General features: G+C 71.7%; 53 protein-coding genes, 1 tRNA gene and 1 pseudogene (1 of these 55 only partly in view). 23 read left to right on the top strand and 32 right to left on the bottom strand.

From position 1 onward, the window contains the following. On the top strand, positions 1-482 hold the end of the coding sequence (gene metE, locus EIM48_RS07275; protein WP_125111389.1) for a 5-methyltetrahydropteroyltriglutamate--homocysteine S-methyltransferase. 1804 nt of this gene lie to the left of the window's left edge; the window shows 482 of its 2286 coding nt (coding positions 1805-2286); the start codon falls outside the window, past its left edge; it ends in the stop codon at positions 480-482. Between the two features lie 102 nt (positions 483-584). Here metE and glmS read toward each other — a convergent pair whose 3' ends face one another. Continuing rightward, positions 585-2417 carry a glutamine--fructose-6-phosphate transaminase (isomerizing) gene (gene glmS / locus EIM48_RS07270; RefSeq protein WP_125111388.1) on the bottom strand — a complete coding sequence of 611 codons (1833 nt, stop codon included), beginning with the start codon at positions 2415-2417 and terminating at the stop codon, positions 585-587. 397 nt (positions 2418-2814) lie between these two features. On the opposite strand from glmS, the gene EIM48_RS07265 reads away from it, so the two are divergent. The 6 genes from EIM48_RS07265 (at position 2815) to EIM48_RS07240 (ending at position 10291) form a co-directional block, all read left to right on the top strand. Next, the gene (locus EIM48_RS07265) at positions 2815-4086 is read left to right on the top strand and encodes an efflux RND transporter periplasmic adaptor subunit (RefSeq protein WP_019397983.1); all 1272 of its coding nucleotides are present in this window, start codon (positions 2815-2817) and stop codon (positions 4084-4086) included. Positions 4087-4227: 141 nt separating this feature from the next. Beyond that, on the top strand, positions 4228-4938 hold the full coding sequence (locus EIM48_RS07260) for an ABC transporter ATP-binding protein (protein ID WP_019397984.1): 711 nt from the start codon (positions 4228-4230) through the stop codon (positions 4936-4938). Positions 4939-4948: 10 nt separating this feature from the next. Then, entirely contained in the window at positions 4949-6250 is a 1302-nt protein-coding gene (locus EIM48_RS07255; protein WP_125111387.1) for an ABC transporter permease, read from the top strand. A gap of 48 nt (positions 6251-6298) precedes the next feature. Further along, complete coding sequence (locus tag EIM48_RS07250) at positions 6299-7534, top strand: FtsX-like permease family protein (RefSeq protein WP_125111386.1); 1236 nt, start codon at positions 6299-6301, stop codon at positions 7532-7534. A gap of 73 nt (positions 7535-7607) precedes the next feature. Next, a complete protein-coding gene (locus tag EIM48_RS07245; protein WP_125111385.1) occupies positions 7608-8945 on the top strand; it encodes a sigma-54 dependent transcriptional regulator in 1338 nt (445 codons plus the stop codon). A 5-nt stretch (positions 8946-8950) separates the two neighbouring features. Then, positions 8951-10291: a HAMP domain-containing sensor histidine kinase gene (locus EIM48_RS07240; RefSeq protein WP_125111384.1), complete on the top strand. Its 1341-nt coding sequence runs from the start codon at positions 8951-8953 to the stop codon at positions 10289-10291. Between the two features lie 102 nt (positions 10292-10393). Here EIM48_RS07240 and glmU read toward each other — a convergent pair whose 3' ends face one another. After that, positions 10394-11767: a bifunctional UDP-N-acetylglucosamine diphosphorylase/glucosamine-1-phosphate N-acetyltransferase GlmU gene (glmU, locus tag EIM48_RS07235; RefSeq protein WP_019397989.1), complete on the bottom strand. Its 1374-nt coding sequence runs from the start codon at positions 11765-11767 to the stop codon at positions 10394-10396. A 125-nt stretch (positions 11768-11892) separates the two neighbouring features. On the opposite strand from glmU, the gene EIM48_RS07230 reads away from it, so the two are divergent. Continuing rightward, positions 11893-12282 (top strand): GtrA family protein, encoded by a 390-nt coding sequence (locus tag EIM48_RS07230; protein WP_019397990.1) that lies wholly within the window; start codon positions 11893-11895, stop codon positions 12280-12282. Between the two features lie 7 nt (positions 12283-12289). On the opposite strand, the gene EIM48_RS07225 is transcribed toward EIM48_RS07230, so the two are convergent. From EIM48_RS07225 to EIM48_RS07205, 5 genes are all read right to left on the bottom strand, one after another. Then, the gene (locus tag EIM48_RS07225; protein WP_026010388.1) at positions 12290-12868 is read right to left on the bottom strand and encodes an aminodeoxychorismate/anthranilate synthase component II; all 579 of its coding nucleotides are present in this window, start codon (positions 12866-12868) and stop codon (positions 12290-12292) included. Positions 12869-12878: 10 nt separating this feature from the next. Then, positions 12879-14354: an anthranilate synthase component I gene (gene trpE / locus EIM48_RS07220; protein ID WP_125111383.1), complete on the bottom strand. Its 1476-nt coding sequence runs from the start codon at positions 14352-14354 to the stop codon at positions 12879-12881. Positions 14355-14513: 159 nt separating this feature from the next. Next, the gene (gene yegS, locus EIM48_RS07215) at positions 14514-15467 is read right to left on the bottom strand and encodes a lipid kinase YegS (protein WP_037035027.1); all 954 of its coding nucleotides are present in this window, start codon (positions 15465-15467) and stop codon (positions 14514-14516) included. Between the two features lie 177 nt (positions 15468-15644). Then, positions 15645-16331: a ribulose-phosphate 3-epimerase gene (gene rpe, locus EIM48_RS07210; protein ID WP_028915460.1), complete on the bottom strand. Its 687-nt coding sequence runs from the start codon at positions 16329-16331 to the stop codon at positions 15645-15647. Positions 16332-16370: 39 nt separating this feature from the next. Continuing rightward, positions 16371-16709: a DnaJ domain-containing protein gene (locus tag EIM48_RS07205; protein WP_026010389.1), complete on the bottom strand. Its 339-nt coding sequence runs from the start codon at positions 16707-16709 to the stop codon at positions 16371-16373. Between the two features lie 149 nt (positions 16710-16858). Here EIM48_RS07205 and EIM48_RS07200 point away from each other — a divergent pair, with 149 nt between their 5' ends. The 8 genes and pseudogenes from EIM48_RS07200 (at position 16859) to EIM48_RS07165 (ending at position 24645) form a co-directional block, all read left to right on the top strand. Further along, positions 16859-17812, top strand: a complete 954-nt coding sequence (locus EIM48_RS07200) for a phosphoribosylaminoimidazolesuccinocarboxamide synthase (RefSeq protein WP_019397996.1) — start codon at positions 16859-16861, stop codon at positions 17810-17812. 225 nt (positions 17813-18037) lie between these two features. Then, positions 18038-18529: an Mpo1-like protein gene (locus EIM48_RS07195; protein WP_019397997.1), complete on the top strand. Its 492-nt coding sequence runs from the start codon at positions 18038-18040 to the stop codon at positions 18527-18529. 85 nt (positions 18530-18614) lie between these two features. Beyond that, a complete protein-coding gene (locus tag EIM48_RS07190) occupies positions 18615-21458 on the top strand; it encodes a monovalent cation/H+ antiporter subunit A (protein WP_125111382.1) in 2844 nt (947 codons plus the stop codon). Continuing rightward, positions 21458-21781: pseudogene (locus tag EIM48_RS07185) on the top strand (Na+/H+ antiporter subunit C); the annotation flags it as partial. The gene EIM48_RS07190 and the pseudogene EIM48_RS07185, both read left to right, overlap by 1 nt. A gap of 152 nt (positions 21782-21933) precedes the next feature. Continuing rightward, positions 21934-23499: a monovalent cation/H+ antiporter subunit D gene (locus EIM48_RS07180; protein WP_199728404.1), complete on the top strand. Its 1566-nt coding sequence runs from the start codon at positions 21934-21936 to the stop codon at positions 23497-23499. Continuing rightward, positions 23496-24008 carry a Na+/H+ antiporter subunit E gene (locus EIM48_RS07175; RefSeq protein ID WP_125111380.1) on the top strand — a complete coding sequence of 171 codons (513 nt, stop codon included), beginning with the start codon at positions 23496-23498 and terminating at the stop codon, positions 24006-24008. Before EIM48_RS07180 ends, EIM48_RS07175 begins: the two co-directional genes overlap by 4 nt. A 38-nt stretch (positions 24009-24046) precedes the next feature. After that, a complete protein-coding gene (locus tag EIM48_RS07170) occupies positions 24047-24289 on the top strand; it encodes a K+/H+ antiporter subunit F (protein WP_232207892.1) in 243 nt (80 codons plus the stop codon). After that, on the top strand, positions 24286-24645 hold the full coding sequence (locus EIM48_RS07165; protein WP_019398003.1) for a Na+/H+ antiporter subunit G: 360 nt from the start codon (positions 24286-24288) through the stop codon (positions 24643-24645). The genes EIM48_RS07170 and EIM48_RS07165 overlap by 4 nt, the downstream gene beginning before the upstream one ends. Before the next feature lie 7 nt (positions 24646-24652). Here EIM48_RS07165 and EIM48_RS07160 read toward each other — a convergent pair whose 3' ends face one another. The 4 genes from EIM48_RS07160 to hppD form a co-directional block, all read right to left on the bottom strand. Further along, on the bottom strand, positions 24653-25600 hold the full coding sequence (locus tag EIM48_RS07160) for a sodium:calcium antiporter (RefSeq protein ID WP_019398004.1): 948 nt from the start codon (positions 25598-25600) through the stop codon (positions 24653-24655). A gap of 66 nt (positions 25601-25666) precedes the next feature. Then, positions 25667-26332 (bottom strand): hypothetical protein, encoded by a 666-nt coding sequence (locus EIM48_RS07155; protein ID WP_125077044.1) that lies wholly within the window; start codon positions 26330-26332, stop codon positions 25667-25669. A gap of 104 nt (positions 26333-26436) precedes the next feature. Next, the gene (gene hmgA, locus EIM48_RS07150) at positions 26437-27741 is read right to left on the bottom strand and encodes a homogentisate 1,2-dioxygenase (RefSeq protein WP_125108839.1); all 1305 of its coding nucleotides are present in this window, start codon (positions 27739-27741) and stop codon (positions 26437-26439) included. A 58-nt stretch (positions 27742-27799) separates the two neighbouring features. Next, on the bottom strand, positions 27800-28924 hold the full coding sequence (hppD, locus tag EIM48_RS07145; RefSeq protein WP_028915466.1) for a 4-hydroxyphenylpyruvate dioxygenase: 1125 nt from the start codon (positions 28922-28924) through the stop codon (positions 27800-27802). A gap of 95 nt (positions 28925-29019) precedes the next feature. Here hppD and EIM48_RS07140 point away from each other — a divergent pair, with 95 nt between their 5' ends. Beyond that, positions 29020-29532 carry a MarR family winged helix-turn-helix transcriptional regulator gene (locus tag EIM48_RS07140; protein ID WP_019398008.1) on the top strand — a complete coding sequence of 171 codons (513 nt, stop codon included), beginning with the start codon at positions 29020-29022 and terminating at the stop codon, positions 29530-29532. A gap of 72 nt (positions 29533-29604) precedes the next feature. Here EIM48_RS07140 and EIM48_RS07135 read toward each other — a convergent pair whose 3' ends face one another. The 3 genes from EIM48_RS07135 to EIM48_RS07125 all read right to left on the bottom strand — a co-directional run bounded on the left by EIM48_RS07135 (position 29605) and on the right by EIM48_RS07125 (position 32819). Continuing rightward, entirely contained in the window at positions 29605-30201 is a 597-nt protein-coding gene (locus EIM48_RS07135) for a hypothetical protein (protein WP_125111379.1), read from the bottom strand. Between the two features lies 1 nt (position 30202). After that, positions 30203-31726 carry an oligopeptide:H+ symporter gene (locus EIM48_RS07130; RefSeq protein ID WP_125111378.1) on the bottom strand — a complete coding sequence of 508 codons (1524 nt, stop codon included), beginning with the start codon at positions 31724-31726 and terminating at the stop codon, positions 30203-30205. A 232-nt stretch (positions 31727-31958) separates the two neighbouring features. After that, positions 31959-32819, bottom strand: coding sequence for a tryptophan 2,3-dioxygenase family protein (locus EIM48_RS07125; RefSeq protein WP_019398011.1), 861 nt, complete (start codon positions 32817-32819; stop codon positions 31959-31961). A 223-nt stretch (positions 32820-33042) separates the two neighbouring features. On the opposite strand from EIM48_RS07125, the gene pdhA reads away from it, so the two are divergent. From pdhA to EIM48_RS07105, 4 genes are all read left to right on the top strand, one after another. Next, the gene (gene pdhA, locus EIM48_RS07120; RefSeq protein ID WP_019398012.1) at positions 33043-34128 is read left to right on the top strand and encodes a pyruvate dehydrogenase (acetyl-transferring) E1 component subunit alpha; all 1086 of its coding nucleotides are present in this window, start codon (positions 33043-33045) and stop codon (positions 34126-34128) included. A gap of 106 nt (positions 34129-34234) precedes the next feature. Beyond that, positions 34235-35233 (top strand): alpha-ketoacid dehydrogenase subunit beta, encoded by a 999-nt coding sequence (locus EIM48_RS07115; RefSeq protein ID WP_125108864.1) that lies wholly within the window; start codon positions 34235-34237, stop codon positions 35231-35233. Positions 35234-35368: 135 nt separating this feature from the next. Next, positions 35369-36754 carry a dihydrolipoamide acetyltransferase family protein gene (locus EIM48_RS07110; RefSeq protein ID WP_125111377.1) on the top strand — a complete coding sequence of 462 codons (1386 nt, stop codon included), beginning with the start codon at positions 35369-35371 and terminating at the stop codon, positions 36752-36754. Between the two features lie 151 nt (positions 36755-36905). Continuing rightward, positions 36906-37289, top strand: a complete 384-nt coding sequence (locus EIM48_RS07105; RefSeq protein ID WP_019398015.1) for a VOC family protein — start codon at positions 36906-36908, stop codon at positions 37287-37289. 9 nt (positions 37290-37298) lie between these two features. Here EIM48_RS07105 and EIM48_RS07100 read toward each other — a convergent pair whose 3' ends face one another. From EIM48_RS07100 to rocF, 6 genes are all read right to left on the bottom strand, one after another. Beyond that, positions 37299-38252 carry an MBL fold metallo-hydrolase gene (locus tag EIM48_RS07100; RefSeq protein WP_125077037.1) on the bottom strand — a complete coding sequence of 318 codons (954 nt, stop codon included), beginning with the start codon at positions 38250-38252 and terminating at the stop codon, positions 37299-37301. A gap of 119 nt (positions 38253-38371) precedes the next feature. After that, positions 38372-38683 carry a hypothetical protein gene (locus EIM48_RS07095; protein ID WP_019398017.1) on the bottom strand — a complete coding sequence of 104 codons (312 nt, stop codon included), beginning with the start codon at positions 38681-38683 and terminating at the stop codon, positions 38372-38374. Then, positions 38683-40053: a tryptophan--tRNA ligase gene (locus EIM48_RS07090; protein ID WP_125111376.1), complete on the bottom strand. Its 1371-nt coding sequence runs from the start codon at positions 40051-40053 to the stop codon at positions 38683-38685. Before EIM48_RS07090 ends, EIM48_RS07095 begins: the two co-directional genes overlap by 1 nt. 115 nt (positions 40054-40168) lie before the next feature. Next, the gene (locus EIM48_RS07085; RefSeq protein WP_019398019.1) at positions 40169-40384 is read right to left on the bottom strand and encodes a CsbD family protein; all 216 of its coding nucleotides are present in this window, start codon (positions 40382-40384) and stop codon (positions 40169-40171) included. A gap of 236 nt (positions 40385-40620) precedes the next feature. Further along, positions 40621-40773: an entericidin A/B family lipoprotein gene (locus EIM48_RS07080; RefSeq protein WP_019398020.1), complete on the bottom strand. Its 153-nt coding sequence runs from the start codon at positions 40771-40773 to the stop codon at positions 40621-40623. Positions 40774-40881: 108 nt separating this feature from the next. Then, a complete protein-coding gene (gene rocF, locus EIM48_RS07075) occupies positions 40882-41805 on the bottom strand; it encodes an arginase (RefSeq protein WP_019398021.1) in 924 nt (307 codons plus the stop codon). 107 nt (positions 41806-41912) lie between these two features. Here rocF and EIM48_RS07070 point away from each other — a divergent pair, with 107 nt between their 5' ends. Then, positions 41913-42233: a hypothetical protein gene (locus EIM48_RS07070; RefSeq protein WP_037035032.1), complete on the top strand. Its 321-nt coding sequence runs from the start codon at positions 41913-41915 to the stop codon at positions 42231-42233. 32 nt (positions 42234-42265) lie between these two features. Here the strand turns inward: EIM48_RS07070 and EIM48_RS07065 are convergent. The 4 genes from EIM48_RS07065 to birA form a co-directional block, all read right to left on the bottom strand. After that, positions 42266-42341, bottom strand: a tRNA-Thr gene (locus EIM48_RS07065). Continuing rightward, positions 42332-43021, bottom strand: coding sequence for an SPOR domain-containing protein (locus EIM48_RS07060; RefSeq protein ID WP_026010392.1), 690 nt, complete (start codon positions 43019-43021; stop codon positions 42332-42334). The genes EIM48_RS07065 and EIM48_RS07060 overlap by 10 nt, the downstream gene beginning before the upstream one ends. Positions 43022-43065: 44 nt before the next feature. Beyond that, the gene (locus EIM48_RS07055; protein ID WP_019398023.1) at positions 43066-43797 is read right to left on the bottom strand and encodes a type III pantothenate kinase; all 732 of its coding nucleotides are present in this window, start codon (positions 43795-43797) and stop codon (positions 43066-43068) included. Next, positions 43794-44750: a bifunctional biotin--[acetyl-CoA-carboxylase] ligase/biotin operon repressor BirA gene (birA, locus tag EIM48_RS07050; protein ID WP_028915475.1), complete on the bottom strand. Its 957-nt coding sequence runs from the start codon at positions 44748-44750 to the stop codon at positions 43794-43796. The genes EIM48_RS07055 and birA overlap by 4 nt, the downstream gene beginning before the upstream one ends. A 376-nt stretch (positions 44751-45126) precedes the next feature. Between birA and EIM48_RS07040 the strand changes: the two genes are divergently transcribed. Then, positions 45127-45915 carry a M90 family metallopeptidase gene (locus tag EIM48_RS07040; RefSeq protein WP_026010393.1) on the top strand — a complete coding sequence of 263 codons (789 nt, stop codon included), beginning with the start codon at positions 45127-45129 and terminating at the stop codon, positions 45913-45915. 69 nt (positions 45916-45984) lie between these two features. On the opposite strand, the gene EIM48_RS07035 is transcribed toward EIM48_RS07040, so the two are convergent. The 8 genes from EIM48_RS07035 to EIM48_RS07000 all read right to left on the bottom strand — a co-directional run. Continuing rightward, a complete protein-coding gene (locus EIM48_RS07035; protein WP_037035041.1) occupies positions 45985-47406 on the bottom strand; it encodes an ATP-binding protein in 1422 nt (473 codons plus the stop codon). A 19-nt stretch (positions 47407-47425) separates the two neighbouring features. Continuing rightward, complete coding sequence (locus EIM48_RS07030; protein WP_019398028.1) at positions 47426-48109, bottom strand: response regulator transcription factor; 684 nt, start codon at positions 48107-48109, stop codon at positions 47426-47428. A gap of 53 nt (positions 48110-48162) precedes the next feature. Beyond that, on the bottom strand, positions 48163-48381 hold the full coding sequence (locus EIM48_RS07025; RefSeq protein WP_051403725.1) for a hypothetical protein: 219 nt from the start codon (positions 48379-48381) through the stop codon (positions 48163-48165). 360 nt (positions 48382-48741) lie between these two features. Then, on the bottom strand, positions 48742-49755 hold the full coding sequence (dusA, locus tag EIM48_RS07020; RefSeq protein WP_028915478.1) for a tRNA dihydrouridine(20/20a) synthase DusA: 1014 nt from the start codon (positions 49753-49755) through the stop codon (positions 48742-48744). Positions 49756-49893: 138 nt separating this feature from the next. After that, positions 49894-52443: a TonB-dependent receptor gene (locus tag EIM48_RS07015; RefSeq protein WP_125111375.1), complete on the bottom strand. Its 2550-nt coding sequence runs from the start codon at positions 52441-52443 to the stop codon at positions 49894-49896. 63 nt (positions 52444-52506) lie between these two features. Further along, positions 52507-53805, bottom strand: a complete 1299-nt coding sequence (locus tag EIM48_RS07010) for a dipeptidase (RefSeq protein WP_125111374.1) — start codon at positions 53803-53805, stop codon at positions 52507-52509. Positions 53806-53954: 149 nt separating this feature from the next. Next, positions 53955-55247, bottom strand: coding sequence for a TlpA disulfide reductase family protein (locus EIM48_RS07005; protein ID WP_125111373.1), 1293 nt, complete (start codon positions 55245-55247; stop codon positions 53955-53957). Positions 55248-55487: 240 nt separating this feature from the next. Then, positions 55488-55752, bottom strand: a 265-nt coding sequence (locus EIM48_RS07000; RefSeq protein ID WP_148098703.1) for an integrase core domain-containing protein, incomplete at its 5' end; no start/stop codon positions are given.

The following is a 55752-nucleotide window of genomic DNA, read 5'->3' as shown; positions in this document are numbered from 1 at the left end:
AGATCGACGAACCGGCCCTGCGCGAGGGGCTGCCACTGCGGCGCGCGCACTGGGACGCCTACCTGGAATGGGCGGTCGAATGCTTCCGCCTGTGCGCGTCCGGGGTGGACGATGCCACCCAGATCCACACCCACATGTGCTACGCCGAATTCAACGACATCATCCAGGCGGTGGCGGCGATGGACGCGGACGTGATCTCGATCGAGACCTCGCGCTCGCGGATGGAGCTGCTGGATGCCTTCGCCAGGTTCCGCTACCCCAACCAGATCGGCCCGGGCGTGTACGACATCCACTCCCCGCGCATCCCCACCACCGCCGAGATGGTGGAACTGCTCGGCAAGGCGCGGGAGGTGCTGGCGCCGGACCAGCTGTGGGTGAACCCGGACTGCGGGCTGAAGACACGCGGCTGGGAGGAAACGGACCTGGCGCTGCGCAGGATGGTCGAGGCGGCCATGGTCATGCGCGAATCGGCCGCCCGGTGACGCGGCGGGGTGGCGTCACCGCGCCACCCTGCCGCGGGCCGCGCCGGGGGCCATGGCGCCCGGCGCGGTGCAGCGCACCCGCGCCGCCCCGGCCGATGCCGGCTACTCGACCGTGACCGACTTGGCCAGGTTGCGCGGCTTGTCCACGTCGGTGCCGCGGGCCAGGGCGGTGTGGTAGGCCAGCAGCTGCACCGGGATGGTGTGGATCACCGGGCTCAGCACGCCGGCATGGCGCGGGGTGCGGATCACGTGCACGCCCTCGGAGGCGGTGAAGTTGCTGTCCTGGTCGGCGAACACGAACAGCTCGCCGCCGCGGGCGCGCACTTCCTGCATGTTGGACTTGACCTTTTCCAGCAGGCGGTCGTTCGGGGCGATCACCACCACCGGCATGGCCGCGTCCACCAGCGCCAGCGGGCCGTGCTTGAGCTCGCCGGCCGGATAGGCCTCGGCGTGGATGTAGGAGATTTCCTTGAGCTTGAGCGCGCCTTCCAGGGCGATCGGGTAGTGCAGGCCGCGGCCCAGGAACAGGGCGTTCTGCTTGGCGGCGAAGCGCTCGGCCCAGACCTGGATCTGCGGCTCCAGGTTCAGCGCGTGCTGCACGCTGCCCGGCAGCATGCGCAGCTGCTCCAGGTAGCCGGCCTCCTGTTCGGCGGTGACCCGGCCGTGCAGCTTGCCCAGCACCACGGTCAGCTGGAACAGCGCCGCCAGCTGGGTGGTGAAGGCCTTGGTCGAGGCCACCCCGATCTCGGCGCCGGCGCGGGTGTAGCAGACCAGCTCGCTGGCGCGCGGGATCGCGCTCTCGGGCACGTTGCAGATCGACAGCGTGTGGCGGTGGCCCAGCGACTTGGCGTACTTGAGCGCCTCCATCGTGTCCAGGGTCTCGCCGGACTGGGAGATGGTGACCACCAGGTAGTCCGGGTCGGCGTAGGCGTCGCGGTAGCGGTACTCGCTGGCGATCTCCACGTTGCACGGCAGGCCGGCGATGGCCTCGATCCAGTAGCGCGCGGTCAGGCCGGCGTAGTAGCTGGTGCCGCAGGCCAGGATCTGCACGCCCTTGACCTTGCGCAGCACCTGTTCGGCATTGGCGCCGAACAGGGTCGGCTGGAAGCTGCCGGCGTCGATCACCGCCTCGACGGTGTCGGCGATGGCGCGCGGCTGCTCGTGGATCTCCTTCTGCATGAAGTGCCGGTACGGCCCCAGTTCCAGCGAGGCCAGCGAGACGTCGGACACGTGCACCTCGCGGGCCACCTCGCGGTCGGCCGCGTCGAACACGCGCACGCCCTCGCGGCGGATCTCGGCGGTGTCGCCCTCCTCCAGGAAGATCACCCGGCGGGTCGCCTGGACGATGGCCGACACGTCCGAGGCCAGGAAGTTCTCGCCCTCGCCCAGGCCGACCAGCAGCGGGCAGCCCATGCGCGCGCCGACCAGGCGGTCCGGCTCGCGGCGGCTGAGCACGGCCAGGGCGTAGGCACCGGTCAGTTCCTTGACCGCCGCCTGCAGCGCGACCAGCAGGTCCTGGCCGGACGACATGTGGTGGTGGATCAGGTGGGCGATGACCTCGGTGTCGGTCTGCGACTCGAACACGTAGCCCAGCGCCTTGAGCCGCTCGCGCTGTTCCTCGTGGTTCTCGATGATGCCGTTGTGGACCAGCGCCAGCTCGCCGTGGCTGATGTGCGGGTGGGCATTGGCCTCGGTCACCCCGCCGTGGGTGGCCCAGCGGGTGTGGCCGATGCCGAGCACGCCGTGGAAGCCCTCGGCGAGGGCCGCCTGCTCCATCTCCGCCACGCGGCCGGTGCGGCGCACCCGGCGCACGCTGTCCGGATCGGCGACGGCGATGCCGGAAGAGTCATAGCCGCGGTACTCCAGGCGCTTGAGGCCCTCGACCAGGACCGGAACCACATCGCGATCCGCGATCGCGCCAACGATGCCGCACATGCCGTTCTTCCAAGCAGAAACAGGCCCGCGATTCTACCGGAGCGTACGGTCCGGCCGGCGCTGGCCCCGTCCGCCGCGCACGGGCGCAGTCAGGCGGCGGTAAGGCGCACGGCTGCCGCTGGCGCGCCGGCCCTGCGCCCGCAGTGCGCGCCGTGGCGGCGGTCGCATCCGCGCGGGGCCGACCGCGGCAGCCCGGGCCCGGCCCTGGATCCCGCGCGTGCCGCTCCGGCCGCGGCGCGCGTCCGGGTGTCCGCGCTCCGGGAGCAGTGTCCGGACAGCTGTCCGGCGGACACAGCGGACACCCGCGCCAGCGAAAGACACGCTTACGGATCAATGGGTTGCGATTGGCACGCGTCCTGCTTTGGTAGCGCGTACCCAACACATCCGCCACCACACGATGATCCGCGACACCTCTGCCCAGGACCGTCCCCTCTCCCACACCGGCCGCGCCGCGGCCCTGCGCCGCTGGCTGCCGGCGGGCGCCGGCGCCCTGGTCCTGCTCGCGCTCGGCGGCTGGGTGGTTTCCGGCTGGAGCGCCGGCTCCCGTTCCTATGATGCCTCGCGCATCCGCATCGCCGAGGTCAAGCGCGGCGACCTGGTCCGCGACCTGTCGGCCGACGGCAAAGTGATCACCGCCAACAGCCCGGTGCTGTACGCGGTGGCCGGCGGCACCGTGTCGCTGAAGGTGGTGGCCGGCGACGTGGTCGAGAAGGGCCAGGTGCTGGCGGTGATCGACAGCCCCGAGCTGCGCAGCCGCCTGGCCCAGGAGGAATCCACCCTGGCCGGCATGGAGGCCGAGGCCAGCCGCGCCCAGCTGGACGCGCGCATCGCCAGCCTCAACGCGAGCAAGGCGCGGGACCAGGCGCAGATCGACCATGTCGCCGCCCAGCGCGACCTGGAGCGCTACGAGCGCGCCCATGCCGGCGGTGCGGTGTCCAACAACGAGCTGGCCCGCGCGCAGGACGAGCTGGAAAAGGCGCGCATCGGCCTGGAGGCGGCGCGCAGCGACGCCCGCCTGCAGGAACAGGCCGCGGCCCTGGACGCACGCAACAAGCGCCTGCTGGCCGACCGCCAGAAGGCGGTGGTGGCCGAGCTGCAGCGCCAGGTCGAGCTGCTGACCGTGCGCGCCCCGTTCGACGGCCAGGTCGGCCAGGTGCAGGTCGCGCAGGGCACCAACGTGGCGATCAACGCGCCGATCCTGAGCGTGGTGGACCTGAGCGAGTTCGAGGTCGAGATCCGGGTGCCGGAGAGCTTCGCCCGCGACCTGGGCATCGGCGTGCCGGCGCAGGTCACCAGCCAGGGCAAGCCGTGGCCGGCCAAGGTTTCGGCGGTGTCGCCGGAGGTGGTCAACGGCGAGGTCACCGCGCGCCTGCGCTTCGACGAGGGCCAGCAGCCGCCGGGCCTGCGCCAGAACCAGCGCCTGTCGGTGCGGATCGTGCTGGACACCCGCGAGGACGTGCTGATGGTCGAGCGCGGCCCGTTCCTGGAGCAGGGCGGCGGCGGCTACGCCTGGGTGGTCAACGGCCGCAGCGCCGAACGCCGCCCGGTGCAGACCGGCGTCAGCAGCCTGGGCTACGTGGAGATCGTCTCCGGCGCCAGGGAAGGCGACCGCATCGTGGTCTCCGGCGCCGACCAGTTCGGCGATGCCGAGAAAGTAGCCATCCGTTGACGGCCGGTGATCCGTCATTGGTGACGGGTGATTCGAAGGGGCGCAGGCAATGGCGCAACCCGGTCACCAGCCAACCCGGGCCACCAATCGAATCACCAGTCGAACCACCAATCACCAATCACCAGTCACGAGGACAACGCCATGCTGGAAATGCGCCAGGTCTCCAAGGTCTACCGCACCGCGATGGTCGAAACCCATGCCCTGCGCTCGCTCGACCTGCACGTGCGCGAGGGCGAGTTCGTCGCGGTCACCGGCCCCTCCGGATCCGGAAAGACCACCTTCCTCAACATCGCCGGGCTGCTGGAGACCTTCGACTCCGGCGACTACCTGCTGGACGGCGAGAACGTCCGCGGCCTGTCCGACGACGCCCGCAGCCGCCTGCGCAACCGCAAGATCGGCTTCATCTTCCAGGGCTTCAACCTGATCCCGGACCTCAACCTGTTCGACAACGTCGACGTGCCGCTGCGCTACCGCGGGCTGCCGGCGGCCGAGCGCAGGCAGCGGATCGAGAAGGCGCTGTCGCAGGTGGGCCTGGCCTCGCGCATGCACCACTACCCCTCGGAGCTGTCCGGCGGCCAGCAGCAGCGCGTGGCCATCGCCCGCGCCCTGGCCGGCGAGCCGCGCCTGCTGCTGGCCGACGAGCCGACCGGCAACCTGGACTCGCAGATGGCGCGCGGGGTGATGGAGCTGCTGGAGCAGATCAACGCCGAAGGCACCACCATCGTGATGGTGACCCACGACCCGGAGCTGGCCGCGCGCGCCCAGCGCAACGTGCACATCGTCGACGGCGTGGCCACCGACCTGTCGCTGGAACCCGCCCAGGGCCGGCTGCACCGCGCCGCGGTCGCCTGAGGAGACCGCCATGTTCGCCTACTACTTCAACCTGGCCCTGCGCAGCTTCCGCCGCGACCGGGCGCTGACCGCGCTGATGGTGCTGGCGGTCGCCCTGGGCATCGGCGCGTGCATGACCACCCTGACCGTGTTCCGGGTGCTGTCCGGCGACCCGATCCCGTCCAAGAGCGACCGGCTGTTCTACGTGCAGCTGGACGCGGCCAGCCGCGACGGCTACACCCCCGGCGAGGAGCCCAACGACCAGCTGACCCGCTACGACGCCGAAGCGCTGTTGCGGGAGAAGCGTGCACCGCGCCAGGCGCTGACCACCGGCGGCTTCGTCAAGATCACGCCCGAGCGCAGCGGCCAGGCGCCGTTCACCAGCGCCGCGCGCTTCGCCAGCGCCGACTTCTTCCCGATGTTCGAGGTGCCGATGCTGTACGGCAGCGGCTGGAGCAGCGGCGACGACGACGCCCGCGCGCGCGTGGTGGTGCTGGGCAAGGAGACCAACGAGCGCCTGTTCGGCGGCGGCAACAGCGTCGGCCAGCGGGTGCTGCTGGACCGCACCGAGTTCACCGTGGTCGGCGTGGTCGACCAGTGGCGCCCGACCCCGCGCTTCTACGACCTGACCAACGACCGCTTCGCCGAGACCGAGGGCGTGTTCCTGCCCTTCTCCACCTCGCGCGACCTCAACCTGGACCGCCAGGGCAACATCGACTGCTGGGGCGACACCGGCGGCGACTCCACCGGCCCCAACGCCCCCTGCGCCTGGATGCAGTACTGGGTGGAGCTGGAGTCCCCGGCGCAGGCCGCCGCCTACCGCGACTACCTGGTCAATTACTCCGACCAGCAGCGCGCGGCCGGGCGCTTCGAGCGGCCGACCAACGTGCGCCTGCGCAACGTGATGGAGCTGCTGGAGTACAACCGGGTCGTGCCGCAGGACGTGGTGATGCAGCTGTGGCTGGGCTTCGGCTTCCTGCTGGTGTGCCTGGTCAACACCATCGGCCTGCTCCTGGCCAAGTTCCTGCGGCGCGGCAGCGAGATCGGCGTGCGCCGCGCCCTGGGCGCCTCGCGCAAGGCGATCTTCGCCCAGTGCCTGGTCGAGGCCGGCACCGTGGGCCTGTTCGGCGGCGTGCTGGGCCTGGGCCTGGCCATGCTTGGGCTGTGGGGCGTGCGCCAGCAGCCGGCCAGCTACGCCAACCTCGCCCACCTGGACGGCTGGATGCTGCTGCTCACCTTCGTGCTGGCGGTCGCCTCCAGCGTGCTGGCCGGCGTGGTGCCCGCCTGGCGCGCGATGCAGGTCGCCCCGGCGATCCAGCTCAAGTCCCAGTAACCCCCACTTCCACGACGGGAGGCCGCGCGGCCTCCCCGGAGACAGACCATGGAAATCCGTCCCATCCTGTCCACCCTGCGCCGGCACAAGACCGCCGCCGCGCTGATCGTGGTGGAGATCGCCCTGACCTGCGCGATCATCTGCAACTCGCTGTTCATGATCAACGACCGCATCCGCCAGGTGTTCGAGGTCAGCGGCCTGGCCGAGGACGAGCTGGTGCGGCTGCAGATCGTCAGCATCGGCGACGACCCCTCCCAGCAGGCCCGTACCCGCACCGACCTGGCCGCGCTGCGCGCCATCCCCGGGGTCAAGGACGCCACGGTGATCAACCAGGTGCCCTACGGCTGGTCGTCCTGGAACAGCGGCGTGCGCCTGAAGCGGGAAGACCAGCGGCCGATGCTCAACGCCACCATCTACCTGGCCGAGGACCAGTTCATGGAGACCCTGGGCCTGAAGCTCGTGGCCGGCCGCGACTTCAACGCCGACGAGTACCGCGAGGCGGTGGACCTGCTGGACCGCGGCGCCGTCGACGACACCGTCCCGGTCGCGATCATCACCCACGCCCTGGCCGAGCGCCTGTTCCCGGGCCAGGACCCGATCGGCAAGGAGTTCTATTCCTGGTCCGAATCCCCGACCCGCGTGATCGGCGTGCTCGAGCACCTGGTGCGGCCCAACACCATGGGCGGCCCCACCGGCCGCGAGTACTCGATCGTCTTCCCGCTGCGCCCGCACTACAACCTCGCCGGCAACTACCTGGTGCGCACCTCGCCCGAGCGCCGCGCCGAGGTGCTGGAGGCGGCCAAGAAGGTCCTGCGCGACGGCGGCAACGACCGCATCCTGCTGGAGGAGAACAGCCGCACCCTGGAGGAGATGCGCCGCGACTTCCACAGCGGCCCGCGCTCGATGGCCTGGCTGCTGGGCACGGTGTGCGTGGCCCTGCTGCTGATCACCGCGCTGGGCATCATCGGCCTGGCCAGCTTCTGGGTGCAGCAGCGCACCAAGCAGATCGGCATCCGCCGCGCGCTTGGCGCCACCCGCGGCCAGGTGCTGCGCTACTTCCAGACCGAGAACTTCGTGCTGGCCAGCATCGGCATCGCCCTGGGCATGCTGCTGGCGTTCGCGATCAACCAGGTGCTGATGGGCAAGTACGACCTGGCGCGGCTGCCGCTGTACTACCTGCCGGTGGGCGCGCTGCTGCTTTGGGGCCTGGGCCAGCTGGCGGTGTACGCGCCGGCGAAGCGCGCGGCCTCGATCCCGCCGGCCACCGCCACCCGCAGCGTCTGATTCCCGACCGGCGGCCCTCCACCGGGGCCTCCGGCGGGCGCTACGATCGGCGCTTTCCCTCCCGCCCTCCTCCATGTCCGCCATCCTGGTCATCGACGACAACCCCGCGGTCGCCACCGCGCTGGAAGTGCTGTTCTCCCTGCACGACATCGCCACCGTGCACGCCATCGGCCCGGAGGAGGGACTGGCGCTGCTGGAGCGCGAGCCGGTGGACCTGGTGATCCAGGACATGAACTTCACCGCAGATACCACCTCCGGCGACGAGGGCCGGGCGCTGTTCGCGGCCATCCGCGAGCGGCACCCGGACCTGCCGGTGATCCTGCTGACCGCCTGGACCCACCTGGAGAGCGCGGTGGAGCTGGTCAAGGCCGGTGCCGCCGACTACCTGGCCAAACCCTGGCAGGACGCCAAGCTGCTGGCCACGGTCAACAACCTGCTGGAACTGTCCGAGGCCCGCCGCGAGCTGGACCAGCGCCGCCGCGGCGAGCGCCGCCGGCGCGAGGACCTGGCCCGCCGCTACGACCTGCGCGGGGCGGTGTTCGCCGACCCGGCCAGCGAGCGCGTGGTAGCCCTGGCCTGCCAGGTGGCGCGCTCGGACCTGCCGGTGCTGATCACCGGCCCCAACGGCAGCGGCAAGGAGAAGATCGCCGAGATCATCCAGGCCAACTCCGCGGTGCGCGACGGCCCGTTCGTGACCGTCAACTGCGGTGCGCTGCCGGCCGACCTGATCGAGGCCGAGCTGTTCGGCGCCGAGGCCGGGGCCTACACCGGCGCCAACAAGGCGCGCGAGGGCAAGTTCGAGGCCGCCGACGGCGGCACCCTGTTCCTGGACGAGATCGGCAACCTGCCGGCGGCCGGGCAGATGAAGCTGCTGCGGGTGCTGGAGACCGGCCGCTTCGCGCGGCTGGGCTCCAACCGCGAGCGCCAGGTGAAGGTGCGGGTGGTCAGCGCCACCAACGCCGACCTGCCGGCGATGATCCGCGAGGGCAGCTTCCGCGAGGACCTGTACTACCGGCTCAACACCATCGAGCTGAGCATGCCGCCGCTGGCCGAGCGCCCGGGCGACGTGCTGCCGCTGGCCGAGCGCTTCGGCGAGGGCGGCAAGCCGCTGTCGCCGGCGGCGGCCGCGGCGCTGCAGCGGCACGCCTGGCCGGGCAACGTGCGCGAGCTGCGCAACGTGATCCAGCGCGCGCAGCTGCTGGCCACCGGCCCGCGGATCGAGCCGGAGGACCTGGCCCTGCCGCGCGCCCAGGCCGCGCGCCCGGCGCCGGCGCGGGAGCCGGAGCGCGAGCAGATCGAGGCGGCGCTGCAGCGCGCCGGCGGGGTGATCGCGCAGGCGGCCGCCGAACTGGGCATGAGCCGCCAGGCCCTGTACCGGCGCATGGAGCGCCATGGACTGAAGAGTTCCTGATCCGGATGGTCCGCCGCACCCTCACCCTGCACCTGTTCCTGCGCCTGCTGCCGGTGCTGGCGCTGGCCGCCGCCCTGCCCTGGACCGCGGCCTACTGGATCGACCACGGCTGGGTCCTGGCCAGCGTGTCGGTGGTCGTGCTGCTGGGGCTGATGTGGCTGAGCCTTTACCGCGCCCTGTCCCCGCTGCGGGCGCTGTTCCGCGCCCTGTCCGGCAGCGTCAACACCTACCGCGACGGCGAGTTCAACTTCGGCGTGCACTGGAGCAGCCGCGACGAGGTCGGCAACCTGGTGCGTGCCCACCGCGAGCTGGGCGAGGTCCTGCGCCGCCAGCGCCAGGACCTGGTGCAGCGCGAACTGCTGCTGGACACCATGGTCCAGAACACCCCGGTGGCGATGCTGCTGTGGGCCGACGGCGGCGACGGCGTGGCCCGGGTGGTCTACGCCAACCTGGCCGCGCGCAAGCTGCTCAACGACGGCCGCAAGCTGGAAGGACAGCGCCTGGAGAGCGTGCTCGAGGGGCTGCCGGCGGAGCTGCGCGAGGCGGTGGCGCGCGGCGGCGACAGCCTGTTCGGGGTCAGCCCGGAAGGCGCGGAGGACGACGCCGGGGAAGAGGTCTACCACATCTCGCGCCGCCGCTTCACCCTCAATGGCCGCCACCACGAACTGCTGCTGCTGCGCCTGCTCACCCCCGAACTGCGCCGCCAGGAGGTGCAGACCTGGAAGAAGGTGATCCGGGTGATCAGCCACGAGCTCAACAACTCGCTGGCGCCGATCGCCTCGTTGGCCCACTCCGGCGCCGAGCTGGTGCGGCGCGGCCGCCACGAGCGCCTGGCCGAGGTGTTCTCCACCATCGAGGACCGTGCCCGCCACCTGGAGGGCTTCATCCGTGGCTACGCGCGCTTCGCCAAGCTGCCGCAGCCGCAGCTGCAGGCGGTGGACTGGGAGGACTTCCTGGCGCGGCTGCAGCGCCAGATCGGTTTCGAGCTGGACGGCATGGCCGCCGACCTGCGCGCGCGGGTGGATCCGGCGCAGATGGAGCAGGCCCTGCTCAACCTGCTGAAGAACGCGCACGAGGCCGGCGAGGAAGCCGGCAACACCCAGGTCCAGGTGCGCCTGCGCCGGTTGCCGGGCTGGACCCGGCTGGAAGTGCTGGACCGCGGCCCGGGCATGAACGAGGCGGTGCTGCAGAACGCGCTGCTGCCGTTCTACTCGACCAAGCGCAACGGCACCGGCCTGGGCCTGGCCCTGACCCGCGAGATCGTCGAGGCCCACGGCGGCCGTCTGTCGCTGCAGAACCGCGCCGACGGCGGCCTGTGCGTGGCGGTGATGCTGCCGGAGCAGTGAGGGCGCGGCCCCGGATGCGGCTTCCGGCCGTGCCGCCGCGCCCCTGGACCGTGGCGAGGCCCGGGCCGTCGCCACGGCCCGGCCACCTTGAAGCGCGATCCTCTACGCCTTCGGCTTCTTCACCGGGCGCTTCCAGCCTTCGACCGTGGTCTGGCGCGCGCGCGAGACGGTCAGGGCGTCGGCCGGGGCGTTGCGGGTGATCACCGAACCGGCGCCGATCGTCGCGCCGGCGCCGATCTCCACCGGCGCCACCAGGGCCGAATTGGAGCCGATGAAGGCGCCGTCGCCGATCACCGTGGCCGACTTGTTCACCCCGTCGTAGTTGCAGGTGATGGTGCCGGCGCCGATGTTCACCCCCGCGCCCACCGTGGTGTCGCCCAGGTAGGTGAGGTGGTTGGCCTTGCTGCCCACGCCCAGCACCACCTTCTTGGTCTCCACGAAGTTGCCGATGCGCACGCCGTCGGCCAGCACCGTGCCCGGGCGCAGGCGCGCGAACGGGCCGATGTGCACGGCGCCCTCGGTGACCACGCCTTCCAGGTCGCAGTGCGCCAGCACCTCGGTGCCCGGGCCCAGGCGCACGTCCTTCAGGCGCACGAACGGGCCGATGCGCACGCCGTCGCCCAGCTCGACCTCGCCCTCCAGCACCACGTCGACGTCGATCTCCACGTCGCGCCCCACCTTCACCGTGCCGCGCTGCTCGACCCGCGCCGGGTCCAGCAGGCGCGCGCCGGCCAGGCAAAGTTCGCGCGCACGCCGCAGCTGGTAGGCGCGCTCCAGCTGCGCCAGCTGCCAGGGGTCGTTGGCGCCCTCGGCCTCGATCGGATCCTCGACCAGCACGATCTCCGCCGGGTTGTACTCGGCCGCGGCCATGGCGAACACGTCGGTGAGGTAGTACTCGCCCTGCGCGTTCTCGTTGGACAGCCGCGCCAGCCAGCGCTTCAGCGCGTCGGACTCGGCGGCGATGATGCCGGTGTTGACGATGCCGATGCGGCGCTCCTCGTCGCTGGCGTCGCGGTGCTCGACGATCTTCGCCACCCGCCCCTGCGGGTCGCGCACGATGCGGCCGTAGCCGGTCGGGTCGGCCGGCTCGGCCACCAGCACGCGCAGCAGGCCGTCGGCCTGCAGCAGGCGGCGCAGGGTGTCGGCCGAGGTCAGCGGCACGTCGCCGTACAGCACCAGCACGTCGGCCAGCTCGGGGATGCCGGGCATGGCCTGCTGCACGGCGTGGCCCGTGCCCAGCTGGCGGGCCTGCTCGGCCCAGGCCAGGTCGTCCTGGCCGGCGAAGGCCGCGCGGACCGCGTCGCCGCCGTGCCCGTAGACCACGTGGATGCCGGCCGGCTGCAGCCGGCGCGCGGTGTCGATCACGTGCGCCAGCATCGGCCGCCCGCCTACCGGCTGCAGCACCTTGGGCAGGGCCGATTTCATGCGCTTGCCCTCGCCGGCGGCGAGGATCACCACGTGCAGGGGCTGGGTCATGGAGCGGCGTCTACTGTGCGGAAAGGGCCATGATTCTATCCCTCGCGGCGCGGCGACCCCACGGTTCACGATCCGCGCAGGGCGCCGGTTTAGACTTCGCCCCGTCTCCAGCCTCCGGATCCGCCGTGCGAACGCTCCTCCTGCGCCAGGGCAGCCAGTACATCGCCTTCGGACTGCTGCAACTGGTGGTCGACTGGGCGGTGTTCGTGGCCGCCACCGCGCTGGGCCTGCATGCGGTGCCGGCCAACCTGCTGGGCCGCACCACCGGCGCCATGCTCGGCTTCTGGCTCAACGGCCGCTACACCTTCGCCGGCGGCGACGGCGCGCGCCTGGGCTGGCGCCGCTTCGGCCGCTTCGGCCTGCTGTGGATCACCATGACCATCGCCAGCACCCTGCTGGTCAACACGGTCGAGCAGCAGCTGGGCCTGCGCTGGGCGTGGATGGCCAAGCCGGTGGTCGAGGGCGGCCTGGCGGTGGTGACCTTCTTCCTGCTGCGCCGGGTGGTGTACCGCTGAGGCGCCTCTAGCGCTGGAGGAAGTTGCGCAGCAGGGCGTGGCCGTGCTGGGTCAGGATCGACTCGGGGTGGAACTGCACGCCCTCCACCGGATGCTCGCGGTGGCGCAGGCCCATGATCTCCTCCATCGAACCGTCCGGGTTCTCGGTCCAGGCGGTGATCTCCAGGCAGTCCGGCAGCGAATCCTTCTCCACCACCAGCGAGTGGTAGCGGGTGGCCTCGTAGCCGTCCGGCAGGCCGGCGAACACGCCCTTGCCCTGGTGCCGGATCGGCGAGGTCTTGCCGTGCATGATGTTGCCGGCGCGCACCACCTTGCCGCCGTAAGCCTGGCCGATGCTCTGGTGGCCCAGGCACACGCCCAGGATCGGGGTGGTCGCGCCCAGCTCTTCGATCACCTCCAGCGACACGCCCGCCTCGTTGGGCGTGCACGGACCGGGCGAGATCACGATGCGCTCCGGCGCCAGCTTCCGGATCTGGTCGACGCTCATGGCGTCGTTGCGCACCACCTCCACCTCCGCCCCCAGCGCCTGCAGGTACTGCACGAGGTTGAAGGTGAAGCTGTCGTAGTTGTCGATCATCAACAGCATGGTGGTTCCCTCACAGTCCCTGCGCGGCCTGGGCCACGGCGCGGAACAGCGCGCGGCCCTTGTTCATGGTCTCGTCCCACTCCTTCTGCGGGTCGGAGTCGTAGACGATGCCGGCGCCGGCCTGGACGTGCAGGCGGCCGTCCTTGATCACCGCGGTGCGGATGGCGATGGCGGTGTCGGCGTCGCCGTGCCAGCCGATGTAGCCGATGCTGCCGGCGTAGACGTTGCGCTTGATCGGCTCCAGTTCGCGGATCACTTCCAGCGCGCGGATCTTGGGCGCGCCGGACACGGTGCCGGCCGGGAAGGTGGCGCGCAGCACGTCGGCGTAGCTCAGGCCCGGCAGCAGCCGGCCGGTGACCTCGCTGACGATGTGCATGACGTGGCTGTAGCGCTCGATCACGAAGCGCTCGCCGACCTCGACGCTGCCCGGCTCCGACACCCGGCCGACGTCGTTGCGGCCCAGGTCGATCAGCATCACGTGCTCGGCGCGCTCCTTGGGATCGGCCAGCAGCTCCTGTTCCAGGGCCAGGTCCTCCTCCGGCGTGCGCCCGCGCGGGCGGGTACCGGCGATCGGGCGCACGGTGACCTGGCCGCCCTGCAGCCGCACCAGGATCTCCGGCGAGGAGCCGACCACCTGTACCTCGCCAGTGTCGAGGAAGTACATGTACGGCGAGGGGTTGAGCGCGCGCAGGGCGCGGTACACGTCCACCGGACGGGCGTTGAACGGCACGCTCAGGCGCTGGCTCAGCACCACCTGGAACACGTCGCCGGCGCGGATGTATTCCTTGGACTTCTCCACCGCGGCGATGAAGCCCTCGCGGGTGAAGCCGGAGACGAAGTGGCTCTCGTCCAGCACGTCGCGGCGCAGCGGCGCCGGGTAGTGGCCGGGCTGGCGCAGCTTGGCGACCAGGGCGTCCAGGCGTGCCTGCGCGGCGTCCCAGGCGCCGGGCTGGCGCGGGTCGGCATGCACGATCAGGTACAGGCGGCCCTTGAGGTTGTCGAACACCGCCAGTTCCTCGGACAGCATCAGGTAGATGTCCGGGGTGCCGATCTCGTCGCGCGCGGTGTTGCCAGCCAGGCGCGGCTCGATATAGCCGATGCATTCGAAACCGAACCAGCCGACCAGGCCGCCGGTGAAACCGGGCAGGCCTTCCAGCTGCGGCACCGAGTAGGAGTTGCGCAGGGCCTCGACCTCGGCGAACGGATCCGCGACCTGGCGGGAGTCGACAACACGGCCGTCCTCGCGCGTTTCCATGGAGTGGCCACGGAAGCTGACGGTGCGGCGCGCCGGCAGGCCGATGATCGAATAGCGGCCGAAGCGTTCGCCGCCCTCGACCGATTCGAAGAGATAGGTATGCGGCGCGTCGGCCAGCTTCAGGTAGACAGAAAGCGGGGTATCGAGGTCGGACAGGACCTCGCGGACGACGGGAACGCGGGTGTAGCGGGCTTCAGCGGCGTGGCGCTGGAACTGTTCGGACGTGATCAAGGCAGGCTTCCTTCCGGCAATACGGGGCATGGCAAACGACGGCATGGGGCCGCCATCGCCAAGCCTGGCGCGCGGAGGAGCGGTGGAGCCTGATCGTCTGGCCGAACATGCCGCCCACTTTACCCGCATCGGCGCGCGCGCGCAGCGCCTGCGCGTGGCTCAGGAAGGTTGCGAGAGCAACGGGCTGCCGGGCGGCAGGCGCATGCGCAGGCGCCCGGGCACGCATTCGACGCGGAAGCGGCGCGCCTGCAGCGGTTCGCCGTCGAGGTTGAGGGTGAACGGCCCGGCCAGCCCTTCCAGCTCCACCCAGGGCAGGCGCGTGCGCACCGCGATCCGTTCCAGCGCGGCACGCTGGCCGTCCCTGACCAGGGTGCCGAGGGTGGAGGCCAGCTCGCCGGACAGCTCGGGGATCACGGTCAGCTCCAGCAGGCCGTCGTCGATCCGCGCCTCCGGGCACAGCTCGCGCCCGCCGCCGGCCTGGCGGCCATTGCCCAGCCCCAGCGCGATCAGCCCGCCCTCCCAGGCGAACCGCGGGCCGCGCACGCGTACTTCCACCGGTTCGATCCGGCCCAGCTTCGCGATCCCGGTCACCAGGTAGGCCAGTCCGCCGAGCAGGCTCTTGAGGCCCTCGTCGGTTTCCACCGTCACCTCGGTGCCGAAGCCGCCGCTGGCCAGGTTGGCGCACCAGTGGCGGCGGCCATCGGCCTCGATCCGGAGCAGGTCCACGTTCGCCGCCGGTGCCTGCAGGGCCAGGTCAAGCGCGGCATCGGCCTCAGCGGGGATGCCGGCTGCGCTGGCGAAGTCGTTGGCCGTGCCCAGCGGCAGCAGCGCCAGCGCCGGCAGGGCATCGGCACCGGCGTCCTGTTCGGCCAGGGCCTGGGCGACCTCGCTGAGGGTGCCGTCGCCGCCGCCGGCGACGAGGGTGGCGGCGCCGGCCTCCAGCGCCTCGGCCACGTAGCGGGCGGCGTCGCCGTCCTCCCAGGTCACCCGCACGGCAACCGCGTGCCCCTGCCCGCGCAGCGCGGCCACGGCCTCGCGCACGGCGTCCTCGCCGGCGGCCTTGCCGTTGAGGACCAGCCACAACGCGGGGGGATGCGGATCGGCTGCAGGCATGCGGACACCCGTGGGAGGGGTGCGCACGTTAGCAACACCGCGCGCCGCCGGGCGTGAAGCCGCGGCCGTCATGCCCCGGTCATGCGTGCAGGGCACGCTCGGCCGTGCAGGAGGCCAGGCGGGGATGGACCCCCAACCGGGCCGGCGGCGCCGGCAGGGCGTGGCCGGCTGCCTGGCTCAGCCGCGCGCGGACTCCACCGCGGCCTTCATCCGCCCGATCACCTCGGCGTAGTGCGCGCGGGTACGCGGCTCGGCGAAGATCGCCGAGCCGGCGACGAAGGTATCGGCGCCGGCGGCGGCGATCTGGCCGATGTTGTCGGCCTTGACCCCGCCGTCGATCTCCAGCCGGATCGGCTTGCCGGTCTTGTCGATCATCGCCCGCACCGCGCGCAGCTTGTCCAGGCTGGAGGGAATGAAGGCCTGGCCGCCGAAGCCCGGGTTGACCGACATCAGCATCACCAGGTCCAGGTCCTCCAGCACCCAGTCCAGCACCTCCACCGGGGTGGCGGGGTTGAGCACCAGGCCGGCCTGGCAGCCGTGCGACCTGATCAGCTGGATGGTGCGGTGGACGTGGCGACTGGCCTCGGGGTGGAAGCTGATGAGGTTGGCGCCGGCGGCGGCGAAGTCCGGGACGATGCGGTCCACCGGCTCGACCATCAGGTGCACGTCGATGAAGGCCTGCACCCCGTGCTTGCGCAGCGCCTGGCAGACCATCGGACCGATCGTCAGGTTGGGCACGTAATGGTTGTCCATCACGTCGAAGTGCACCCAGTCGGCGCCGGCGGCCAGGACGTTGTCGACCTCCTCGCCCAGGCGGGCGAAATCGGCCGAGAGGATGGACGGGGCGATGACGGTGGGCTGCATGGTCGGCTCGCGGATGAAGGCGGACGGGGCCCCGGGCGCTCAGCGGCGCTTGCGCAGGGCGCGGATGCGGTCGTAGGCGGCGTTGATGGCGCGGGCGCGCTCCTCGGCCTGGGCGCGCAGCTCCGGCGCGGCCCCGGCAACGCGGTCGGGGTGGTACTGGGACATCAGCCGGCGGTAGGCCTGGTCGACCTCGGCGTCGCTGGCATCCGGCTCCAGCCCCAGCTCGGCGTAGGGGTTGCCGTGCCGGCGAAGGGCAAACCAGTCGGTATCGAAGGCATGGCCGACCAGCAGGCCGATGACCGCGCCGAACAGCGGATTGGGCCGGAACAGCAGGGCCCCGGCCACCAGCCCCAGCAGTTTTCCGTACCAGCGATTCATGCGGCGGCGCGCCCCGGAGGGGTCCACGTTGGGGAGCATGCGATTGTACGGCACAGCCGCCCCGGCTCGCCGTACACTGTGCGACCCGCCGCCGGCCGGGTACCGTTCGCGGCGGCCCCTGTCAACCTGAGCACTGCCCGGAGACTGCGTTGTCCACGACCCTGCTCCAGTCCGACCTCCCCGGCCTGCCGCTGCGCCACCGCGGCAAGGTGCGCGACGTGTTCGACCTGCCCCGCGAACGCATTCCCGACGCAGCCCTGGCTGCCGCCGGCCCCGGCGCCGTCTCGCCCGACGGCTACCTGCTGATGGTGGCGACCGACCGCCTGTCGGCGTTCGACGTGGTCCTGCCCGACCCGATCCCGGGCAAGGGCGAGATGCTTTGCCAGATCTCCAACTTCTGGTTCGCCAAGACCGCCCACCTGATGCCCAACCACCTCACCGGCATCGACGTGGCCGCGGTCCTGCCCGAGGGCGTGGACCCGGCGCTGTACGCCCGGCGCGCGGTGGTGACCCGCAAGCTCAAGCCGGTGCCGGTGGAGGCCATCGCCCGCGGCTACCTGATCGGCAGCGGCTGGAAGGACTACCAGCGCACCGGCAAAGTCAGCGGCATCGCCCTGCCCCCGGGCCTGCGCCAGGCCGAGCAGCTGCCCGAGCCGATCTTCACCCCCTCGACCAAGGCCGCCGTCGGCGACCACGACGAGAACATCGACTTCGATGCCATGGTGCGCGCGGTCGGCGCCGACCTGGCCGAGCGCGTGCGCGACGCCACCCTGCGCATCTACAAGTTCGCCGCCGCCTACGCGGCCGAGCGCGGCATCCTGCTGGCCGACACCAAGTTCGAGTTCGGCACCGACGCCGACGGCCGGCTGTACATCATGGACGAGATGCTGACCCCGGATTCCTCGCGCTACTGGCCGGCGGACGAGTACCAGGTCGGCATCAGCCCGCCCAGCTACGACAAGCAGATCGTGCGCGACCACCTGGAGACCCTGGACTGGGACAAGACCCCGCCGGGCCCGAAGCTGCCGGCCGAGGTGATCGAGCGCACCCGCGCCCGCTACGCCGAGGCGCTGCAGAAGCTGGCCGGCATCAGCGTGGACTGAAGCCAGTACCGCGCCCGCGAGGCCCGCAACCGCGGGCCTCGTGCTTTCCGGGCCCGGGGCGGGTGCGTACATGCGGCCGCCTGCCAACGGATGCAGGCGCCGCCGGCCCGGACGCAGCGCCGCGGCGCCGGGCCGGACTCTACCGGCGGTGTCGCGACGCGGCGGGAGGCGCGGCACATAAATGGCTATGCTCCCGGGCCAGCCACGCCCACCGCAGGTGAGCCCATGAGCCAAGCCCCGCATTCCGGGCCGACGCGGGCGATCGACCGCTACTTCGCCAGCTACTCGGCCGACCACCGCCACCCGCTCAACCAGCGCATCCACGTGGTCGCGGTGCCGGCCATCCTGTGGTCGGTGGTCGCCCTGGTCTGGTGCGTGCCGGTGTTCGGCACCTGGACCCGCACCGGGATCTGGGCGGCGCTGGCGATGTTCGCCGCTTGGTCTTTCTACAACCGCCTGTCGCGGCGGCTGGGCCTGGGCATGCTGGCGCTGTTCTTCTTCTGCGGCTGCGTGTGCCGGCTGATCGAGATGCGCCTGGGCCCGGGCGTGCTGCTGGCCGCCGCCGCGGCGGTATTCGTGTTCGCCTGGGTCGCGCAGTTCGTCGGCCACCACTACGAGGGCCGGCGTCCCAGCTTCCTCACCGACCTGGTCTACCTGCTGATCGGCCCGGCCTGGGTCATGGCCAAGTGCTACCGCCGGCTGGGCTGGCGTTACTAGGCGCTGCCGCGGCGCAGCACGCGGAGAGCACGCCGCCCGCTGCTAAACTCCCGGGTTCACCACGACGGCCCCCACGACCGCACGGATGATCCCGTTCCTGGAAGTCCTCCTCGCCCTGCCCTTCCTGGCAGCGGCGCTGCTGGCCCTGCTGCGCCCCCGTTCGCGGGCCGCCGCCGCGTGGGTGGCCGGCGCGGCCCCGCTGCTGGGCCTGGCGGTGCTGGGCTGGCTGACTCCTTCGGTGCTGCAGGGCTGGATCGTGCGCGGCGAGCACGCCTGGATCCCGCAGATCGGGCTGGACTTCGACCTGCGCCTGGACGGGCTGGCCTGGATGTTCGCCGGGCTGGTGCTGGCGATCGGCGCGCTGGTGGTGCTGTACGCGCACTACTACCTCTCCGCGCGCGACAGCGCGGTGCGCTTCTTCAGCTACCTGCTGCTGTTCATGGGCTCGATGCTGGGCGTGGTGCTGGCCGGCAACCTGCTCCTGCTGCTGGTGTTCTGGGAACTGACCAGCATCAGCTCGTTCCTGCTGATCGGCTTCTGGACCCACCGCCAGGACGCGCGCGAAGGCGCGCGCATGGCCCTGGCCATCACCGGCGGCGGCGGCCTGGCCCTGCTTGGCGGCGTGCTGCTGATCGGCCGCATCGTCGGCAGCTACGACCTGGACGCGGTGCTGGCCTCCGGCGAACTGATCCGCGACAGCGCGCTCTACCCCTGGGCGCTGGGCCTGGTGCTGGCCGGCGTGTTCACCAAGAGCGCGCAGTTCCCGGTGCACTTCTGGCTGCCGCACGCGATGGCCGCGCCCACCCCGGTGTCGGCCTACCTGCACTCGGCAACCATGGTGAAGGCCGGCGTGTTCCTGCTGGCGCGGCTGCACCCGGCGCTGGCCGGCAGCGACCTGTTCTTCTACCTGGTCAGCGGCATCGGTGCGGCGACCCTGTTGCTGGGCGCCTGGTTCGCGATCTTCCAGCACGACCTCAAGGGCCTGCTGGCGTACTCGACCATTTCCCACCTGGGCCTGATCACCCTGCTGTTCGGCCTGTCCACGCCGATGGCGGTGGTCGCCGGCGTGTTCCACATCCTCAACCACGCCACCTTCAAGGCCTCGCTGTTCATGGCCGCCGGCATCATCGACCACGAGACCGGCACCCGCGACATCCGCCGCCTGGGCAACCTGCGGCGGGCCATGCCCATGACCAGCGCGCTGGCGGTGATCGCCTCGCTGGCGATGGCCGGCATCCCGCTGCTCAACGGCTTCCTGTCCAAGGAGATGTTCTTCACCGAGGCGCTGGAGATCCGCGGCCACGCCTACATGCGCCTGGGCATCGCCGTGGCCGCGCTGCTGTACGGCATCTTCGGCGTGGCCTACAGCCTGCGCTTCGTTTACGAGACCTTCTTCGGCAAGGGGCCGCGCGCCCTGGACCGCGAGCCGCACGAGCCGCCGCGCTGGATGAAGATCCCGGTCGAGGTGCTGGTGGTGCTGTGCATCGCGGTGGGCGTGTTCCCGGCCTTCACCGTGGCCCCGGTGCTGCACGCCGGCGCCGGCGCCATCCTCGGCGCGGCCATGCCCGGTTACAGCCTGGCGGTATGGCACGGGCTGAACGTGCCGCTGCTGATGAGCCTGTGCGGCATCGTCGGCGGCATCGCCCTGTACTTCGGCCTGCGGCGCCTGTTCGACCTGCACGCGATCGTGCGCGGCTCGCTGGGCCGGAACGTGTTCCGCTGGAACATGGATGCCCTGTACGGCCTGGCCAACCGTTTCACCACCCGGATCGCCAACGGCAGCGTCCAGCGCAGCATGCTGCTGCTGGTGCTGGCCGCGCTTGCCGCCGGGGTGGCGCCGTTCGTCGATTCCCTCGGTGGCGGCGCGCTGCCGGTGCTGCGCGCGCCCTCGCCGATGCCGCTGCTGGGCTGGTTCCTGTGGCTGGTGATGGTGGCCTGCACCGCGTGGACCATCCGCCTGTACCGGCAGCGCCTGCTGGCCCTGCTGGTCGTGGGCGGCATCGGCCTGATGGTCAGCATGGCCTTCGTGTTCCTGTCCGCCCCGGACCTGGCCCTGACCCAGCTGCTGGTGGAGATGGTCAGCCTGGCGCTGCTGCTGCTGGGCCTGCACTACCTGCCGCCGCGCTCGCCGCCGGAGCGGCGCCCGGCGCGGCGCTACCGCGACATCGTGGTGGCCGCCGCCGCCGGCCTGGGCGTGGCGGTGCTGGCGTACGCGATGATGGCCCGCGACCCGAGCCCGGACGCGGCCAGCGTGGAGATGCTGGCACGCTCGCTGCCGGAGGCCTACGGCCGCAACGTGGTCAACGTGATCCTGGTCGACTTCCGCGGCTTCGATACCTTCGGCGAGATCACCGTGTTCGGCGTGGCCGCGCTGATCGTGCACGCCCTGCTGCGGCGCGCGCGGATGGCCCCGGAGAAGGTCATGTCCGGCGGCCCGGTGAAGCTGCCGGTGCCGGCCGACCTTGCCCAGCTGCTGTTCCCGCTGACCCTCACCGTCTCGGTATTCCTGTTCCTGCGCGGACACAACGCGCCCGGCGGTGGCTTCATCGCCGGCCTGGTGCTGGCGGTGCCGCTGCTGATCCAGTACGTGATCCAGGGCGCGGCCTCGGTCGAGTCGCGCTTCGGCTTCGACTACATCCGCTGCATCGGCATCGGCCTGGTGGTGGCGGCGGCCAGCGGCGCGGCTGCGTTCCTGTTCGGCGTCCCGTTCCTCACCAGCGGCCACCTGGAACTGGAACTGCCGCTGGTCGGCACCCTGGAACTGGCCAGCGCCATGGGCTTCGACACCGGCGTGTACCTGGTGGTGTTCGGCGGCGCCATGCTCATCCTGTCGATGCTCGGCACCATCCGCCCCTCGCGCACCACGGTGGCGCGGCTGGGCGTGATCGAGCCGGGCCAGCGTTCGACCCGTACCGGAGAACTGGGCTGATGGAACTGGCGATGGCGAGCGCGATCGGCATCCTCACCGCCGCGGGCGTGTACCTGCTGCTGCGGGCGCGCAGCTTCGACGTGATCCTGGGGCTGACCCTGCTGTCCTACGCCACCAACCTGTTGATCTTCTCCAGCGGGCGCCTGGTGACGGGCAAGCCGCCGGTGCTGCGCGAGGGCATGCCCGCCGAGCCGGCGTACTACACCGATCCCCTGCCCCAGGCCCTGGTGCTGACCGCGATCGTGATCGCCTTCGCCATGACCGCGGTGATCATCGTGCTGGCCATCCGCAGCCGCGCCGACAACCACAGCGACCACGTGGACGGCAGCCGCGCCGAGGCGGAATTCCAGCGCCGCGAGCAGTTGCGCCACGACGAGGCACGCCTGGCCGCGCACGCGGCCGAGCTGGTGGCGGGCAATGAATCGGTGCCCGCCCAGGGCGCGGTGGCCTCGCCCGACCGCGAGGGCCGCGCATGATCGCGCACCTGCCGCTGCTGCCGATCCTGGTGCCGCTGGTGGCCGCCGCCCTGGCACTGATGTTCGAGCACCGCCGCTTCGGCATGGCGCCGCAGCGGATCGTGGCCTGGACCTCGATGGGCCTGATGCTGGTGCTCGCCGTGCTGCTGGTGCGGGGTGCAGCCGGCGGCGAGGTCGGCGTATACCTGGTCGGCGACTGGCCGGCGCGGCTGGGCATCGCCCTGATGGTGGACCGGCTGGCGGCACTGATGCTGCTGGTGGCGGCGCTGCTCGGCATCGGCTGCCTGCTGCACGCCTGCGCCGGCTGGGACCGCCGCGCGCCGCATTTCCATGCCTTCTTCCAGTTCCAGATGATGGGCATCAACGGCGCCTTCCTCACCGGCGACGTGTTCAACCTGTTCGTGTTCTTCGAGATCCTGCTGATCGCCTCCTACGGGCTGATGCTCAGCGGCGGCCGCGGCGAGCGCCTGCGCGCCGGCCTGCACTACGTGTCCTTCAACATCGCCGCCTCGACCCTGTTCCTGGTCGCCCTGGGCCTGGTCTACGGCCTGCTGGGCACGCTCAACATGGCCGAACTGGCGGTGCGGGTGGCCGAGGTCGGGCCGCAGGACCGCGCCCTGGTCCAGGCCGCCGGTGGCCTGCTGCTGGTGGTGTTCTGTGCCAAGGCGGCGCTGCTGCCGATGTACCTGTGGCTGCCGGAGACCTATACCCACGCCCCGGCCGCGGTGGCCGCGCTGTTCGCGGTGATGACCAAGGTCGGCCTGTACGCGGTGCTGCGCGTGGGCTCCCTGGTGTTCGGCCTGGCCGGGCCGCTGGCCGGCTTCGCCTGGCCGGCGATGCTGGTGCTGGGCGCGATCACCCTGGTGCTGGCGGCGCTGGGCGTGCTGGCCGCGCGCCGCCTGCGCTCGCTGGCCGCCTACCTGGCGCTCTCGTCGGCGGCGACCCTGTTCATCGCCTTCGCCCTGGATAGCGCGGGCACGGTCGGGGCCGGCCTGTACTATCTGGTGCACAGCACCTTCGGCGGCGCGGCCCTGTTCCTGCTGGCCGACCTGGTGCGGCGCCGCCGCGGCGCGGCCAGCGACCGCAAGGACGTGGTCGCCGCCCTGCCCGGCTCCACCGTGCCGGCCGCCCTGTACCTGGTGGCCGCGGTATCGCTGGCCGGCCTGCCGCCGCTGTCGGGCTTCATCGGCAAGCTGGTGATGCTGGAGGCGGTACCCGATGGCCCGCGTACCTTCTGGGTGTGGCTGCTGGTGCTGGGCAGCAGCTTCATGATGCTGGTGGGACTGGCGCGCGCCGGCACCCGCCTGTTCTGGCGCCAGGAGCCGTGGCCCGACGCTTCGCCCGAACAGGTCGCCCGATACGTGCCGCGCGAGCAGATGCGCGAGGCGCCGAGCCGCCCGCTGGAGACGGCCGCCACGGTCCTCCTCCTCGCCTACGGCGTGGCCATGGTCCTGGGCGCATCGCCGATGCTGGAATACACCCGCGCCACCGGCACCCAGCTGCAGGCACCGGAAGCCTACGTCGAACAGGTGCGGGCGACGCTGCCGCAAGGGAGGATCCCGTGAGCACCCGGGAGCGCAAGCCGCTGCTGCGCCGCATCGTCCCGTCGCTGCCGCTGGCGGTGACGGTGTTCGTGTTCTGGCTGCTGATGAACTCGGAAGTCAGCGTCGGCCATGCGCTGATGGGGCTGCTGCTGGCGCTGGCCATCCCGCCGTTCGCCGCGCGCCTGGACCGCGAGTTCGCCCGCATCGGCCGGATCAGCGGCATCCCGCGGATGCTGTGCGTGCTGGCGCTGGACGTGGTCCGCTCCAACATCACCGTGGCCCGCCAGGTGCTGGGGCCGGAGGAGGAGATCACCCCCGGCTTCATCTGGGTGCCGCTGGACATCGGCAACATCCATGGCATCGCCGCGCTGACCAGTATGATCACCCTGACCCCGGGCACCGTCTCGGCATCGCTGTCCGAGGACCGCCGCTACCTGCTGGTGCACGTGCTCAACCTCAAGGACGCGGACGCCGTGATCCATGAGATCAAGACCCGCTACGAGGCCCCGCTGATGGAGATCTTCCCGTGACCCCGCAGGCACTGGTCGGCTGGGCCATCGTCGGCACCATGCACGTGACCGCCTTCGCCATGCTGCTGGCGCTGTACCGCCTGCTGCGCGGCCCCTCGGTGCCCGACCGCATCCTGGCCCTGGACACCCTCTCGGTGGCCGCGATCGCCCAGCTGATCCTGCTGGGCATGCACCTCAATACCGCGATCTACTTCGAGGCCGCGCTGATCATCGCCATGCTCGGCTTCGTCAGCACCGTGGTGCTGAGCAAGTACGTGCTGCGCAGGGACATCGTCGAATGAGCTGGGTCATCGCCATCCTGCTGGTCCTCCTGCTGGCGGCCGGCGCCTTCTTCATCCTGGTCGGCTCGATCGGCCTGGTGAAGTTCTCGGAATTCTTCAAGCGCCTGCACGCGCCGACCAAGGCCAGCACCCTGGGCGTGGGCTGCGTGCTGGCCGCCTCGATCGGCTACCACTGGCTGGGCGAGACCGACCCGCAGCCGCGCGAACTGCTGATCACCGCGTTCCTGTTCATCACCGCGCCGATCGGCGCGCACCTGATGGCCAAGGCGGCGCTGTCGCTGCACATGGCCGAACGCCCGGCGCAACCGGGCAGCGAACCGGTGGGCGAAGGTCGCGGGCCCGGCGAGGACGCCTGAGCGCGGTTCAGAGCAGCGCCAGCTCCAGCACGATCCAGGCAGCGAACACCGCCACCAGGACGCCGCCCTCGCCGCGCGACAGCCGGCGGTCGCCGCGCAGCATCGGCCAGGCCAGGGCGGCCAGGACCAGCAGCGCCGGCAGCTCCAGGCGCACGAACGAGGCCGGCAGGGCCAGCGGCTGCACCGCCGCGGTGCCGCCGACGACCAGCAGCAGGTTGCACAGGCTGGAGCCAAACACATGCCCGGCGACCATGTCGCCCTGGCCGCGCCGCGCGGCGGCGATGGCCGCGGCGATTTCCGGCAAGGTGCTGCCGATGGCCACCGGCAGCAGGCCCGCCAGCAGCGGAGTCAGGCCCCAGGCCCGGCCCAGGTCCAGGCCGGCGGACACCACCCAGCGCGCGCCGAACCACAGCAGCGGGATGGCGATGGCCAGGCGCAGCAGGTTGAGCCACGGCACGGTGCGGGTGGCGGCGTAGCCGGCGATGCCCTGTTGCACCTCCGGCGCCTCGCGGGCGGCGCGGCGCAGGACATGGGCCAGCGCCACGATGAAGGCGGCCACCAGCACCAGGCCGTCGATGCGGCCGACGTAGCCGTCCAGGCCCAGCAGCACCAGCACCAGCACCGCCGCCACCAGCAGCACCAGCTGCGGCAGCAGCAGGCGCGCGTGCAGCAGCAGCGGCGCCGCCAGCGCGGCCAGGCCCAGGGTCAGGCCGAGGTTGGCCAGGGTACTGCCGACTGCATTGCCCAGCGCCAGGTGGCCCTGCCCGATCGCGACCGCACGCAGGTTGACCGCCAGTTCCGGGATCGAGGTGGCGAACGCCAGCAGCAGCACCCCGGCCGCGAACGGGCGCAGGCCCAGTCGTTGCCCCAGCCCGGACACGCCCTTGACCGCCGAGTCGCCGCCCAGCGCCAGCAGCAGCAGGCCCAGCGCGAATCCTCCCAGTGTCGCCACCATCGCAGTCCTCCCCGCATCGGGCCAGTTCCATGCGCGCGGGCCTGCACGCGCCGGGCGCGGCGACGCTCAGCCGCAGCCCTCGACGTAGTCCACCTGCGGTGGCAGGCCCACGCGCCAGGACCGTACCTGGCCGTCGGCATCCACCTCGAACACCAGCACCGCCGGGCTGCCGTCGGCCACCACCCGCAGGTAGCGCCCGCCCTCGACGTACTTGTGCGGGGCTTCCTCCACCTGCCCCGGGTACAGGGCGTGGATCTGTTCCGCGTCCATGCCGATGCGGCCACCACCGGGGGCCACCGCGCCGGCCTGGTCCACGTCCACCCGCACGAAGCGGCCGCGCTCGATCATGAAGGCCGTGCCATGGCCGTGCTGCGGGCGTGGCCGCGGGAACAGGTAGTAGCAGGCCTGCGGATCGGCCGGATCGGCATCGCCCTCCAGCCCGCCCTTCCAGAGTTCGCGCAGGGACTCGGCGCCCTCGCCAAAGCGCACCGGGCCGAAGCCCTCGAAGCTTGTGGCCAGCGTCGCCAGCGCGGAGGCTGCATGCGGCACGGTGGCCGGCGGCACGTCGGCGCCCTCGGGACCGTCGTGGCCCTCGTCCTGCGCGGACCGGGCCATCGGCTCCCAGTCCGGCTCCTCCGCCTGCGCCGCCGTGTCCGGCGGACGCGTGCACGAGGCCAAGGCCAGCGCCAGCATCAGCAGGCAGGCATCGATCTTCCTGGTCGACGACGACATGGTTCCCCCGGGACGCGTCCGCATGGCCGGAGGCTGCGCCAGCGCCCGTCAAGGCCGGGCGAAAGCGCCGGTAGACGGGTCCGGGTCCGGGTCCGGGCCCCGGCTCAGGCCGGGGCGCGGAAATGCTTGCGCAGCCCGGCCCAGCACTGCAGGTACTCGCGCTGGCGGTGCGGCGCGTCCATGGCCTGCGCGGTCGGACGCAGCACGGCGCGGGTCTCGAACATGAAGGCCATGGTTCCGGTGATCACGTCCGGCTTCGACAGGTCGGCGGCCGAGGCCTTCTCGAAGGTGGCCGCGTCCGGACCATGCCCGCTCATGCAGTTGTGCAGCGAACAGCCGCCCGGCACGAACCCTTCCGCCTTGGCGTCGTAGGCGCCGTGCACCAGGCCCATGAACTCGCTGGCCACGTTGCGGTGGAACCAGGGCGGGCGGAAGGTGTGCTGCGCCACCAGCCAGCGCGGCGGGAAGATCACGAAGTCGACGTTGGCCGTGCCGGGCGTGTCGCTGGGCGAGGTCAGCACGGTGAAGATCGACGGATCGGGGTGGTCGAAGCTGATCGAGCCGATGGTGTTGAAGCGGCGCAGGTCGTAGCGCCACGGCACGTGGTTGCCGTGCCAGGCGACCACGTCCAGCGGGCTGTGGTCGATCGGCGCGCGCCACAGGTGGCCCTGGAACTTGGCCACCAGCTCGAAATCGCCCTCGAGGTCCTCGTACGCGGCCACCGGCGCCTGGAAGTCGCGCGGGCTGGCCAGGCCGTTGGAACCGATCGGTCCCAGGTCCGGCAGGCGCAGCGGGGCGCCGAAGTTCTCCAGCACGTAGCCGCGCGAGGCGCCGTCCGGCAGCTCCACCCGGAAGCGGATGCCGCGCGGCACCAGTGCCACCTGCTGCGGCTCGACCTCGACCACGCCCAGCTCGGTGGCGATGCGCAGCCGGCCCTGCTGCGGCACCAGCAGCAGCTCGCCGTCGGCGTCGTAGAAGTAGCGCCCGGCCATGCCGCGGTCGGCGGCGTACAGGTGCACGCCCACGCCCGCCTGCGCCGCCGGCGAGCCGTTGCCGGCCACGGTGTACAGGCCTTCGATGAAGTCGGTGGGCTGCGCCGGCAGCGGCAGCGGGTCCCAGCGCAGCTGTTCCGGGGTCACCGGGCCGCTGCCGAAGTCGTTGTGGAAGCGCGGTTGCGCGAACGGGGCGAAGCTGCCGTGCATCGACGCCGGGCGGATCCGGTACAGCCAGCTGCGCCGGTTGTGCGCGCGCGGCGCGGTGAACGCGGTGCCGGAGATCTGCTCGGCATAGAGCCCGTGCGCCACCCGCTGCGGCGAGTTCTGCCCTTCCGGCAAGGTCCCGGGAATGGCTTCGCTGGCGAACTCGTTGCCGAAGCCGGTCATGTACTGCAGTTCAGTCACAGCGTTCATCCTCGTTCGCCCTTGCGAGCCCCTCCCCGTCCCGGGGAGGGGCTTCCCTGTCACGCTGTCAGAGGACCCCGCGGCGCATCTGGTCGCGCTCGATGCTCTCGAACAGGGCCTTGAAGTTGCCCTCGCCGAAGCCCTCGTTGCCCTTGCGCTGGATGATCTCGAAGAAGATCGGGCCGATCGCGTTCTGGGTGAAGATCTGCAGCAGCTTGCGCTTGCCGGTCTCCGGATCGGCGTCGATCAGGATGCGGTTGCGGCGCAGCCGCTCCACGTCCTCGCCGTGGTCCGGGATGCGCTGGTCGATCACCTCGAAGTAGGTGTCCGGGGTGTCGAGGAACTCGATCCCGGCCTCGCGCATCTTCTCCACCGTGGCGTAGATGTCCTCGGTGAAGCAGGCAATGTGCTGGATGCCCTCGCCGTGGTACGCCTCCAGGAACTCGTTGATCTGCGACTTGGGGTCGGCAGATTCGTTGAGCGGGATGCGCACCATGCCGTCCGGCGCGGTCATCGCCTTGGAGAACAGGCCGGTCTTGGCGCCCTTGATGTCGAAGTAGCGGATCTCGCGGAAGTTGAACAGCCGCTCGTAGTAGTCCGCCCACTTGGCCATGTTGCCCGGGTAGAGGTTGTGGGTCAGGTGGTCGATGAAGGTCAGGCCGAAGCCGGCCGGCTTCAGCTCCACGCCGGCTTCGTACTCGTAGTCCGGGTCGTGGATCGTGCCCTTGGCGTCGTAGCGGTCGACCAGGTACAGCATGCAGTCGCCGATGCCCTTGATCACCGGCGCGGCCACCGCCTTGCTCAGCTCGTCCTCGGCGGCGAACGCCTCGGCGCCGTTCTTCAGTGCCTGGGTGCGCACCCAGTCGGCCAGCTTCTTCACCCGGATGGCGAAGCCGCAGGCGCTGGGGCCGTGCTTCTCGGCGAAGCGCGCGGCGAAGGAATCCGGGTCTTCGTTCACCAGGAAGGTGCAGTCGCCCTGGCGGTAGGTGGTGATCGGGCGGGTGCGGTGGCGGGCCACGCGCACGAAGCCCAGCTTGCGGAAATAGTCGTGGAGATGTCCGGCCTGGCCGGCGGGCGCGGCGAACTCGACGAATTCGAAGCCGTCGATGCCCATCGGGTTCTCGAAGGTCGTTACCGACATGCCCACGGCGGGACCGGTGGCGGACGAAAGGACTTGCGGTTGCACGCTCATGATGGCTTCCTGATCGCTCCCCGCCGGGGAACGGGGGTCTGGGATTAGACCCTTTATAGTTACGTGTGCAACCACATGCAAGGTACCCTGCCGCAATGACTGCTACTGCCAGCCAAGACGCCACCGGGTCCGTTCCCGCCAAGGACGCATCCGGCCACGCCCAGCTCGAACTCGAGCGTTTCCTGCCCTACCGCCTCAGCGTGCTGTCCAACCGGGTCAGCCAGACGATCGCCGACATGTACCAGAAGCGTTTCGGACTGGCGATCACCGAATGGCGCGTGATGGCCGTGCTCGGGCGCTTCCCCGACCTGTCGGCCAACGAGGTCGCCGAACGCACGGCGATGGACAAGGTCGCGGTCAGCCGCGCGGTCGCGCGCCTGCTCGAGCGCAGCCTGATCAAGCGCGACATCCACAGCGACGACCGCCGCCGCTCGGTGCTGTCGCTGTCGGAGGTGGGGTACACGGTCTACGACGAGATCGCGCCGATGGCGCTGGCAGCCGAGGCGCGCCTGGTGGCCACGCTGGACGAGAACGAACGGCAGATGCTCGACCGCCTGCTGACCAAGCTCGCCGGCCCGGGCCTGACCGCCCTGCGCGAAGGGCACTGAACGCCGCCGCGGGGGAACGCGGACCAGGCGGCAGGGGACTGGAATCGGGGAAGGAGCCGGCCAGGGGCCGGATCAGGGCGCCGGGGGCGCCCAGGTCTCGAGGAATTCCCGGATGCGCGCCACGTCGGCGCGGGCGTCGTCACGCAGCAACGCGGCGCCCGGGCCGGCATGCAGGACCTGTGCGTCGGCGTCCAGTACCACCAGGTACGGCGCCGGCGCGTCGGCCGCTTCCGGGTAGGCCGCGACAAAGCCGGCATTGCCCGGCGCGCGGCGGTCCACCCGCACCCACACGAACGCCGAATTGCGGCGCGAACGCAGCGCCGCGTCGCCTTCGATCCCGGCGGCCAGCGCCTCGCAGGGCGCGCAGTCCGACTCGCCGAACTCCAGCACGATGCGGCGGTTGCCGCGGCGCGCCTCGACCTGGGCGGTTTCCAGGTCGTCGGCGGGGTTGCGGGCCGGGTCGAACGCGGCCCGCAACCCGGCCAGGGCGGCGACGTCCGCCGCCGCCGGGGTGTTGCCGGAGGCCACCGGCTCGGTGGCGTCCGGCGCCGGCGCCTGCTGCGGCGTGGTGTCGACCGGCTGTGGCGGCCCGGCCGGGTGCCGGGAATCAACCCCGCATCCGCACAGGGCCAGGGCCGAAGCCAGCAACGCGCCGCGGCCGCCGTTCATCTCACTTCACTCCGTGCATCAGCTTCTGGATCAGCGGCGCGACCAGGAACAGCAGCACGCCGGCGCCCAGCAGCGCCCAGAAGCCGAAGGTGTAGCCGGCCAGCGCCGAGGCGGTGGTCATGCCGCCCTCGCCGCTGACGCTGGAGGCGAAGATGCCCGACAGGTTGTTGCCGATGGCGATCGACAGGAACCAGCCGCCCATGGCCAGGCCGGTCAGCTTGGCCGGGGCCAGCTTGGTGGTCATCGACAGGCCGATCGGCGACAGGCACAGCTCGCCCACCGACTGGATCACGTAGACCATGAACAGGGTCCAGAACGGGATCTTCAGCGTCTGCGGGTCAACCAGGCTGGACAGGGCGAACATCAGCAGCAGGAAGGCCAGGCCGTTGAAGATCAGGCCCAGGCCGAACTTGCGCGGGATCGACGGATTGGCGCGTCCCATCGCCACCCACAGCCAGGCCAGCACCGGGGCCAGGGTGATGATGGCGATCGAGTTCACCGACTGGAACCAGCCGACCGGGAAGATCCAGCCGCCGAAGTCGCGGTTGACGATGTTCTGGGCCAGGAAGTTGAACGAGCTGCCGGCCTGCTCGAAGAACATCCAGAACAGCACGTTGAAGCCGAAGATGATCAGCATCGCGACCACCATGTCGCGCTGCACCTTGCCCTCGCGGATGCCCTCGACCAGCAGCATGATCGCCGGGGCGATGAACAATGCGATCAGGATCCAGTTGAGCAGGCCGGCGTCGATGGTCAGCAGCGAGTAGAACACCGGGATCGCGACCACCGCGCCGGCAACCACCATGGCCACGCGGCCGAGGCCGGGCGCTTCGGCCGGGGCGGCGCCGATGCCCTTGAGCTGGGCGCGGCCCAGCCAGAACCAGAACAGGCTGAACAGCATGCCGATGCCCGAGGCGATGAACACCACCTTGTACGCCGGCAGTTCCGGGCTGCCGCCGAACATGCGCTCGGCCAGCCAGCCGGTCAGGATCGGCGCGATGAAGGCGCCGAGGTTGATGCCCATGTAGAAGATGGTGAAGCCCGAGTCGCGGCGCTGGTCCTCGGGGGCGTAGAGCTTGCCGACCAGGGTCGAGATGATCGGCTTGAACAGGCCGTTGCCGACGATCACCGTGGCCAGGCCCAGCTTCAGCATCGGCTGGCTCGGCACCATGATCATGAACAGGCCGGCGGACATGAAGGCCGCGCCGACCAGGATCGAGCGCTGGTAGCCGATCAGCCGGTCGGCGACATAGCCGCCGAAGATCGCCGCGGCGTACACCAGGGCCAGGTAGGCGCCATACAGCTCGCTGGCCGGGGCCTCGCCGGCGGGGTTGCCCCTGTAGAACTCGGCGACGATGTACAGCGCCAGTGCCCAGCGCATGCCGTAGAAGGCGAAGCGCTCCCAGAACTCGGTCATGAACAGCATCCACAGGGGACGCGGATGGCCCAGGGTCTGGGGGAACTGGGGCAGGGACGGCGTGTGCGGCGGGGCCGCGACCTTGGGCTCGACGAGGTCGGCGCTCATGGATTTCCTTGCAAAGAACGGACGGGACTGCACGGCGCACGGGCGCCGGAACCGGGCGAGAATCACCGACCGGGCCTTGCCCGTCAATGCGCAACCGCGGTCAAACCCCGCCGAGCCGCAAGAAAAATCCCTTCCTGTTCAAGGTGTTGCATTGGAAACGGCCGCCCTAGCCGAAACCGGCTGGACGGCCGCCGAAGCCCACGCAGCGGTCCGGTGGGCGGACCGGAACCGTTCAGGTTCCGATGCTGGTGCGGACCTCGAACAGCTCCGGGAAGAAGGTCAGGTCCAGCGCCTCGCGCAGGAAGCCCACGCCACTGGAGCCGCCGGTGCCGCGCTTGAAGCCGATGATGCGCATGACCGTGCGCATGTGGCGGAAGCGCCAGGTCTGGAACTGGGTTTCCAGGTCCACCAGGTCCTCGCTGAGCGAGTACTCACGCCAGTAGCGGTCGGTGTCCTCGTAGATGCGCTCGAACACCGGGCGCAGCGCCGGGTCGCTGACGTGCGGCTGGGTCCAGTCGCGTTCCGGGCGCAGGTACTCGCCCGGCACCGCGTGGCCGAAGCGCGCCAGGTACAGCAGGAACTCCTCGTACAGGCTGGGCCGCTCCAGCTCGGCGCGCAGCGCCGCCTGGCCTTCCGGGTCGTGGGCGAACACCTTCACCATCTCGGCGTTCTTGTTGCCCAGCAGGAACTCGATCGCGCGGTACTGCAGCGACTGGAAGCCGGAGGACGGGCCCAGCAGGTCGCGGAAGCCCATGTACTCCGACGGCGTCATCGTCTCCAGCACCGACCACTGCTCCACCAGCTGGCGCAGCACCTGCTTGCCGCGCGCCATCACCTTGCGGCACTGCCACACCTGGTCCTGCTGCATGAACGCGCGCGCGGCCTGCAGCTCGTGCATCAGCAGCTTCAGCCACAGTTCCGAGACCTGGTGCTGGATGATGAACAGCATCTCGTCGTGGTGCGCCGGCTCGGACAGCGGCCGCTGCGCGGACAGCAGGCGGTCCAGCTGCAGGTAGCCCGCATAGGTCATGCGGCCCTGCAGGTCGGTGTGGATGCCGGGTTCGAGCGGGCGCTGGTTCTTGTTCAGGGTCATCGGTCGCGGCTGGCGCGCGCGGGAGTGCGCGCAAGGGGGCAAAGCGTACCGCAGCGCAGCAGGGATAACGCAGCCGAGCCTGTCACCATTCAGGGGAACTCGACGACCGCGTCCAAGTCCATGTACTGCAAGCGTTGTTGCGCTGCACGGCGGGTTTTCTCGACCGAGTCCGTACCATGTGCAACTTTCCTGTCCGCAATCGCGCGCAAGGGTGACTCCCCCGATGACACTCGCCGCCAGCTTTGAAGTCCATTACCTGCAGTACCTCGACGCCGACGGGCGCCAGGTCCGCGACTTCCCGCAGGACCTGCGCGACCCCGCCGTGCTGCTGCCGCTGTTCAAGCGCATGCTGTTCGTGCGCGCCTTCGACAGCAAGGCCATCGCCCTGCAGCGCACCGGCAAGCTGGGCACCTATGCGCCCAGCCTGGGCCACGAGGCCACCCATGTCGGCATCGGCGCGTCGATGCGCCGCGGCGACGTGTTCGCGCCGTCGTACCGCGAGATCGGCACCATGTTCGAGCGCGGCGTGCGCCCGCGCGACATCCTGATGTACTGGGGCGGCGACGAGCGCGGCAGCGACTTCCCGCGCGACAGCGACGCGGTGGCCGACTTCCCGATCTGCGTGCCGATCTCCACCCAGTGCCTGCACGCGGCCGGCGCCGCGCTGGCGTTCAAGCTGCGCGGGCAGCCGCACGTGGCCGTGGCCACCTGCGGCGACGGCGGCACCTCCAAGACCGACTTCTACGCCGCGCTCAACTCCGCCGGCGCCTACCAGCTGCCGCTGGTGCTGGGGGTGATCAACAACGGCTGGGCGATCTCGGTGCCGCGCAAGGCCCAGACCGGCGCCCAGACCCTGGCGCAGAAGGGCATCGCCGGTGGCCTGCACGTGCTGCAGGTCGACGGCAACGACCTGGTCGCCGTGCTCGACGCGATGCACCAGGCCATGGACCGCGCGCGCGCCGGCGAGGGCGGCTCGGTGATCGAGTTCCTCACCTACCGCCTGTCCGACCACACCACCGCCGACGACGCGCGCCGCTACCGCGACGACGCCGAGGTCAAGGCCGCCTGGCAGCGCGAGCCGATCGCGCGCCTGCGCACCTGGCTCACCGCGCAGGGCGCCTGGAGCGAGGCCGAGGAGGCCGAGTGGAAGGCCGAGTGCGAGCGCCAGGTCAACGCCGAGGTCGACGCCTACCTGGCCACCACCGCGCAGCCGGTGGAAGCGATGTTCGACTACCTCTACGCCGATCCGCCGCCGGACCTGCTCGCGCAGCGCGCCGCGGCCATTGCCCTGGAGCAGCGCCATGGATGACATCCGCAGCCAGCGCGCCGAAAGCAACAGCCTGGCCGGCGCCCACGCCGCCGCCGGCGTGGGCGATTCGGCGCCCGTCCACGCCAGTCGTGGTGGAGAACAGCCCATGAGCCAGACCCCGACCGCGACGCCGATCACCCTGATCGAGGCGATCACCCGCGCCCTGGCATGGGAACTGGAGCACGATCCGTCGGTGCTGGTGCTGGGCGAGGACGTGGGCGTCAACGGCGGCGTGTTCCGCGCCACCGCCGGCCTGCAGCAGAAGTTCGGCCCGCAGCGCGTGCTCGACACCCCGCTGGACGAGACCACCATCGCCGGCCTGTCGGTGGGCCTGGCCGCGCAGGGCATGAAGCCGGTGGCCGAGGCCCAGTTCGACGGCTTCGTCTATCCGATGCTGGACCACCTGGTCTGCCACGCCGCGCGCCTGCGCAACCGCACCCGCGGCCGCCTGCACTGCCCGATGGTGCTGCGCGTGCCGTGGGGCGGCGGCATCCGCGCGCCGGAGCACCACAGCGAGGCCAACGAGGCGATGTTCACCAACGTCCCCGGCCTGCGCGTGGTGATGCCGTCCTCGCCGCAACGCGCCTACGGCCTGCTGCTGGCCGCGATCCGCGATCCGGATCCGGTGATCTACATGGAGCCCAAGCGCATCTACCGCCAGTACAAGGAACTGGTGGCCGACGACGGCGAGGCGCTGCCGCTTGACGTGTGCTTCGTCCTGCGCGACGGCACCGACGTGACCCTGGTCGCCTGGGGCGCGCAGGTGAAGGAGGCGCTGGAGGCGGCCGAGGCGCTGGCGGCCGAAGGCATCAGCGCCGAGGTGATCGACGTGGCCACCCTGCGTCCGCTGGACTTCGCCACCATCGCCGAGTCGGTGTCGCGCACCGGCCGTTGCGTGATCGTGCAGGAGGCCCCGCGCACCGCCGGCTTCGGCGCGGAGATCGCCGCGCGCCTGGCCGAGGAGTCCATGTACGACCTGGTTGCCCCGGTGCAGCGCGTGACCGGCTGGGATACCCACATCCCGCTGTTCCGCCTGGAGATGAAGTACCTGCCCAGCGTGGAGCGGATCGTCGCCGCCGCGCGCGCCGCGATGGCCCACGGCTGAACCGTGCCGCGCGCGACCCCGTCGCGCGCGGTCCGTTACCTTGATGCCCCGGGACGGCATGCCGCGGCCGCGTGCCGCGGCCCGCTCCCGCCCGTCGATCCGCGCGATCGACCGACCGATTGAGAGAGCGACACGATGAGCCAGACCAAGACCTTCCACCTGCCCGACCTGGGCGAGGGCCTGCCGGACGCGACCATCGTCGAGTGGTTCGTCAAGGAAGGCGACACCATCCGCCTGGACGAACCGCTGGTGTCGATGGAGACCGCCAAGGCGGTGGTGGAAGTGCCCTCGCCGGTGTCCGGCAAGGTCCTGCGCCTGGCCGGCAAGGCCGGCGACGTGATCGCCACCGGCGCGATGCTGGCCGAGTTCGAGCCCGATCCCGCCCTGCCGCAGCGCGCCGAGGGCCAGGACACCGGCCACCACCACGGCGCACCGGCGAAGCCGGCCAAGGCCAGCGCCAGCGACGACGGCGGCGAGCTGCCGGTGCAGCCGGCGCCGTCGGAGGCGCGCGGTGGCGACGCCGGCACCGTGGTCGGCGCGATGCAGAGCTCCGACGCCGTGCATGCCGAGCGTGCGATCGCGGTCGGCGGGGTCAAGGCGATGCCGGCAGTGCGCGCGCTGGCGCGCAAGCTGGGCGTGGACCTGGCCCGCGTTGCGCCCACCGGACCCGAGGGCACCGTGACCCTGGCCGACGTGAAGCAGGCCGCGGCCGATCCATCCCGTCTCCTCCCCTCCCGCGCGGGAGGCACCGGGGTGGCACAGCCCACCGCAGCGGCTGCCGCCTCCGCGCCCGCTCCTGCCGTGCACCAGCGCACCCCCGTCTCCGCCTCCGGCCGTCCCATGCGCACCCGCCCGCCGGGCGCCGACGCCGGCGTGGCCGCCAGCGGCCAGCCCGAGCAGCTCAAGGGCGTGCGCCGCAACATGGCGCGGGTGATGGCCGACGCGCACAGCAAGGTCGTGCCGACCACACTGGTCGACGACGCCGACCTGCATGCCTGGATCGGCAGGCAGGACATCACCGCGCGCCTGGTCCGCGCGATCGTCGCCGCGTGCAAGGCGGTACCGGCGCTCAATGCCTGGTTCGACGGCGAGGCGCTCAGCGTCACCCGCCATCCGCACGTGGACGTGGGCATCGCCGTGGACACCGACGACGGCCTGTTCGTGCCGGCCCTGCGCAACGCCGACATGCTCGACCCGCGCGGGATCCGTGCCGGCATCGACCGCCTGCGCGCGCAGGTGGAGGAGCGCAGCATCCCGGCCAGCGAGCTGTCCGGCTACACCATCTCGCTGTCCAACTTCGGCATGTTCGCCGGCCGCTACGCCACCCCGGTGGTGGTGCCACCGTGCGTGGCCATCGTCGGCGCCGGCCGCCTGTCGCACGACGTGGTCGCGGTGATGGGCGGGATCGAGGTGCACCGCCGCCTGCCGATCTCGCTGACCTTCGACCACCGCGCCGCCACCGGCGGCGAGGCCGCGCGCTTCCTGCGCGCGCTGCTGGACGACATGGCCCTGCCGAACTGAGGCCGGCCGCCCGGGCTCCCCCGCCCCATGCGCGGGGGCCGGGCGTGGCGCGTGGCCGGGGGCAGGAGGCGGCGGGCGCTTCCGCCGCTTCATCCGCACCAGCCCCGCGCGGCGCTATCGTCGGGCTCCATGCCCGCCGGAGAGAGCCGCCATGCCGCACCACAGCCGCCTCAGCACCCTGGTGATCGACTGCAACGTCGACGACCTGCGCCCCGCGCTGGAGTTCTGGAGCGCGGCGCTGGGCAAGCCCATCGCCGACCCGGACGAGGACGGCGACGGCCGCTACGGCGTGCTGGCCACCGAGGAGGACGAGCCGCTCATCCTGCTGCAGAAGGTGGCGCACGAATCGCGCGTGCACCTGGACATCGAGAGCGACGACGTCGACGCCGAGGCCGACCGCCTCGAGCGCCTGGGCGCGCGCAAGATCGCCTTCGTCAAGCGCTGGTGGGTGATGGAGGCGCCCACCGGGCACCGCTTCTGCGTGGTGCGGCCGCAGCGCGAGCGCTTCGGCCGGCACCTCAATGCCTGGGATTGACCCCGCCGCTCAGCCACGCCGGCGGCTGCGGTCCAGCCACACTTCCAGGCCCTGGGCGTTGAGCTCGATGTCCATGCCCAGCAGGTCCAGCACCCCGGCCTCGTCCAGCGGCACGCCGTGGGCCTGGGCGCGCTCCAGGTAGTACTCCGACAGCGCCGCCACCAGCGCGCGGTGGCGGTCCGGGCCGCCGTCGCAGGCCTGGGCCAGCGAGACCATGGCGTCGATCTGCTCGTGCAGGTCCGCGGCCAGGCGGCGCACCTCGCCCACCGGGCCGTAGTGGGTCAGGTACATGCGCTCCGGCGCGCTTTCCAGCATGCGCCGGATCGAGGCCTGCATCGCCTCCGGCTCGAACTGCACCGGCGAGGAGGTGGGCAGGACGAAGGCGCGGCCTTCGCTGTCCAGCTGCCGGTAGGACAGGCCGAAGGTGTCGCCGGTGAACCAGCCGCGGCTGCGCTCGTCCCAGATGCACATGTGGTGGCGCGCGTGGCCGGGGGTATCCAGGCAGCGCAGGATGCGCCCGGCCAGGTCGATGGCATGGCCGTCGGCGGCCACCACCACGCGCGATTCCGGCACCGGCTCCAGGCTGCCGTAGTGCCGCGCGAACTGCTCCTCGCCGTACACCGCCATGGCCCCGGCCACCAGCCGCTGCGGATCGACCATGTGCGGCGCCGCGCGCGGATGCGCGACCAGGCGTGCGTTCGGCAGCTGGCGCATCAGCAGGCCCGCGCCGCCGGCGTGGTCGAGGTGGGCATGGGTCAGCACCACCCAGTCCACCGCCTCGGCGCCGAGCCCGGCGTCGGCCAGCGCCTGCATCAGCACCGGCACGCTGTGGTTGGTGCCGCAGTCGACGAACGCCGCCCGGCCCCGCTCGACCACCAGGTACGCGGCGTCGAAGGCAGGCCGGACGTAGCCGGTGTCGAGGGTATGGATGCCGTGCGCGGCCGCCAGCTGCTGTTGCTGCATCGGGGAGCGGGGATGTGGGGGCGATGCAGGGGAGCCTAGTCAGCCCCCCTTGCCCGCACGATCCGGCTTTGGTCGTAGACGGCCGCCGGCGGCAGGCCACCGTTCACCTTGGTCGCGGCTCAGCCCTGCGCCGCCCAGCGCGCGGACAGGCGCATGCGCAGCGGGATCGCCAGTGCCAGCACCGCCAGGAACGCGCCGTAGGCGTAAAGCACGGCCAGCACCTGGCGCCAGATCGGGCCGGCGCCGCTGTAGGCCAGGCCCTCGTGGTAGCCCCAGTGCATGCCGCCGATGCTCAACACCAGCGCCAGGACCAGCACGATGGCGTCGAACGCACGCCGCGCGCGCGGGCGCGGCGTGCGCGGGAAGAACCAGTAAAGACCGCCCAGCACGGCGAACCAGGGCAGGAACAGCAGCAGCGACAGCCAGGCCATCAGCCGGCCTCCGCCTCGGCCAGCTGGCGCAGGGCCTCGACCACCGCGTCCACCCCGGCCACGTCGGCGCCCAGGGTGCCCACGCGCTCGCCCATCAGCCCGACCGCGCCCTGCTCCAGCGCGTGCAGGGCATTGATGCCCTCGCGGCGCAGCCGGGCGATGCGCTCGCCGGCCTCGCGCGGGGACTCGGAGCCATCACCCTGCAGCAGCACGCGGCCGTCGGCGTCGACCAGCTTGAAGTGGAAGCGGCCGTCGGCCTCGCGGTATTGCTTGAACTGCGGCAGGCGCGCCGCCGGCTTCTTCTTCGGCTTGCCGGAGCCGGCGGCGGCCGCCGCCCGGAAGCCGCCCAGGCCCACCGCACGCTGCAGGCCGTCGAGCAGCGGCACGGTGATGTCGCGGGCCTTGCGCGCGCCTTCCTGCAGGATCTCCTCCAGCTGCGCCGGCTTTGCGACCAGCTGTGCGTACTGCTCGCGCATCGGCGCCACCACCTCCTCGATGCGGGCCACCAGGCGCTGCTTGGCATCGCCCCAGCCGATGCCCTCGGCGAAGGCGTGGCGCATCTCCTCGGCCTGTTCCGGGGTGGAGAAGGCCTGGTACAGCTGGAACAGGGCCGAGCCCTCGGTGTCCTTGGGCTCGCCAGGCGCGCGCGAGTCGGTGACGATCGACATCACCAGGCGCTTGAGTTCGGCCGGCGGTGCGAACAGCGGGATGGTGTTGTCGTAGCTCTTGGACATCTTGCGGCCATCCAGGCCCGGCAGGGTGGCCACGTTCTCGTCGATCTGCACCTCCGGCAGCACCAGCGGCTCGCCGGACTGGCCGGTGGCCTGGCGCCAGGCCTCGCCGTAGAGGTGGTTGAAGCGCTGGCCGATGTCGCGCGCCATTTCGATGTGCTGGATCTGGTCGCGGCCCACCGGCACGCGGTGCGCGCCGAAGGCGAGGATGTCGGCCGCCATCAGCACCGGGTACATGTACAGGCCGGCGGTGACGCCGGCATCCGGGTCCTCGCCCGCCTCGTTGTTCTTGTCCACCGCCGCCTTGTAGGCATGGGCGCGGTTGAGCAGGCCCTTGGCAGTGACGCAGGTCAGCAGCCAGGTCAGCTGCGGGATCTCGGGGATGTCCGACTGCCGGTAGAACACGACCTTCTGCGGATCCAGGCCGCAGGCCAGCCAGGTCGCGGCGATCTCCAGGCGCGAGCGTGCCACCCGCTGCGGATCGTCGGCCTTGATCAGGGCGTGGTAGTCGGCCAGGAAGAAGAAGCTCTCCGTGCCCGGCGCGCGCGAGGCGGCGATGGCGGGACGGATGGCCCCGGCGTAGTTGCCCAGGTGCGGGGTGCCGGTGGTGGTGATGCCGGTGAGGACGCGGACGGTCATGGTGCAGGCAAGGGGAAGAAACACGCCGATTCTACCCCCCTGCCCCGGTTGCGGCGGGCGGACACGGAAAGGCCCGGGGCGGCGGATCGCCGCGCCCGGGCCCAAGGCACCGGCCTTAGTGGCGGTAGCGCTGGTCCAGGGTGGTCTCGAAGTCGCGGACCTCGCGCTCGGCGCGGTCCTTCTCCCAGCCATAGCGCTCCTGCAACTTGCCGGCCAGGTACTCGGCATTGCCCTCGGCCACGTCGAACACGTCGTCGGTGAGGTCGCCCCACTTGGCCTTCATCTGGCCCTTCAGCTGCTTCCAGTTGCCGGCGATGATGTCGCGGTTCATGCGTGCTCCTTGTTGGGGGGTCGGGACCCGGCGGTCGCCGGGTTGGGGCCAGCATCGCCGGTTGCGCGTTTCCCGGCGGTCCAGCCGCCGTGAGTGCGCGGTTACGCGGCGCCACGCGCGGCGGAGCATTCAGGCAGACAAAAAGGCGGGGCCTTGCGGCCCCGCCTGCAACTCCATCTGCGCACGTCCTGTGCCGGGCGCGTCCTGCGCTCACCGCATCCGTTCGAGCTTCCCGCTCAGCACTTGCCGTCCTTGCAGTCCTGGGCCTTGTCCTCGAGCTTTTCCCCGCCCCGCTGGATGTCCTTGCCCGCGCCGGCCATGGTGTTGCACGCGGTCAGCGCGGAAATCGAGAACAGGCTCAGCAGGGTCAGGGCAACGATGCGCTTCATGGTGGGCTCCCTTTTCGGTCCCGCGCGCCACGCACGGGATGGGCCCCACTTTTCCGGGAACGCCGTCGAACCGGCGTGAAACCGCGCGGCGACGGACGCGACTGGTGCTCAGTCGCGCATCAGCGTGGACTTGCCGAACAGGCTCTCGACCAGGTCCACCGCCAGCTCGGCGGTGGCGTTGCGGTTGTCCAGCACCGGGTTGAGCTCGACGATGTCCAGCGAACCCATGCGCCCGGTGTCGGCGATCATTTCCATCACCAGCTGCGCCTCGCGGTAGTTCACCCCGCCGGGCACGGTGGTGCCCACGCCCGGGGCGATGCCCGGGTCGAGGAAGTCCACGTCGAAGCTCACGTGCAGGTGGGTGTCCGCGTCCACGCCTTCCAGCGCCTGCTGCATCACCGCCTTCATCCCGACCTCGTCGATGTAGCGCATGTCGTAGATGTCCAGGCCATGCTGCTTGACCAGGCGCTTTTCCTCCGGATCCACCGAGCGGATGCCGATCTGCCGCACCTGCGCCGGGGTGATGGCCGGGCCCTCGCCACCGAGGCGGGTGAGCGCGTCCGGGCCGATGCCGCACAGGCAGGCCACCGGCATGCCGTGCACGTTGCCCGAAGGGGTGACCTCGCTGGTGTTGAAGTCCGCGTGCGCGTCCAGCCACAGCACCCGCAGCTTCTTCCCGGCCTGGCGGCAGTGCTGGGCGACCGCGGCGATCGAGCCGATCGCCAGGCAGTGGTCGCCGCCGAGCATCACCGGCATGCGTCCGCGCCGCAGCTCGGCCAGGGTGGCCTGCATCAGCGCGCGGTTCCATTCCACCACCTGCTCCAGGTGGCGGTAGCCGCCCACCGGTGGCTGCCAGGGGTTGGGCGGGCCGGCGAGGTTGCCGGTGTCGAGCACGTCCACGCCGCGCGCGGCCAAGGCCTGGCCGATACCGGCGATGCGCAGCGCATCCGGGCCAAGCGACGCGCCGCGGTGCCCGGCGCCGATGTCGGTGGGAACGCCGATGAGGGAAACAGGGGGATAACTGCGGGCCATGACGGTATCCGTTGAAACCTTTTCCCGAGTCTAGCCGGGTGACCGTACGGACACGCGCCGCGCTGCAGCAGACGCCGGATTCACGCCCACGGTGCTATTGAAGGGACATGCCGACCACCCTGACGCCTCCCGTCGCTCCTTCGTCCCCACCCCTGCCGGCCAGTTTCCTGCCGGCCATGGCCACCGCGGACGAACCGCCGCCGTTCAACGTGCCCCTGACCGTACTGGCCGAAGCCAACGGCCGCAGCGAGATCTTCCACGGGTTCCACGACGGCGAGGCCTGGTATGCCTACGACCTGCCAGCCAGCGGGCAGTGGCAGGTGGTGGCCTGGCAGGCCGGCTACCGGCCATGGCCGCCGGGCTTGCCGGATGGCGTGCGGTTGCCGGTCCCGGCGCCGTTGCACCGGACCTGCGGGCTGGTGCCCTGAGCGTCGTCCCGGCAGCTGCCGGGAGCGGAAAGTGGTGCCGCTTGTCCGGATCGAACGGACGACCTACCGCTTACAAGGCGGTTGCTCTACCAGCTGAGCTAAAGCGGCGCGGCCGGCGATTCTAGCGCAGGCGTCCGCGCATCGTCCGCCAGGCCGGGGATGCGGCTGCAATCGATCTGGCGCGCTTCGCCCGCCTGGGCGCGCACTTCCTCCGGCCGTGCGGTGGCCAGCAGCAGCCACCAGCGCGGAGGCGTGGCCCGGCCGGCAGTGCGCAGCTCGGCCGGAAAGCCAAGCTGGCGCATGGCCGCGACCCGGCGCTCGGCCATGTCGCGGTTGCGGAAGGTGCCCAGCGCCACCGCGTTGGCCTCGCCGCCCTGGTGCAGCACCAGCACGTCGTCGAAGCCGGCACCCCGCAGGCGGCGCACCGTGGCTTCGGCCTCCTCGCGGCTGGGGACCGGGGGCAACAGCACCCGGTACATCTCCGCATCGCCCGGTTCCTCCTCGACCTGCAGGCCCAGCAACAGCGGCTGCAGCCGCGCGCTGATGCCATTGGCCGCGGCGCGGCTGCGGAACGGGCCGGCGCGCAGGCAGGTGTGTGCGGGCGCGGCCGGCTGCAGCGCAGGCGCCGGGGCCGCGGCGGCATCGAGGGTGCGCACGATTTCCAGCGGGGCGATGCCCGGCGGCGTGGCCGGCACCGAGGCCGGCGCTGGTTCGGGGCGCAGCAGCCACCAGGCGGCCACGCCGAGGTTGAGGACGGCCAGGACGACGATGAGGGCGCGGGCGATCATGCCCCGATTCTAGGGGAGCACCGCAGCGCGGTGGCCGCCGGCGGTCAGGAGGATGCCGCCGCGTCCAGCTGCGCTCGCGCCCAGATCGCCAGGCCTTCGATCACCAGCGCCGGCCGCAGCCGTGCCTGCGGCAGCAGCGGCGCCAGCGCCCCGGCACCGCCGCCATGCAGCAGCAGCGCCGGCTCGCGCCCCAGGCGCAGGCGCGCCTGCTCCAGCGAGCGCAGCACCAGGGCCACCGCGGCGCCGTCGCAGCCGGAGGCCAGCGCGTCGGCGGTATCGTCGGCGAACTCGGCATAGGCACCGCCGCTGGCCGGAAGCTGCGCCGCGCGCGCGTGCAGCATCTCGCGCATCAGGGTCGGCGAGGGCGCGATGCGGCCACCGTGGTGGCGCCCGCCGGCGTCAAGCAGATCGATGGTCAGGGCGGTGCCGACCCCGGCCAGCAGCACGTCGCCGCCGTCCCGGTGCGCGGCCAGCAGCGCCAGGAAACGGTCCACGCCAAACCGCTCCGGGTTCGGATAGGCCACCCGCACCCCGGCGCATTCGGCCTGGGTGCGGGCCAGATGCACCTCGTCGAAGGCCGCGTGCAGGCGTTCCAGCACCGCCGCGGTCATGGCTGGACCGGCGACGCTGGCCACCCAGGCCCGGCGTCCGCGCGGGACCGGGGCGCGGTGCAGGTCCTCGCCATGCGGCCAGGCCTGGGCCTCGCCCGGTGCGCCGCCGTCCCAGGGGGCGGCCTTGAAGCGCGTGTTGCCCAGGTCGAACAGCCAGTCGCTCATTGCCTTCTCACGCTGACCTCGCCGGCATGCACGCGGCGCTCGCCGGCGCTGGTGGCCACCCGCAGGGCCCCATCCGCGGCCAGGCCCAGGGCCTGTCCCTCGAAGTCGCCGCGGCTGTCCAGCACCCGCACCGGATGCCCGGCCAGCACGTCCAGCGCGGCGTAGCGGTCCAGGAACGGCGCCAGGCCCTCCTCGTCGAACAGTTCCAGCGCCGGCAGCAACGCGTCCAGCACGGCGATGGCCACCGCATTGCGCGACGGTACCCTGCCGCCAAGCCGGGCCAGGTCGGTCCACGGCTGGTCGATGCCGTCGGCCGGCCCGAGGTCGACGTTGATGCCGATCCCGACCACCGCGTGCACCGGACCGCCGTGCTCGCCGCCGCCCTCGACCAGCAGGCCGCCCAGCTTGCGGCCGTCGGCCACCAGGTCGTTGGGCCACTTCAGTCCGACCTCGGCATGGCCGCAGCCACGCAGGGCCTCGGCCACCGCCACCCCGGCCACCAGGCTCAGCCCGCCGAGGCGGGCCAGGCCGCCCTGGAAGCCACGCCGCACCGACATGCAGACCTGCCCACCCAGCGGCGACACCCAGCGCCGGCCCAGCCGGCCGCGGCCGGCGTTCTGGCGCTCGGCCAGCAGCACCTCCACCCCGGGACGCGGCGGCCGCCGCAGCAGTTCGGTATTGGTCGAATCCAGGCTCCAGGCCACGTCCAGTGCGTGCAGCGAAGCGGCGGCCCGCGGCGCCAGCCCGGCGCGCAGGCGCGCCGCATCCAGCAGCTCCAGCGGGCTGTCGAGCACGTAACCGCGCCCGGGCCGGGCCTCGATCCGCGCCCCGGCCGCCCGCAGGCCTTCGATGCGCTTCCACACCGCCGCGCGGGTGATGCCGGCGTCGCGTGCCAGCACGTCGCCCGAACTTCCGCCGGCGGCCAGCCGCCGCAGCAGCTCCCGATCGTCCACACCCTGCTCCGTGAATACTGCGTAGCGGGCGATTATCCGGCATCCGCCGCCCCCGCGTCCGGCGCACGGTCCCGATCCGCGCTATATTCGGGATCTTGCCCGGCCAACCGGACCGACCCATGCGCCGATTCGCCCCGCTCCTGCTGCTGACCATCCCGAGCCTGTGCTGGGCCAGCCCCGAGCTGCCGGGGCCGGAACAGAAGCACGGCGCCTGCGTCTATGCCCGTCCGGACACCACCGCGGCCGCACCCGCCGGGGACGAGGCGCCGCAGGCGCGGCCAACGGTGCCGGCGGCGGCACGCACCACCCCGCGCGCCAGCGCTGGCGGCGGCGGCGGCGATTCGGACGCGGTCATGCCGCGCGCCCGCGGCGGCCGCTGGCACAGCTTCCTCCCGGGAATGTTCCGCTGATCCGCAGGCTTTCGCGCTGGCTGCGCCTGGGTGCGGCACCCATCGACGAGGACCTCTGGCAGCACGCCTGCCAGGCCCTGCCGTGGGCGCGCGGGCTGGACCCGGAGCGCCGCGAACGCCTGCGCGCGCTGGCGACCCGCTTCCTGCACGAGAAGACCATCACCCCGCTGGGCGGGCTGGAGCTGGCGCCCGCCGAGCAGGTGCTGCTGGCGGCGCTGTGCTGCCTGCCGCTGCTGGAGTTCGGCGCCAGCGGGCTGCGTGGCTGGTCGCAACTGCTGGTCTACCCGGATGCGTTCCGGGTGCGCCGCAGCCACGTCGACGCGGCCGGCGTGCTGCACGAATGGGACGACGAACTGGCCGGCGAGGCCTGGGACCATGGCCCGCTGGTGCTGTCCTGGGCCGACGTGCAGGCCGACCTGGAGGAGCCTGACACCGGCTATTGCGTGGCCGTGCACGAGATGGCGCACAAGCTGGACGTGCTGGACGGCGAGCTGGACGGCACCCCGCCCCTGCCCGCCGCCTGGCACCGGCAATGGGCGCGCGATTTCCAGCGCGCGTACGACGGCTTCTGCGCCGAGGTCGACGCCGGCGCGGAGACCGCGATCGACCCGTACGCGGCCGAGGCACCGGAGGAATTCTTCGCGGTGGCCACCGAGTACCACTTCTCCGCACCAGCAGTGCTGGAGCAGGAGATGCCGGAAGTGGCCGCGCACCTGGCCCGCTTCTACGGCCCCTCGCCCCTGCGCGCCGCGTAGCCCGGACAAGCGAAGCGCATCGGGCTACGCCCTTGCGAATCCCGAATCACCAATCCCGAATCCCGGCTCTCAAAGCCCCGGCGGCAAGGTGACCTCGAAGCGCGCCCCGCCCAGCTCCTGGGAACGGGTGACCTGCAGTTCGCCGCGGTAGTCGCGCACCAGGTCCTGCACGATCGACAGGCCGATGCCGTGGCCCTGCACGCGCTCGTCGCCGCGCACGCCGCGCTGCAGCACCTTGGCCACGTCCTCCGGGGCGATGCCGGGGCCGTCGTCGTCCACCGCCAGCAGCAGGCCGGCGCGGCGGTTGGGCGCGGTCGGGCCCGGGCGCGCGGTCAGCACCACGCGGCGGTTGGCCCACTTGAACGCGTTCTCCAGCAAGTTGCCGAGCAGTTCCTGCAGGTCGCCGGCCTCGCCGTAGAAACGCGCGTCCGGGGCGATGTCGAACTCGCACAGCACGCCCTTGCGCGCGTAGACCTTCTCCAGGCCGCGCACGATCTCCTCGGCGGTGGACTCGATCGGCACCGGCGCGGAGAACAGCTTGTGGCCGCTGGAGGCGGCGCGCGCCAGCTGGTAGGAGACCAGGTCGTTCATGCGCCGCAGCTGCACGTCCAGTTCCTGGCGCAGGGTCTCCTCCGGGCCGCCGGAATCCAGCTGGGTGCGCAGCACCGCCAGCGGCGTCTTCAGGCTGTGCGCCAGGTCGGCCAGGGTGTTGCGCTGGCGCTCCAGGTTCTCGCGCTCGGAGTCGATCAGCGCGTTGATGCTCTCGGTCAGCGGCTCCAGCTCGCGCGGGTGGTGCTCGCTCATGCGCTGCAGCTGGCCGCGCTGGACCTTGGTCAGCTCGGCGATCACCCGCTGCAGCGGGCGCAGGCTCCACTGCAGGATCAGCGCCTGCAGCAGCAGCAGGATCAGGCCGGCGCTGCCGAGGTTCATCCACAGCGCGCCGCGGAACACGCGCACCTGGGCATCCAGGGTCTGCGTGTCCTCCATGACGTAGATGGTGTACGGGAACTCGGCCTCGGGCCCGCGCTCGCCCCAGACCAGGCCGATGCCGTAGCGGTAGACCTCGCCGGCGGTGCCGTCGATCTGGGTCACCTGCAGCGGGCCGTCGAAGCGCTCCTCGCGCGGCTCGAGGATGTCGCCCGGGTCCGGCAGCAGCGGACCTTCGGCCGACATCGAGGCCCAGCGCCCGTCGGGCAGCACCACTTCGGCGTACAGGCCGCTGCCGGGACGGTGGAAGCGCGGATCGGGTCCGACCTCGGGCGTGTACAGCGAACCGTCGCGGCCGAAGTCGATGTTGTCCGCGTACGCCATGGCGTAGCTCTTCAGCCGCTGGCGCAGGTTGTTCTGGGCGGTCTCGGCGAAGGAGCGGTCCAGGGCCACGCCGGCCAGCATCAGGAAGGCGACCAGGCCGATGCTGGCCGCCATGAGCTGGCGGGCCTTGAGCGAACGCGGCCGCCAGGGGCGGAACCGGGGCCTGGTGCTCCCTTCCACGAGACCCGGCTACCGCGGCTCAGCCTTCGTTGCGCGGGATCGCGAAACGGTAGCCGCGGCCGCGCACGGTCTCGATCGGCTTCAGCTCGCCTTCCGGGTCGAGCTTCTTGCGCAGGCGGCCGATGAAGACTTCCAGCACGTTGGAGTCGCGGTCGAAGTCCTGCTGGTAGATGTGCTCGGTGAGGTCGGCCTTCGAGACCAGCTCCCCGGCGTGCATCATCAGGTACTCCAGCACCTTGTACTCGTAGCTGGTGAGGTCGACGTTGCTGCCGTGCACGGTGACCGTCTGCGCGGCCAGGTCCAGCGCCACCGGGCCGCACTCCAGCACCGGCTTGCTCCAGCCGGCGGCGCGGCGCACCAGCGCGTTGAGGCGCGCCAGCAGCTCCTCGACGTGGAACGGCTTGACCAGATAGTCATCGGCGCCCTGCTTGAGGCCCTCGACCTTGTCCTGCCAGCTCGAGCGCGCGGTCAGGATCAGCACCGGGAAGTTCTTGCCCTCGTCGCGCAGCGCCTTGATCAGTTCCATGCCCGACATCTTGGGCAGGCCCAGGTCAATGATGGCCACGTCGAACGGGACCTCGCGCCCCATGTACAGGCCTTCCTCGCCGTCCTGCGCGGCATCCACCGCGAAGCCCTCGCGCTTGAGGCGCGCGGCCAGGGTCTCCCGCAGCGGGGCCTCGTCTTCGACCAGAAGGATTCGCATGCACTCTCCCTGAGTTGCAGTGTGGGACCGGCCTTTGGCCGGGGCCCCATCGTCTAGCGGGTTTCGTGATCGTCGCGTCGCGATGCGCGGCGGCCCCGCTCGCCGGGGCCCGGGTCATCCATATAGCGGACCCGGCCGCGATCGTCCATGTACTTCACGCGGGTGATGTTGCGCCCCTCGTAGGGCACCAGCTCGGCGCCCAGGATCTGGCCGCCGGTGGAGCGCTGCACGAAGCGTACTGCCTCCGAGAGCGAGCGGCGCGATGCCCGCAGCTCGGCGGCGCCGGCTTCCTGCGCGTCCCGCTGCGGGCGCTCGGCACGGGGCGGCCCGCCGGCGCGCGCGCCGGCCTCCGGCCCGACCACGGGCGGCCGGGCCGCCGCCACGAGGGGCAGGCCGGCCAGCAGCAGGGCGGTGACGAGGCGGCGCGGAGCGAACATCGTTGCAATCCTAACTAACGGCGTGGGTCTTTGATACGGCTTCCACGCACGAAAACATGCGTCGAGGCCAGACCCTTGGCTGGAAAGGCATGTTCGTGAGAATGCAGTGAATCCGGTCTGAACTTATCCACATGCCACCGGCGGCCGTTCAGCGCAACAAGCCGCCATTTTCCCGGCGGTTCGCGCGGGATCCGCTCAGGCCACCGCGGTCGCGCCGGCGGTGGCATCCAGCGCCTGCTCCACCAGCTCCCAGCCTGCACCAGGACGGTGCGCGCCCTCGCTGAGGACCTGGCGGAACAGGCGGCCGCCGGGCTGGCCATGGAACAGGCCAAGGACATGCCGCACCACGTGCTTGAGCGGCAGGCCCGAGGCCAGCTGCCGCTCCACGTAGGGGCGCAGGCGGCGCAGCAGGGTGGCGCGTCCGGCCAGCTCGCCGCCGTACAGGGCCACGTCCAGCCGGTGCAGCAGGTAGGGATCGTGGTAGGCGGCGCGGCCCAGCATCACCCCGTCCACGTGCGCCAGCTGCTCCTGGACCTGTGGCTCGGAGGCGATGCCGCCGTTGACCAGCACCTCCAGGTCCGGACGCTCGCGCTTGAGCCGCCAGGCCCATTCGTAGCGCAGCGGCGGCACCTCGCGGTTCTCCCTGGGCGACAGCCCCTGCAGCCAGGCATTGCGCGCATGCACCACGAAGGTGCGGCAACCGGCCGCGGCCACCGCTTCGACGAAGGCGGCGAAGCGCTCGTACTCGTGGTCCTCGTCCACGCCCAGCCGGCACTTCACCGTTACCGGCACCTCGCGGCCGTCGGCGCGGGCACCCTCGATCATGGCCGCCACGCACTCGGCCACCAGCCCCGGCTCGCGCATCAGGCAGGCACCGAAGCGGCCGGCCTGGACCCGGTCGGAGGGGCAGCCGCAGTTGAGGTTGACCTCGTCGTAGCCCCACTCCACGCCGATCCGGGTGGCCTGCGCCAGTACCTCCGGCTCGCTGCCGCCCAGCTGCAGCGCCACCGGGTGCTCGGCCGGGTCGAAGCCCAGCAGCCGCCCGCGGTCGCCGAGCACCACCGCGTTGGCGTGCACCATCTCGGTGTACAGCCGCGCATGCGGCGCCAGCAGGCGGTGGAACACCCGGCAGTGGCGGTCGGTCCAGTCCATCATCGGGGCGACGGAGAGGCGGGCGGAAGCGGCGTAGGAAGCGGGAACGGCAGGCATGGCGGGGACCGGTGGGGAGCGGGAATTGTCCCCGATCGCCCGCGGCAGTTCTAACCGCCCGGCTGAACGGCGGGTCGCCGCCGCACCCGGCCGCCCCACGGAACCGCCGGCCGGGTGCGGGGCGCCGCGCACCCGCCGCTACCAGCGGTACTCCACGCTGGCCGAATAGAACCCGCCGTCGCCGGACACCGGGCCGTTGACCGGGTACGCGTAGTACTGGCCCGGCTGGACCAGGGCCTGCGGCAGTTTTTCCGGCAGGCGGTTGAACAGGTTGTTGGCGGTCAGCGACAGGCGCAGGCGTTCGCTGGCCTGGAAGCCCAGGTCCAGGTCGGTCAGCCAGATCGGGTCGATGGTGTACGCCACCTCCTCCGAGGCCGGGCGCCCGACCGGGACGCCGTAGCGCTCCAGCGAGCCGTAGCGGGTCAGGCGCAGCAGCGCGCTCCAGCGTCCCAGGCGCCAGTCGGCGCTGAGCACCTGCTTGCTCTTCGGCGACAGCAGCAGCAGGAGGTTGGCGTTGCTGCGGCTGAACACCGGCACGCCGTAGTCGGCCAGCACGTCCGGGGTGGGCGCCACGCCGCGCAGCTCGCCGCGGGTCCAGTTGCCCGCCGCGGTCCAGCGCACGCTGCCGAAGCGGCCGAAGTCGCTGGCGGCCTCGAACGTGGCTTCCACGCCCTCGTTGCGGGTATGCGCGGCGTTGAGCAGGTAGGACACCGCGTCGGCCGGGCCGTAGCCGAGCGACTGCAGCAACGGCAGCGCGCCCGGGTAGCTGTCGCCGGAGATCGAGGTGGAGGTGGCGATGCGGTTGTCCACGTCGATGCGGTAGACGTCCACCGCCGCGGTGGCGCCGTCCCAGGGCTGGAACACGATGCCCAGGCTGTAGTTCTCCGATTCCTCCGGCCGCAGCGGGCGCGCGCCCAGGGCCTGCGCCTGCGGCGAACCGACCTGCAGGGTGTAGGTCACGCCGGCCGGCGAGTTCTGGGTGAACTTGTGCGCCTGTGCGGCCAGCGCCGGCGCCTGGAACCCGGTGCTGGCGGTGCCGCGCACGGCCCAGCGCCGGCCCAGCTCCACGCGCGAGGAAACGCGCCAGGTGGAGGCGGTGCCGAAGTCCTCGTAGTCCTCGTGGCGCGCGGCCAGGTCCACGGTCCAGCGCCGCACCGGGTTGAGCGACAGGCCGGCGTACACCGCCCAGTTGTCGCGCTCGACCTGCACCGCGTCTTCCGGGCTGAACCCGGCCAGCGCCTGCGAGTAGCCCACCGCGCGGCTGAAGGGCTTGCCGGCGTTGGGGCCGTCCAGGATCACCGCGCCGCCATGGGTGTAGGACTGCGGATCGCCGGCCCACTTGCGGTAGGACTCCCGGCGCGCCTCGGCGCCCAGCGACAGTTCCAGCGGCCCGGCCAGGCCCACCTCGAAGCCGCGGCGCAGGTCCAGGTTCCAGGTGGTGGCCTCGTAGCGCACCTTGCCCAGGTAGAAGCTGGTCTGGCTGTCCAGGCCGAAGGTCGGGTTGATCGAGTCGTGGATGTAGGCGCGGATCGCGTCGTGGCCGTTGGTGACGCTGGCTTCCCATTCCCAGTCCGCGGCCAGCGTGCCGCGCAGGCCGAGGGTGGCACCCACGCTCTGCTCCCTGATCTCCTCCTTCGGCTGGAAGCCGTCCGGATGGATCGCGCGCACCACCTCGTCGCGCCACACCGGCCGGTAGAACTGCGGTGCCCAGGCCTGGCGGCCGGCGTGGTTGAGGAAGGCGAACAGTTCCAGCGACTCGCCCAGCGGGGTGCCGGCACTGGCGGTGAAGCCGCGCAGCCGGGACTTGCGGCGACCATTGATCGGCCAGCGCCACTTGCCGCGGTCGACCTCGTACTCGCGCGGGTCGAGGCTGGCGCCTGCGGGGATCTGCGGCCGCCACACCGAGCCGCCGGGCACGACCGGGTTGCCGTCGGCGTCGCGCAGGAAGAACAGCGGATAGTCCAGCGGCACCGGGCTGCTGGTGATGGTCGGGTCCTGGTCGTCGTACTGGAGGGCGAAGTTGATGTAGCCCTCTCGGCCCAGGCCGAACCCGGCCCTGGCAGTGAGGGTGTGCAGCCCGCCCTCCCCGCCGTCGTTGACCCCGTAGCGGTAGGCCACCTCGCCGCCCTCGGCCTGGCGGCTGGTGATGATGTTGACCACGCCGGCGATGGCGTCCGAGCCGTACAGCGCCGAGGCACCGTCGCGCAGGACCTCGATCCGCTGGATCGCGCCGGTCGGGAAGGTGGCCAGGTCCACCGGCGCCTGCCCGGTCAGGCCGCCGGCGCCGAACAGGGCGGTGGTGTGCCAGCGCTTGCCGTTGACCAGCACCAGGGTGTGGTTGGGGCTGAGGCCGCGCAGCTGGCCGACGCGGACCATGCTGCCCAGGTCGGTGGCGTTGGCGCGCACCGGCGTGTTCCAGGCCGGCAGGGTGGCGTTGAGCGCCTCGAACAGGTCGGTGCGGGTGGTGCTTTCCAGTTCCTGCGCGCTGATCACGTCGATCGGCGCGGGGCTGTTGCCGATGGTGCGGCCGGCGGCACGGGCGCCGGTGACGGTCACCCGGTCCAGGGTGGTGGCGGCGCCGCTGCCGCCGGGCTCCGGCTCGCCGCCCCCGGCCGCGTGCAGGTCGGGGATGGCGAGGAGCAGGCTGATGGAAAGGGCCAGCACGCTGGCCCGCGGGGAATTGCTCATGCGGGGGAATTCCTCGGCAGGGGGCGGCGCCGCGCGGGCCGCGGCGGCCGCCCGGGAAGGGGATCAGCCCTGGCGGCGGCCGGCTTCGGCGGCACGCACCACCCGCAGGAAGTTGCCGCCCCAGATCGCGGCGACCTGCTCGCGCGTGTAGCCGCGGCGCAGCAGCTCGGCGGTGACGTTGGCCGCGTCGGCCTCGCTGTCGAAGCCGGTGACGCCGGCGCCGTGGTCGAAGTCGCTGCCGATCCCGACGTGCTCCACGCCGATGCGCCTGGCGATGTAGTCCAGGTGGTCGACCAGGTCGGAGAGGGTGGCCGGCTGCTCGTTCTGCTTGAGCGCGTCGTGGAAGCGCTCGCGGGTCGGCGCATCCTGCGCGTCGCTGCCCTCGTTGGCCACCGCGAACTGCTCCGGCAGGCCGAACTCCGCGCGCAGGCGGGCGATCTTCGCGCGCCAGGCGTCGTCCGGCGCGCGCAGGTAGGGCTTGAACGGGGTCACCAGGACCACGCCGCCCTTGGCCTTGATCAGGTCCAGTTCCCCGTCGCTGAGGTTGCGGCTGTTGTCGACCAGGGCGCGGGCGTTGGAATGGGTGGCCACTACCGGCACCCGGCTCAGCTCCACGGTCTGCTTCAGCGCCGCCGGGGTCAGCTGGGATACGTCGATCAGCACGCCCAGGTCGTTGAAGCGCGCCACCGCCCGGCGGCCCAGCTCGCTGAGCCCGCCGTGGCGCTCGGCCACGCCGTCCTGCGGCCGCGAGGAGTCGGCAAACGCGTTGTGCCCGGCGTGGGCGAGCCCGGCCACGCGCACGCCGGCCTGGTGGAAGCGGTCGAACGCGGCCAGGTCGGTGCCGAGGATGCGTGCGTTCTGGAAGCCGAGCAGCACCGCCACCTTGCCCTCGCGGTGCAGGCGCTCGATGTCGTCGGCGCTGCGCGCCAGTTCCGCCTGGCCGCCGCTGCCGGCGATCCATTCCTGCACCGCCGCCAGCTTGGCCTCGGCGTCCTGGCGGGCCTTGGCCAGGCCCTGCGCGTCCTCCGGGCCCGGGCCGACCGCGATCGAGAACACGATCGCGTCCACCCCGCCCTGGCGCACCCGCTCGAAACTGGTGCGCTTGCCGCCGTCCGGCAGCCAGTAGCGCTTCGGCGTGTCGGGCAGCAGCACGTCGGCGTGCCCGTCCAGCACCAGGATCTCCTGGTGGACAGCGGCCGGGTCGGCGGCGGGCTCCGGCGCGGGAGCGGCGGCAGTACCGGCCACGGACCCGGCGGCGGCATCGCGGCCGCCGCAGGCGGCAAGCGCCAGCGCCAGGGCCAGGGCCAGGGCGGCGATGGGACGGGGAAGCGGGAGCGTGGAGCGCGGATGCAATGCGGACATGGACATTCCTGTGGGTTTCATCAGGCAAGGCGGGGCCATGGCCGCCGCGAACGGCAGCCCTGGCGGGACCGGGGTGGCGCCGGATCAGGCCGCGCGCGCGGCGCGGCTACATCGCGCGGGGCGGCAGGGCGGCGGCGGGCAGCGGCTCATCACTGCCCCGCGGTGGCCGCGTAGGGATCCGGCTCGGCCAGCAGCTCGTCCATCAACGCGTTGAAGCGGGCCACGTACTCCTCGTAGTAGCCGCCGGTGACCGGGCCGGTGAAGCCGGTATAGATCTCGCGCACCTCGCCGCGGCGGTCGATCACGATGGTGGTCGGGAACGCGGCCATGTAGTTCAGGCCCTGCAGCTTCTCGGTGGCCAGCTTCTTGTCGGCCACGCCGCCGTGGACGATGTCGTAGTGGATGTCGAAAAAGTCGCGGAACTTGCGCAGGCGCTGCTGGAAGTACTCGAAGCTGTCCTCCTGCTCGAAGGCCACGGCGATGGCCTCCACCCCGCGCTGCCGGTTCTCGCGGAACCGGGGCGCAAGGAACCGGGTCTGGTCGGTGCAGTTGGGGCACCAGGTGCCGATCACCTCGACGATCACCACCTTGCCGCGGTACTTGTCATCCCGCAGCGACACCGGCCGCTCCTCCAGGTCGGGGAAGCTGAAGTCGATGCTGCGGCGGCCATCCTTGAGGTAGGTGAGGCGGTAAGGATCGGGCAGTTCCACCTCGTCGCTGCGGTGGCCCTCGAACCTGGCCACGTTGTAGATGCCGAAGCTGATCGCGCCCTGGATCTGGCCGTCCTCAATGGTGCCGCGGACCAGCACCGGGCTGGGCCCGCTGAAGTGCGACAGCCAGAAGCGGTCGCTCTGGACCACGCCTTCCAGCTCGCGGGTATCGCCCACGACGGTCATGAACACCCCGGCCAGGCGCGTGCCTTCCTGCCGCAGCAGCGCGACCTGGTTGGGCCCGGCGCTGCGGTCGCGGTTGAGGATGGCCCACTTGCCGTCGAGGTTGGCGGCGCTGCCGGCATCCCGCTCCGGCGGCACGAAGCGCCAGGCCTGGCCATGCTCGGCGGTGAACGGCAGGTCGTTGGCGCCGTTGCGCTTCGGGACCAGGTCGCGGTAGTGCCCGACCAGGCGCTTGCCGCCGGAACCCTCCTCCACCGTGGCCTCGAGCGCGGCGTCGTAGGTGTTCATCACCGCGCGGATGCCGCCACCGGCCAGCTTCTCGACCTCGAACTCGTCGCGGCGGCTGCCGTTGAGCAGCACCAGGCGCGGTTGCGCGCCTTCCAGCCCGGCCAACTCGAAGTTGAACGGCAGCGCCTCGCCGTTGACGGTGAACTCGCCGCGCCACAGGCCCTCGGCGGGCGCGACCGTGCCGGCCAGCGCATGCGCGGCGCACAGCGCCAGCAGCAGGGCCAGTCCGTGGCGGAGGATGGAGCGGTATGCATGCCTCATGTCGGTTCCCGTGGCGGAGGAAGGTTCCGCCGGCTTGCATCCGTCGACGCGCTGCGCTGGCGCTCATGGACTGTAGGCAGCGCCCGCCGGCGCAATCCAGAGGCCAACACCCCGGAACTGATGACGATTGCTCCAAAGGAAATGAGCGGCGGCCTCCGCTGCATGGCCACGGCCGACCCGGCCAGCAGATCGTGGCCGAATGGACGACCGCGTTGACCTGAGTATGGAACTTGTAGCCAATCAGGCAGTGAGTCCGGGGTGGATGGTATCGGGTTCGGACCAGTTCCGGCGAACGGTCGCCGGGGGTTTGTAGCCATGGGCGCTGTGCGGCCGCTGCTCGTTGTAGAACTGCCGCCAGCGTTCGATCAGCACCTTCGCTTCGGCGCGGCTGCGGAACCATTCCCGGTTCAGAAGCTCGTCCCGAGGCTTGCCGTTGAAGCTCTCGACGAACCCGTTCTGCCAGGGGCTACCCGGCGCGATGAAGGCCGGGCCGATCGCCGCGTCG

Source organism: Pseudoxanthomonas sp. SGNA-20 (assembly GCF_003931635.1).
In the GTDB taxonomy this organism is placed as follows: domain Bacteria; phylum Pseudomonadota; class Gammaproteobacteria; order Xanthomonadales; family Xanthomonadaceae; genus Pseudoxanthomonas.
This window is presented reverse-complemented; position numbering and strand designations above follow the sequence as displayed.

What these genes read in the sequence shown, in the direction of transcription:
- glmS (WP_125111388.1), bottom strand. Translation starts at nt 2,417, where the DNA reads ATGTGCGGCATCGTTGGCGCGATCGCGGATCGCGATGTGGTTCCGGTC.
- EIM48_RS07265 (WP_019397983.1), top strand. Translation starts at nt 2,815, where the DNA reads ATGATCCGCGACACCTCTGCCCAGGACCGTCCCCTCTCCCACACCGGC.
- EIM48_RS07260 (WP_019397984.1), top strand. Translation starts at nt 4,228, where the DNA reads ATGCTGGAAATGCGCCAGGTCTCCAAGGTCTACCGCACCGCGATGGTC.
- EIM48_RS07255 (WP_125111387.1), top strand. Translation starts at nt 4,949, where the DNA reads ATGTTCGCCTACTACTTCAACCTGGCCCTGCGCAGCTTCCGCCGCGAC.
- EIM48_RS07250 (WP_125111386.1), top strand. Translation starts at nt 6,299, where the DNA reads ATGGAAATCCGTCCCATCCTGTCCACCCTGCGCCGGCACAAGACCGCC.
- EIM48_RS07245 (WP_125111385.1), top strand. Translation starts at nt 7,608, where the DNA reads ATGTCCGCCATCCTGGTCATCGACGACAACCCCGCGGTCGCCACCGCG.
- EIM48_RS07240 (WP_125111384.1), top strand. Translation starts at nt 8,951, where the DNA reads ATGGTCCGCCGCACCCTCACCCTGCACCTGTTCCTGCGCCTGCTGCCG.
- glmU (WP_019397989.1), bottom strand. Translation starts at nt 11,767, where the DNA reads ATGACCCAGCCCCTGCACGTGGTGATCCTCGCCGCCGGCGAGGGCAAG.
- EIM48_RS07225 (WP_026010388.1), bottom strand. Translation starts at nt 12,868, where the DNA reads ATGCTGTTGATGATCGACAACTACGACAGCTTCACCTTCAACCTCGTG.
- yegS (WP_037035027.1), bottom strand. Translation starts at nt 15,467, where the DNA reads ATGCCTGCAGCCGATCCGCATCCCCCCGCGTTGTGGCTGGTCCTCAAC.
- rpe (WP_028915460.1), bottom strand. Translation starts at nt 16,331, where the DNA reads ATGCAGCCCACCGTCATCGCCCCGTCCATCCTCTCGGCCGATTTCGCC.
- EIM48_RS07205 (WP_026010389.1), bottom strand. Translation starts at nt 16,709, where the DNA reads ATGAATCGCTGGTACGGAAAACTGCTGGGGCTGGTGGCCGGGGCCCTG.
- EIM48_RS07195 (WP_019397997.1), top strand. Translation starts at nt 18,038, where the DNA reads ATGAGCCAAGCCCCGCATTCCGGGCCGACGCGGGCGATCGACCGCTAC.
- EIM48_RS07190 (WP_125111382.1), top strand. Translation starts at nt 18,615, where the DNA reads ATGATCCCGTTCCTGGAAGTCCTCCTCGCCCTGCCCTTCCTGGCAGCG.
- EIM48_RS07170 (WP_232207892.1), top strand. Translation starts at nt 24,047, where the DNA reads ATGCACGTGACCGCCTTCGCCATGCTGCTGGCGCTGTACCGCCTGCTG.
- EIM48_RS07165 (WP_019398003.1), top strand. Translation starts at nt 24,286, where the DNA reads ATGAGCTGGGTCATCGCCATCCTGCTGGTCCTCCTGCTGGCGGCCGGC.
- EIM48_RS07160 (WP_019398004.1), bottom strand. Translation starts at nt 25,600, where the DNA reads ATGGTGGCGACACTGGGAGGATTCGCGCTGGGCCTGCTGCTGCTGGCG.
- EIM48_RS07155 (WP_125077044.1), bottom strand. Translation starts at nt 26,332, where the DNA reads ATGTCGTCGTCGACCAGGAAGATCGATGCCTGCCTGCTGATGCTGGCG.
- hmgA (WP_125108839.1), bottom strand. Translation starts at nt 27,741, where the DNA reads ATGAACGCTGTGACTGAACTGCAGTACATGACCGGCTTCGGCAACGAG.
- hppD (WP_028915466.1), bottom strand. Translation starts at nt 28,924, where the DNA reads ATGAGCGTGCAACCGCAAGTCCTTTCGTCCGCCACCGGTCCCGCCGTG.
- EIM48_RS07140 (WP_019398008.1), top strand. Translation starts at nt 29,020, where the DNA reads ATGACTGCTACTGCCAGCCAAGACGCCACCGGGTCCGTTCCCGCCAAG.
- EIM48_RS07135 (WP_125111379.1), bottom strand. Translation starts at nt 30,201, where the DNA reads ATGAACGGCGGCCGCGGCGCGTTGCTGGCTTCGGCCCTGGCCCTGTGC.
- EIM48_RS07130 (WP_125111378.1), bottom strand. Translation starts at nt 31,726, where the DNA reads ATGAGCGCCGACCTCGTCGAGCCCAAGGTCGCGGCCCCGCCGCACACG.
- EIM48_RS07125 (WP_019398011.1), bottom strand. Translation starts at nt 32,819, where the DNA reads ATGACCCTGAACAAGAACCAGCGCCCGCTCGAACCCGGCATCCACACC.
- pdhA (WP_019398012.1), top strand. Translation starts at nt 33,043, where the DNA reads ATGACACTCGCCGCCAGCTTTGAAGTCCATTACCTGCAGTACCTCGAC.
- EIM48_RS07115 (WP_125108864.1), top strand. Translation starts at nt 34,235, where the DNA reads ATGAGCCAGACCCCGACCGCGACGCCGATCACCCTGATCGAGGCGATC.
- EIM48_RS07110 (WP_125111377.1), top strand. Translation starts at nt 35,369, where the DNA reads ATGAGCCAGACCAAGACCTTCCACCTGCCCGACCTGGGCGAGGGCCTG.
- EIM48_RS07105 (WP_019398015.1), top strand. Translation starts at nt 36,906, where the DNA reads ATGCCGCACCACAGCCGCCTCAGCACCCTGGTGATCGACTGCAACGTC.
- EIM48_RS07100 (WP_125077037.1), bottom strand. Translation starts at nt 38,252, where the DNA reads ATGCAGCAACAGCAGCTGGCGGCCGCGCACGGCATCCATACCCTCGAC.
- EIM48_RS07095 (WP_019398017.1), bottom strand. Translation starts at nt 38,683, where the DNA reads ATGGCCTGGCTGTCGCTGCTGCTGTTCCTGCCCTGGTTCGCCGTGCTG.
- EIM48_RS07090 (WP_125111376.1), bottom strand. Translation starts at nt 40,053, where the DNA reads ATGACCGTCCGCGTCCTCACCGGCATCACCACCACCGGCACCCCGCAC.
- EIM48_RS07085 (WP_019398019.1), bottom strand. Translation starts at nt 40,384, where the DNA reads ATGAACCGCGACATCATCGCCGGCAACTGGAAGCAGCTGAAGGGCCAG.
- EIM48_RS07080 (WP_019398020.1), bottom strand. Translation starts at nt 40,773, where the DNA reads ATGAAGCGCATCGTTGCCCTGACCCTGCTGAGCCTGTTCTCGATTTCC.
- rocF (WP_019398021.1), bottom strand. Translation starts at nt 41,805, where the DNA reads ATGGCCCGCAGTTATCCCCCTGTTTCCCTCATCGGCGTTCCCACCGAC.
- EIM48_RS07070 (WP_037035032.1), top strand. Translation starts at nt 41,913, where the DNA reads ATGCCGACCACCCTGACGCCTCCCGTCGCTCCTTCGTCCCCACCCCTG.
- EIM48_RS07060 (WP_026010392.1), bottom strand. Translation starts at nt 43,021, where the DNA reads ATGATCGCCCGCGCCCTCATCGTCGTCCTGGCCGTCCTCAACCTCGGC.
- EIM48_RS07055 (WP_019398023.1), bottom strand. Translation starts at nt 43,797, where the DNA reads ATGAGCGACTGGCTGTTCGACCTGGGCAACACGCGCTTCAAGGCCGCC.
- EIM48_RS07030 (WP_019398028.1), bottom strand. Translation starts at nt 48,109, where the DNA reads ATGCGAATCCTTCTGGTCGAAGACGAGGCCCCGCTGCGGGAGACCCTG.
- dusA (WP_028915478.1), bottom strand. Translation starts at nt 49,755, where the DNA reads ATGCCTGCCGTTCCCGCTTCCTACGCCGCTTCCGCCCGCCTCTCCGTC.
- EIM48_RS07015 (WP_125111375.1), bottom strand. Translation starts at nt 52,443, where the DNA reads ATGAGCAATTCCCCGCGGGCCAGCGTGCTGGCCCTTTCCATCAGCCTG.
- EIM48_RS07010 (WP_125111374.1), bottom strand. Translation starts at nt 53,805, where the DNA reads ATGTCCGCATTGCATCCGCGCTCCACGCTCCCGCTTCCCCGTCCCATC.
- EIM48_RS07005 (WP_125111373.1), bottom strand. Translation starts at nt 55,247, where the DNA reads ATGAGGCATGCATACCGCTCCATCCTCCGCCACGGACTGGCCCTGCTG.